At 39.5% G+C, this 57,671-nt stretch carries 55 protein-coding genes (2 of these 55 only partly in view); 6 read left to right on the top strand and 49 right to left on the bottom strand.

From position 1 onward, the window contains the following. From QSJ81_RS09615 to QSJ81_RS09590, 6 genes are all read right to left on the bottom strand, one after another. Positions 1–390, bottom strand: the start of a protein-coding gene (locus QSJ81_RS09615) for a saccharopine dehydrogenase NADP-binding domain-containing protein (RefSeq protein WP_285717195.1). Its footprint begins 705 nt before the window's first position; only the first 390 of its 1,095 coding nucleotides appear in the window; it begins with the start codon at positions 388–390; its stop codon lies beyond the left edge, outside the window. Positions 391–405: 15 nt separating this feature from the next. Further along, complete coding sequence (locus QSJ81_RS09610; protein WP_285717194.1) at positions 406–1,311, bottom strand: DUF8754 domain-containing protein; 906 nt, start codon at positions 1,309–1,311, stop codon at positions 406–408. 19 nt (positions 1,312–1,330) lie between these two features. Continuing rightward, positions 1,331–1,852 (bottom strand): transcriptional regulator, encoded by a 522-nt coding sequence (locus tag QSJ81_RS09605; RefSeq protein WP_285717193.1) that lies wholly within the window; start codon positions 1,850–1,852, stop codon positions 1,331–1,333. A 167-nt stretch (positions 1,853–2,019) separates the two neighbouring features. Continuing rightward, positions 2,020–2,973, bottom strand: a complete 954-nt coding sequence (dusB, locus tag QSJ81_RS09600; RefSeq protein ID WP_285717192.1) for a tRNA dihydrouridine synthase DusB — start codon at positions 2,971–2,973, stop codon at positions 2,020–2,022. Between the two features lie 173 nt (positions 2,974–3,146). Then, a complete protein-coding gene (locus QSJ81_RS09595; RefSeq protein WP_285717191.1) occupies positions 3,147–3,914 on the bottom strand; it encodes a type III pantothenate kinase in 768 nt (255 codons plus the stop codon). A 122-nt stretch (positions 3,915–4,036) separates the two neighbouring features. Continuing rightward, positions 4,037–5,014, bottom strand: a complete 978-nt coding sequence (locus QSJ81_RS09590; RefSeq protein WP_285717190.1) for a biotin--[acetyl-CoA-carboxylase] ligase — start codon at positions 5,012–5,014, stop codon at positions 4,037–4,039. Between the two features lie 151 nt (positions 5,015–5,165). Here QSJ81_RS09590 and QSJ81_RS09585 point away from each other — a divergent pair, with 151 nt between their 5' ends. From QSJ81_RS09585 to QSJ81_RS09575, 3 genes are all read left to right on the top strand, one after another. Beyond that, a complete protein-coding gene (locus tag QSJ81_RS09585) occupies positions 5,166–5,843 on the top strand; it encodes a response regulator (protein WP_285717189.1) in 678 nt (225 codons plus the stop codon). Next, positions 5,840–7,240: a HAMP domain-containing sensor histidine kinase gene (locus tag QSJ81_RS09580; RefSeq protein ID WP_285717188.1), complete on the top strand. Its 1,401-nt coding sequence runs from the start codon at positions 5,840–5,842 to the stop codon at positions 7,238–7,240. Before QSJ81_RS09585 ends, QSJ81_RS09580 begins: the two co-directional genes overlap by 4 nt. 86 nt (positions 7,241–7,326) lie before the next feature. Beyond that, positions 7,327–8,004, top strand: coding sequence for a hypothetical protein (locus QSJ81_RS09575; protein WP_285717187.1), 678 nt, complete (start codon positions 7,327–7,329; stop codon positions 8,002–8,004). A 237-nt stretch (positions 8,005–8,241) separates the two neighbouring features. Here QSJ81_RS09575 and QSJ81_RS09570 read toward each other — a convergent pair whose 3' ends face one another. The 12 genes from QSJ81_RS09570 to yabP form a co-directional block, all read right to left on the bottom strand. After that, positions 8,242–9,237 carry an asparaginase gene (locus tag QSJ81_RS09570; protein ID WP_285717186.1) on the bottom strand — a complete coding sequence of 332 codons (996 nt, stop codon included), beginning with the start codon at positions 9,235–9,237 and terminating at the stop codon, positions 8,242–8,244. 187 nt (positions 9,238–9,424) lie between these two features. After that, positions 9,425–11,320 (bottom strand): ATP-dependent zinc metalloprotease FtsH, encoded by a 1,896-nt coding sequence (gene ftsH / locus QSJ81_RS09565; RefSeq protein ID WP_285717185.1) that lies wholly within the window; start codon positions 11,318–11,320, stop codon positions 9,425–9,427. 116 nt (positions 11,321–11,436) lie between these two features. Further along, the gene (hpt, locus tag QSJ81_RS09560) at positions 11,437–11,976 is read right to left on the bottom strand and encodes a hypoxanthine phosphoribosyltransferase (RefSeq protein ID WP_038667557.1); all 540 of its coding nucleotides are present in this window, start codon (positions 11,974–11,976) and stop codon (positions 11,437–11,439) included. Between the two features lie 63 nt (positions 11,977–12,039). Beyond that, positions 12,040–13,431 carry a tRNA lysidine(34) synthetase TilS gene (tilS, locus tag QSJ81_RS09555; protein WP_285717184.1) on the bottom strand — a complete coding sequence of 464 codons (1,392 nt, stop codon included), beginning with the start codon at positions 13,429–13,431 and terminating at the stop codon, positions 12,040–12,042. A gap of 4 nt (positions 13,432–13,435) precedes the next feature. Then, positions 13,436–13,870, bottom strand: a complete 435-nt coding sequence (locus QSJ81_RS09550) for a threonine/serine exporter family protein (protein WP_285717183.1) — start codon at positions 13,868–13,870, stop codon at positions 13,436–13,438. Positions 13,871–13,885: 15 nt separating this feature from the next. Next, entirely contained in the window at positions 13,886–14,647 is a 762-nt protein-coding gene (locus QSJ81_RS09545) for a threonine/serine exporter family protein (RefSeq protein ID WP_285717182.1), read from the bottom strand. A 120-nt stretch (positions 14,648–14,767) separates the two neighbouring features. Beyond that, the gene (spoIIE, locus tag QSJ81_RS09540; protein ID WP_285717181.1) at positions 14,768–17,221 is read right to left on the bottom strand and encodes a stage II sporulation protein E; all 2,454 of its coding nucleotides are present in this window, start codon (positions 17,219–17,221) and stop codon (positions 14,768–14,770) included. A gap of 610 nt (positions 17,222–17,831) precedes the next feature. Then, on the bottom strand, positions 17,832–18,263 hold the full coding sequence (locus QSJ81_RS09535) for a S1 domain-containing RNA-binding protein (protein WP_038667541.1): 432 nt from the start codon (positions 18,261–18,263) through the stop codon (positions 17,832–17,834). An 82-nt stretch (positions 18,264–18,345) separates the two neighbouring features. After that, complete coding sequence (locus QSJ81_RS09530; RefSeq protein ID WP_285717180.1) at positions 18,346–18,639, bottom strand: FtsB family cell division protein; 294 nt, start codon at positions 18,637–18,639, stop codon at positions 18,346–18,348. Positions 18,640–18,728: 89 nt separating this feature from the next. Beyond that, positions 18,729–19,199, bottom strand: a complete 471-nt coding sequence (gene yabQ / locus QSJ81_RS09525; RefSeq protein ID WP_285717179.1) for a spore cortex biosynthesis protein YabQ — start codon at positions 19,197–19,199, stop codon at positions 18,729–18,731. 4 nt (positions 19,200–19,203) lie between these two features. Next, a complete protein-coding gene (locus QSJ81_RS09520; RefSeq protein WP_285717178.1) occupies positions 19,204–19,938 on the bottom strand; it encodes a lytic transglycosylase domain-containing protein in 735 nt (244 codons plus the stop codon). 214 nt (positions 19,939–20,152) lie between these two features. Further along, on the bottom strand, positions 20,153–20,434 hold the full coding sequence (gene yabP / locus QSJ81_RS09515) for a sporulation protein YabP (protein WP_285717177.1): 282 nt from the start codon (positions 20,432–20,434) through the stop codon (positions 20,153–20,155). Between the two features lie 118 nt (positions 20,435–20,552). Here yabP and QSJ81_RS09510 point away from each other — a divergent pair, with 118 nt between their 5' ends. After that, positions 20,553–20,795 (top strand): hypothetical protein, encoded by a 243-nt coding sequence (locus QSJ81_RS09510; RefSeq protein WP_285717176.1) that lies wholly within the window; start codon positions 20,553–20,555, stop codon positions 20,793–20,795. A 29-nt stretch (positions 20,796–20,824) separates the two neighbouring features. Here QSJ81_RS09510 and QSJ81_RS09505 read toward each other — a convergent pair whose 3' ends face one another. From QSJ81_RS09505 to pstC, 11 genes are all read right to left on the bottom strand, one after another. After that, on the bottom strand, positions 20,825–22,075 hold the full coding sequence (locus QSJ81_RS09505; protein ID WP_285717175.1) for a Ger(x)C family spore germination protein: 1,251 nt from the start codon (positions 22,073–22,075) through the stop codon (positions 20,825–20,827). Positions 22,076–22,133: 58 nt separating this feature from the next. Then, the gene (locus QSJ81_RS09500) at positions 22,134–23,309 is read right to left on the bottom strand and encodes a Ger(x)C family spore germination protein (RefSeq protein WP_285717174.1); all 1,176 of its coding nucleotides are present in this window, start codon (positions 23,307–23,309) and stop codon (positions 22,134–22,136) included. Continuing rightward, entirely contained in the window at positions 23,302–24,420 is a 1,119-nt protein-coding gene (locus QSJ81_RS09495; RefSeq protein ID WP_285717173.1) for a GerAB/ArcD/ProY family transporter, read from the bottom strand. The genes QSJ81_RS09500 and QSJ81_RS09495 overlap by 8 nt, the downstream gene beginning before the upstream one ends. Then, positions 24,413–26,089 carry a spore germination protein gene (locus QSJ81_RS09490; RefSeq protein WP_285717172.1) on the bottom strand — a complete coding sequence of 559 codons (1,677 nt, stop codon included), beginning with the start codon at positions 26,087–26,089 and terminating at the stop codon, positions 24,413–24,415. The genes QSJ81_RS09495 and QSJ81_RS09490 overlap by 8 nt, the downstream gene beginning before the upstream one ends. A gap of 317 nt (positions 26,090–26,406) precedes the next feature. Then, positions 26,407–27,381, bottom strand: a complete 975-nt coding sequence (locus QSJ81_RS09485) for a SpoIID/LytB domain-containing protein (protein WP_285717171.1) — start codon at positions 27,379–27,381, stop codon at positions 26,407–26,409. Between the two features lie 58 nt (positions 27,382–27,439). Further along, entirely contained in the window at positions 27,440–27,604 is a 165-nt protein-coding gene (locus QSJ81_RS09480) for a hypothetical protein (protein WP_285717170.1), read from the bottom strand. Positions 27,605–27,607: 3 nt separating this feature from the next. After that, entirely contained in the window at positions 27,608–28,855 is a 1,248-nt protein-coding gene (locus QSJ81_RS09475; protein ID WP_285717169.1) for a Ger(x)C family spore germination protein, read from the bottom strand. After that, positions 28,840–29,937 carry a GerAB/ArcD/ProY family transporter gene (locus tag QSJ81_RS09470; protein ID WP_285717168.1) on the bottom strand — a complete coding sequence of 366 codons (1,098 nt, stop codon included), beginning with the start codon at positions 29,935–29,937 and terminating at the stop codon, positions 28,840–28,842. Before QSJ81_RS09470 ends, QSJ81_RS09475 begins: the two co-directional genes overlap by 16 nt. After that, positions 29,930–31,807, bottom strand: a complete 1,878-nt coding sequence (locus QSJ81_RS09465; RefSeq protein ID WP_285717167.1) for a spore germination protein — start codon at positions 31,805–31,807, stop codon at positions 29,930–29,932. The genes QSJ81_RS09470 and QSJ81_RS09465 overlap by 8 nt, the downstream gene beginning before the upstream one ends. 311 nt (positions 31,808–32,118) lie before the next feature. Further along, positions 32,119–32,979 (bottom strand): phosphate ABC transporter permease PstA, encoded by an 861-nt coding sequence (pstA, locus tag QSJ81_RS09460; protein WP_285717166.1) that lies wholly within the window; start codon positions 32,977–32,979, stop codon positions 32,119–32,121. Next, positions 32,980–33,867 (bottom strand): phosphate ABC transporter permease subunit PstC, encoded by an 888-nt coding sequence (gene pstC, locus QSJ81_RS09455; protein ID WP_285717165.1) that lies wholly within the window; start codon positions 33,865–33,867, stop codon positions 32,980–32,982. 257 nt (positions 33,868–34,124) lie between these two features. Between pstC and QSJ81_RS09450 the strand changes: the two genes are divergently transcribed. After that, positions 34,125–35,510: a PhoH family protein gene (locus QSJ81_RS09450; RefSeq protein WP_285717164.1), complete on the top strand. Its 1,386-nt coding sequence runs from the start codon at positions 34,125–34,127 to the stop codon at positions 35,508–35,510. Between the two features lie 39 nt (positions 35,511–35,549). Here the strand turns inward: QSJ81_RS09450 and phoU are convergent, their stop codons facing one another. From phoU to QSJ81_RS09395, 11 genes are all read right to left on the bottom strand, one after another. Further along, positions 35,550–36,209, bottom strand: a complete 660-nt coding sequence (phoU, locus tag QSJ81_RS09445; RefSeq protein ID WP_038667489.1) for a phosphate signaling complex protein PhoU — start codon at positions 36,207–36,209, stop codon at positions 35,550–35,552. A 16-nt stretch (positions 36,210–36,225) separates the two neighbouring features. Beyond that, on the bottom strand, positions 36,226–36,981 hold the full coding sequence (gene pstB / locus QSJ81_RS09440; RefSeq protein ID WP_285717163.1) for a phosphate ABC transporter ATP-binding protein PstB: 756 nt from the start codon (positions 36,979–36,981) through the stop codon (positions 36,226–36,228). 95 nt (positions 36,982–37,076) lie between these two features. Then, positions 37,077–37,766, bottom strand: coding sequence for a response regulator (locus QSJ81_RS09435; RefSeq protein WP_285717162.1), 690 nt, complete (start codon positions 37,764–37,766; stop codon positions 37,077–37,079). Positions 37,767–37,832: 66 nt separating this feature from the next. Continuing rightward, a complete protein-coding gene (hbs, locus tag QSJ81_RS09430) occupies positions 37,833–38,108 on the bottom strand; it encodes a non-specific DNA-binding protein Hbs (RefSeq protein WP_038667480.1) in 276 nt (91 codons plus the stop codon). A gap of 103 nt (positions 38,109–38,211) precedes the next feature. Further along, positions 38,212–39,669, bottom strand: coding sequence for a bifunctional methyltransferase/pyrophosphohydrolase YabN (yabN, locus tag QSJ81_RS09425; protein WP_285717161.1), 1,458 nt, complete (start codon positions 39,667–39,669; stop codon positions 38,212–38,214). A 39-nt stretch (positions 39,670–39,708) separates the two neighbouring features. Then, a complete protein-coding gene (locus tag QSJ81_RS09420) occupies positions 39,709–41,310 on the bottom strand; it encodes a putative polysaccharide biosynthesis protein (RefSeq protein WP_285717160.1) in 1,602 nt (533 codons plus the stop codon). A gap of 167 nt (positions 41,311–41,477) precedes the next feature. Next, complete coding sequence (gene spoVT, locus QSJ81_RS09415; RefSeq protein WP_038667470.1) at positions 41,478–42,047, bottom strand: stage V sporulation protein T; 570 nt, start codon at positions 42,045–42,047, stop codon at positions 41,478–41,480. A gap of 172 nt (positions 42,048–42,219) precedes the next feature. After that, on the bottom strand, positions 42,220–45,489 hold the full coding sequence (gene mfd, locus QSJ81_RS09410; protein ID WP_285717159.1) for a transcription-repair coupling factor: 3,270 nt from the start codon (positions 45,487–45,489) through the stop codon (positions 42,220–42,222). A 280-nt stretch (positions 45,490–45,769) separates the two neighbouring features. Next, positions 45,770–46,012 carry an anti-sigma-F factor Fin gene (locus QSJ81_RS09405; RefSeq protein WP_285717158.1) on the bottom strand — a complete coding sequence of 81 codons (243 nt, stop codon included), beginning with the start codon at positions 46,010–46,012 and terminating at the stop codon, positions 45,770–45,772. A gap of 51 nt (positions 46,013–46,063) precedes the next feature. Further along, complete coding sequence (locus QSJ81_RS09400) at positions 46,064–46,447, bottom strand: hypothetical protein (RefSeq protein ID WP_285717157.1); 384 nt, start codon at positions 46,445–46,447, stop codon at positions 46,064–46,066. 79 nt (positions 46,448–46,526) lie between these two features. Then, the gene (locus QSJ81_RS09395) at positions 46,527–47,684 is read right to left on the bottom strand and encodes an MFS transporter (protein ID WP_285717156.1); all 1,158 of its coding nucleotides are present in this window, start codon (positions 47,682–47,684) and stop codon (positions 46,527–46,529) included. A 209-nt stretch (positions 47,685–47,893) separates the two neighbouring features. Here QSJ81_RS09395 and QSJ81_RS09390 point away from each other — a divergent pair, with 209 nt between their 5' ends. Next, entirely contained in the window at positions 47,894–48,688 is a 795-nt protein-coding gene (locus QSJ81_RS09390; RefSeq protein ID WP_285717155.1) for a RelA/SpoT domain-containing protein, read from the top strand. A 282-nt stretch (positions 48,689–48,970) separates the two neighbouring features. On the opposite strand, the gene QSJ81_RS09385 is transcribed toward QSJ81_RS09390, so the two are convergent. From QSJ81_RS09385 to pyrG, 9 genes are all read right to left on the bottom strand, one after another. Further along, entirely contained in the window at positions 48,971–49,882 is a 912-nt protein-coding gene (locus QSJ81_RS09385) for a peptidoglycan DD-metalloendopeptidase family protein (RefSeq protein ID WP_285717154.1), read from the bottom strand. 419 nt (positions 49,883–50,301) lie between these two features. After that, a complete protein-coding gene (gene glpX / locus QSJ81_RS09380; protein WP_285717153.1) occupies positions 50,302–51,267 on the bottom strand; it encodes a class II fructose-bisphosphatase in 966 nt (321 codons plus the stop codon). A 123-nt stretch (positions 51,268–51,390) separates the two neighbouring features. Continuing rightward, entirely contained in the window at positions 51,391–52,035 is a 645-nt protein-coding gene (gene fsa / locus QSJ81_RS09375; protein WP_285717152.1) for a fructose-6-phosphate aldolase, read from the bottom strand. Positions 52,036–52,104: 69 nt separating this feature from the next. Next, a complete protein-coding gene (locus QSJ81_RS09370) occupies positions 52,105–52,746 on the bottom strand; it encodes a hypothetical protein (protein WP_285717151.1) in 642 nt (213 codons plus the stop codon). Positions 52,747–52,878: 132 nt separating this feature from the next. After that, entirely contained in the window at positions 52,879–53,280 is a 402-nt protein-coding gene (locus QSJ81_RS09365; RefSeq protein ID WP_285717150.1) for a response regulator, read from the bottom strand. 108 nt (positions 53,281–53,388) lie between these two features. Beyond that, a complete protein-coding gene (locus tag QSJ81_RS09360; RefSeq protein ID WP_285717149.1) occupies positions 53,389–55,737 on the bottom strand; it encodes a hypothetical protein in 2,349 nt (782 codons plus the stop codon). Positions 55,738–55,759: 22 nt separating this feature from the next. After that, positions 55,760–56,341, bottom strand: a complete 582-nt coding sequence (locus QSJ81_RS09355) for a Yip1 family protein (protein ID WP_285717148.1) — start codon at positions 56,339–56,341, stop codon at positions 55,760–55,762. Continuing rightward, positions 56,342–57,292, bottom strand: coding sequence for a signal peptide peptidase SppA (sppA, locus tag QSJ81_RS09350; protein ID WP_285717147.1), 951 nt, complete (start codon positions 57,290–57,292; stop codon positions 56,342–56,344). A 92-nt stretch (positions 57,293–57,384) separates the two neighbouring features. Further along, a protein-coding gene (gene pyrG / locus QSJ81_RS09345) for a CTP synthase (protein WP_285717146.1) crosses the window boundary here: on the bottom strand, positions 57,385–57,671 show its final stretch. Its footprint extends 1,321 nt past the window's final position; only the last 287 of its 1,608 coding nucleotides appear in the window; the start codon falls outside the window, past its right edge; it ends in the stop codon at positions 57,385–57,387.

The raw sequence follows: 57,671 nt of genomic DNA, 5'->3' as shown, positions 1-57,671 counted from the left end.
AGCAACCGTATAACTATTTCCCGTGGTTACAGCAATATTTAAGTTCTTGGCAATGGTAATACCTGCATCCCCTACTATGGAAGTAAATGCCCCCAGCCCCACGATCTTTGCACCTAATTTTTCTGCAACCTTACCTGCTTTAATAATTTTCTCAATTACATACTTTTCAGGCATCTCCATCATCTGCCGTGATGTTAATGGACAACCAATAAACCACCCCTCACTTTGCGTAGACGGTGACTGTATACCTGTTATATGCGAAGCCTTAAATGGGGGAATATATTTTATTACCCCCTCAACCAAACCATCCGGCCAATTTTTAGTAAATGCGAACTTGCGACTAAAGTCTTTTGCGGCGAGCGGATGTACAATAAAAGCAAACTTTTCCATATCAATGCTCCCCTTTCAATCAGAAAACCGCTTAATACGCGGCATAATATCCAATTCCTTTAAAATTCGTCCATAATCATATGGCGTAATTTCCTCTGGCTTCTTGCCTAGTAAAGTTACTAATATGGCTTCCAACACATTGGTACCTAAAGAACGGCCACCAATTTCTGGTGTAGTTGTAACCAGTATTTTCACGCCCCGCTCTTTAAGCAATTCTTCGTCTTGCTTGGTAACCGTATTCGCAATAATCAACTTTCCAGTCAGTTTTTCTGGCATGTTTCTGCGAATAAAATGAAAATCGCCAGCAATAATTTTGGCTTGCTGAAAATATTGACTAAAACGCGGAACATTCTTCATTTGATTTTCCCCAGTGGGATAAAACATCTTAATCGGCAGCCTAGTTATAACTGGCGCAACAACCCGTGCCAGCATTGCCAAGGTACCTAAGCTTCGAATGGGAATGGGCAGACCTAAACCAAATAGTAAATCACCAAATACAGCTTGACTACCTGCTGCTATCAGTTCTTCTGCTAGACCAAACCGATCAACCGCACAAACTACCAATACTTGCTGATTTTTAAATAATATACCTTCTTTTTCCGCTAGATGCTGCACTACCCTCCGCTCAAGGGTGTTTTTCACACCACTACCATCAACGATTGGCGTATATCTAGCTGCAGCAGCGATTTCAGCTGACTCTTTAAAAGTATAACGTTTATTCCCAGCATATATATATAAGTCTGTCCCACCCATGCCAAAAGCATCCACTTTACCATCTAGTTCACGGATCAACTGTATGGCCTTAGCCTTATCACCGTCTGTTCCTATCCGTTCGATAGAAAAAGTATGTCCACCAAACTCTGCTATTGCTTGGTGATCACGCTTCGATGACCCTAAACTAACACTGACAACTCTCTTCATGCTACGTGTAAGCCCCCTATTACGCAAACAACTGCCGTACAATGCTCCTTATACTCTCTGGATCCACGTATTTATTCTCTGCAATAGGTGATTCTCCAATTTGTACGCCAATTATTTCTTTATCTAAAAGTGTTTCCATTAACTTAATTCGTAAATTTGAGCCTAATATAATAACAATGTCATAATTGTGTAATGTAGCAATGATTTCCATTATCGTATTAAAAAGGCCAACTCCCGTTTTATTTTGCACAAAATCCCAACGTTCTTGCTCTGACATGAGTAAAGAATAATCAATACCTTCTTGTGCGGCCATACGTCTTAGTTCCTCACAATTTTCAATGGGAAAACCAACAAGGGCAACCCGTCCTCCTTTGCGAACTTCTCCCACGGTTTCCAATTTAGAAATAACGGTTCGATCTATTCCAACACGGTTAGCTACTTCTTGTTGAGAAAAACCTCGACTACGCAGATCTAACATTTCATCAATTATTTGATTGATCTTTTGTCGGTTGATGATCTTTTCACCAATCCGTAACAGCATCCGTCATCCTCTCCTATATTGAATACTGATAGAATTTTACAAGTGTATGTATTACATCTTTAAATTTATATCACCTAACATAGTATATGTGCACAACCTTGTGCACATACATATTTTAGCATTTTTTTTCGAATTTAACAAATATAAAAACTTTATCTTATCTTAGACTATTGAAATTGTTCTAATACCGCTATAAAATCTTCTTTACTTTCTGCTTGATTAAGCTTTAATCTTAATTCTGCTGAATGCGGCAATCCTTTTGTATACCATGCGCCATGACTGCGCATTTCTCTAATTCCCACATGTTCACCTTTATACTCTATTAACATATCTAAATGCCTAAGCAATACAGCAACGCGTTCACTCATTAAAGGTAACGGTAGGATTTCCCCTGTTGACATATAATGGGTAACTTGCTTGAAAATCCAAGGATTGCCTTGTGCACCGCGACCTATCATAATAGCATCACAGCCAGTTTCAGTCATCATTTTTACCGCATCATAAGGTGCACGGATATCCCCATTACCGATTACAGGAATGCCAACACTTTCTTTAACTTGCTTTATAATACTCCAATCCGCTTCACCTGTATAAAATTGTTCTCTCGTACGGCCATGAACTGCAATAGCTGCTATACCCGCTTTTTCCGCTAACTGCCCCATCTCCACCGCATTAACTGATCCCTCACTCCAGCCTTTACGAATCTTTACCGTTACAGGTACACTTACAGCTGCCACAACACTAGCCATAATACGGTATGCTAAATCAGGCTGACACATTAAAGCCGAACCGCTTCCATTCTTAATGATTTTAGGTGTGGGGCACCCCATATTAATGTCAATGATATCAGCACCGGATTTTTCAACAATGGCCGCAGCTTTTGCCATACTTTCAGGATCTGAACCAAAAATTTGCATTGCGACCGGTCGTTCTCGTTCATCAATTTTTAGCATATGCAAGGTTTGACTATTTTCATATAGCAAGCCCTTATCACTGACCATTTCAGAATACACCAACCCACATCCCATTTCTTTGGCTAATAGCCGAAAAGGCAGATCAGTAACTCCAGCCATCGGGGCCAGAATCACAGGATTTTCTAATTTAATAGTACCAATTTGCATATAATCATCGCTCCTATAAACATAGAACCTTTTAAACCACAGAGGTGCAAAAAGCACTTCTCTGTGGTTCGTATTTCTCACTTGATTACTAGTATATTATAAATTGGAGTTAGTACTTGCTGCCTAGTTGAAAACCGAATATCTCTTACAAGCATCAAGCACCAATCTAACTTTTATTGTTTATTTAAATCATAAATAATTCGTAAGCCTTCCAATGTTAGAAAGTGCTCTACTGCATTAATAACAGTCGTTTCTTGCGCAATCAAATTTGCCAAGCCACCTGTTGCAATGACATAAACATCTTGGCCTATTTCTTCTTTCATGCGATTAACAATTCCATCTACTTGTCCCACAAAGCCAAAAATAATTCCCGACTGCATACTGGTAACTGTGTTACGGCATATGACATTCTTTGGTTTTACCAATTCAATCCTTGGTAACTTGGCAGCCCTTTGGAATAAGGCTTCTGTCGAAATACCAATACCAGGAGCGATAGCCCCTCCTAAATAATCGCCATTACCTGAAACAGCGCAAAAAGTTGTCGCTGTACCAAAATCTACAATAATTAGGGGACCACTATACTTATGATGCGCAGCAACCGCATTTACAATACGATCTGCTCCTACTTCTCGAGGATTTTCATATTTTATAAAAATACCCGTCTTAATTCCAGGTCCTACCACTAATGGTTCTACATTAAAATACCGTTGGCACATCTTTACCAAAGGCACAACAAGGGGTGGTACAACAGAAGAAATAATTACTGCAGAGATGTCTTTAATACTAAGACCACCATAAGTAAAAAGGTTGTTTATTAAGATTCCATACTCATCACCTGTTTTTTGCCTATCAGTAGATACCCGCCAATGCTGTAATAATTCTTCACCGTCATATGCTCCAAGCACTATATTTGTATTTCCTATATCAAACACTAACAGCATAAAATTCAGCCTCCTGTTGTAATTTCTTGTAAAACCAAGGGAAAACCCACCATGACAGTATATAAACTGTTAGGCATCCTGTCAACCTATGTAGACGATAAGATTTCATTGGTAGGTAAAATCTACACTTTTGGCCGAATTGAAATGTCTCCAGCAATAATTCTTTCTATTTTTTCTTCCGTTTGAACCAGCAGTGTACCGTCTTGGTCAATATCAATTGCCACCCCGCTAAACTGTCTGCTCCCACCTAAGGCGTCAATCGTTTGCCCTAGCGTAACGGAAAGTTGACGCCACTCATCTAACATTTGAGAAAAACCATGTTGTATTACTTTATTGTACTCTGTTTCTAACTCCGCCAAAATTGCCTGCAATAAGGTTAGTCTCGCTATAGGCTGCCCAGAGGCCTGAGAAAGAGAGGTTGCAATTTCTCTAAGTTCCTCTGGAAACTCATCTTTGTCAATATTTACATTGATTCCCATACCAATTACGATATAATTGATCGCGTCCATTTCCGCATTCATTTCAGTCAAAATCCCTACTATCTTTTTCCCTTTATATAAAATATCATTCGGCCATTTAATACCACACTGCACTTTAGTTATAGTGCGAATCGCCTTGGTTACGGCAACAGCAGCTAGTAAGGTACACTTAGGAGCATCAGAAGGAAGAAAGGGTGGCTTTAATATTATGGATAGCCAAATACCTTTGCCAGAAGGAGAAAACCAGCTGCGAGCGATCCTCCCTCTTCCCCTGTTCTGCGCCTCAGATAATACAATTGCACCTTCGTGGCATCCTAAGTTTGCTTGTTTTTTCGCTTCATTATTAGTAGAATCAATATCATCAAAATAATATATTTCATGTTGCCCCAACATAGTGGTCTTCAATTGATCTCGAATCTCATCTGGTAATAGGCGATCTGGTACACTTCTTAGACGATAACCTTGACGAGGATGGGCTTCAATCTCATAACCTGCCTGTTTAAGGGTTTGCATATGTTTCCAAATTGCCGTCCTAGAGACTGACAGCTGTCTGCTAATTTCTTCACCGGATAAGTACTCATTTGCGTTATTACGTAACATATTTAAAATGCTCTTGCGCACTGTATACGCCTCCTACTGTATTTGTTAACTAAATAATAATCTTCTAGTTAACTTCTTGTCAACCTGTCACAAGATCACTTAATTAGGTAGCAGCTATACTACAGCAAATTTAATGATATAATAGAGAAAATAATCATAGAGGTGAACTATAATGCCGATAAAAATTTTAGTAGCAGATGATGAGCCTGCTATTTCTGAAGTAGTCAAACTCTACTTAGAACAGGAGGGCTTTACTGTATTTACAGCGGAAGATGGTGAAATCGCTCTTACTATTGAAACAACGGAGCAACCTGATTTGCTAATTCTTGATGTTATGCTACCTAAATTATCAGGCTGGGAACTTTGCCAAACTATCAAACGCCCAGTTCCTGTTATCTTTTTAACAGCTAAAAGTGCAGAGGTCGATAAGATGACAGGTTTTTCCTTAGGTGCGGATGATTATATTACCAAACCTTTTAGCCCAAGGGAACTCGTAGCTAGAATTAAGGCTGTCCTGCGCCGTAGTGGCTTACTACAACCAAACGGCACCACACTAAACTTTGCAGAACTCTCCATCAATACGGCAGCCCAAGGAGTGGAGTGTAATGGACAACTCGCTTCTTTATCCCCCAAAGAATTTGAACTACTACTTTTTTTAGCACGTCACCCCCATGTAGCTTTTTCCCGTGAACAACTGCTGACAAATGTTTGGGGTTATGATTTTGATGGAGATGACCGAACGGTAGATGCTACCATTAAAAGATTACGTCAAAAATTACATGACGCTAACTATACCTACATTCATACGGTTTGGGGTACAGGTTATAAATTTGAGGTATTAAAGAAATGATTCGTTCTATATTTAGCAAGATTCTTCTATCACATATTGGACTTGTTTTATTAAGCACAATCACCCTAACCCTATTTATGTCCTATCTGGTCAGGTCCACTGCTATTGATACCAAACGCCAAGACCTGCTCACTAAAGGTGCTACTGTCATGGAATTGTTAACACCGGACATTATCGCTGGCAAAATACCTCCTGATGATGTTCTAGACAAAATTGGCGATTTAGCAGGAGGTTCCATTTGGATTGTAAATCAAAAAGGGGCATTGCTTGCCGGAAAGCCGCCAAGCAATTTTAGCAAACGTTTTCAAGAAGTAAAACAGGAAAATACAGATTTATTTAGCAATGGCCCCCATTCATGGATACGCCCTACCTCTAAACATAAAGATCCATCCATCATGGTTGCTCTCACTATACCGGATTCCTCAACTCCAATTGTTGTATTTTTAGATGCCCCCATCATAGGAGTCAATAAAACCGTCGCCTCTTTAGAAAACTTATTACTCTACTCTTTGTTATTCACTCTCTTTACAGCCATTATCGTAGGATTCCTGGTTGCCCGCAGCCTTACAAAACCCATAGCAGACATTAGCCAAGCTGCAAAAAGTTTTGCAAAAGGTAATTTCGATAGCCGCACTACTGCCACAGGAAATAATGAGATTGGCCACTTAGGACAAACTTTTAATACCATGGCAGATTCTTTAGCGCAAATTGAACAAAATAGGCGTAATTTTCTCGCTAGCGTTTCACATGAGCTAAAAACTCCAGTTACCTCAATTCAAGCTTTATCGGAAACCATCTTAGATGGTTTAGCCCCTAAACCAGAGCAGCAGCATCGTTATATAAGTACTATATTAAATGAAAGTAAACGTTTAGGTCGATTAATTGGTGACTTGCTTGATTTATCCCAATTAGAAGCAGATGCATTGTCGATTGTCTCCGAGAAATTGGATATAAGTAAATGGTTACAAATAGAAATTGAAAAAATCGAACCCCTATTGACAAAAAAACAAATTGCTCTTTCTCTTGACCTACCAGAACAGGTCCCCTGTGCCTGGGGTGATGCAGATCGATTAAGCCAAGTATTTACTAACTTACTTACTAATGCTATAAGACATTCACCTGAACAGGCAGTAATCACTATTAGCTTATCCATAATAAGACAATCCTTATCCATTGCCATTATAGATTCAGGCTCTGGCATTTCACCTGAAGATCTACCTTATATCTGGGATCGCTTTTACCGTGGGGATAAATCTAGAGCGCGAATTTCTGGTGGCACAGGGTTAGGTTTAGCCATTACCAAAAAGCTAATACAGGCGATGCAAGGCACCATTACCGTTGAAAGTCAATTAGGGAAGGGATCTACATTTACTTTTACACTTCCCATCGTCAAATAATTCTCCTGTCACTTTTTTGTCATATTCTTCAAGTATACTGACCTTAGCAGCTACAATAGCTGACACTAGAAACAGGGGGAATCTCCATGAAAATGATATCTAGAAAAACACTTGCCGCTATGATTGCGGGAACCTTTATTATCGCCGGTGCAGCTAGTCCCTTCATTGCCCAGGCGGTAGAGGCACAAGAATCACCTTCAGCATATCACCAAAAACAAGGACAAATGAAAATGAGCCCAGAAGAAGCTGCCAAAAGAATTTCTGAGACCTTTGGCGTTGAACAATCTACTATTTTAGCCTACCAAAATAACGGCATGAGCCTAAAAGATATTAGAAAAGCAGCATTTTTAGCCAAAGCCAGTGGCAAATCCATGGAAGACGTCGTTAGCAAAAAAACAGCTGATAACACTTGGAAAGATGTTTGCAAAACTTTGGGTATTACAAAGGAACAAATGAAAGCAACTCGTCAAGACATTGCTGCCAATCACTTAAACAAAAAAACTGGCATAGATAAAGAAACCGCCCTTGATTTACTTCACCAAGGATACCACCCTCGCGATATTGGTATGGCTAAAGAGTTATCTAAAAATACCAATCAACCCATTAATGATGTATTATCATTAAAAAAAATCAACAATACTTGGTCTGATGTTGCCAGCAACCTAGGAGTTGATAAAGATACCTTTAAAAAAGACTTAAAAGAGATGGGTTATGCTCCTCACCATAGAGGACCTCATCAAGAAATAGGCCAATCTAGAATTTAGATAGATCACAGGGCGAAAAGGACACGAGAAAATTGCGTAATGACAATTTTCTCGTGTCCTTTGGTCCTCTGGATTCAGTAAGACTAACATATATAGGGTAAAAAAGAAACAACTTGGTTTACACCAAGTTGTTTCTTTTTTTACGGAATCAGAAAATATAACACTTCCTCCGATTCCAAGTAAGAAGACTAAGGCTTCTGCCTACGTCTGAGGAGTTAGCCTAAGCCAAGTCTTTTCTTATATTGTTGCTTCTACCGTTCCGATTACATCGCCACGGTGATTTTTTAGCACAGGAGGAAACTGTTCCACTAAAGTTTGGTACTCCGCTGAAGAAAGTAAATCGAGCTTCTTCAATATAGCTATTCCAGCTGGATTAACCGCACGATAACTTCCATCGTCAATTTTAAAGGTCACACCCAGTCCATCTGGCACGGATGCTAGGCAATACACTGCTTCCGAACCTATTTTAGCTAAAATACGTCCTTTAGTAACGTTCATAAGAACAGTATCAAAACGCTTCGTACCTGCCACAACGTGAGGATGGGCTAGCATAGCGTCACGAATCAGACGTACCGACTTCTCGCGTTGACCCCATTGCCCCTCCTCGGGTTTAGCCAAGCGGGCATAGGCCAATGACATATTATAAAGCGGCAAATAAAATACAGGGACACCGCAGCCATCGATTCCTGTTTCCACTGTTTCTTTTTGCATTCTTACACTATCAGCAACAGCCTGGTGCATCATTTGTTGAACCGGGTGCATTAGTTCTGTATATCCTGCTATCGCAACCTGTAACATTTGAGCAAGAGCCAGCATACCACTGTGCTTACCTGAACAAGCATTATGTACTACCTGAAAAGGCTGCTTTTGCACCATTAATTCTTTAGCCATTTTACTACTCATTGGCTTGGCAGGACCGCAGGCCAATGCCTCAATCGTTAAACCTACTTTTGCCAGCAGGGCATGTGCCAAAGCAACATGCTCTGCTTCCCCACTATGAGAAGAAACCATGAAAGCGATTTCTTCTTCTGTTATTTTAAATTTTTCCACGCCGCCTTGTTCTACAAAAGGTAATAATTGAAAAGGCTTAGCAGCCGAACGCCAAAACATTGGCCTCTTGCCATCCCCAAATTCCCATACCATTTTCCCTGTTACATCTACAACAGCAACATCAGCCCGATGTACACTCTCCACCTTACCACCACGTGTATAATGCAATAATACTTCACTCATCACTAAATACCCCCACTTGATATCTTATTACAACGAAGAAGCCATTTTTCACCAAGAATAATCCTAGTTTTTAAACACAAAGACACAAAAGATAATCCCGTAGCTACTTTGTGTGCCACGCTAGGTATTGTACCTTTGCGGTTCTAAAACCAATATATGAAAGGGCAGGTTTGCACCTGCCCTTCAACTAGGAACGAGAACTATATACGATTTTAGGTCCCGTTTGACTATTGTCATCAGTGCCCTCACCTTTAGTAAGAACAATTTCGTCTTGCTCAGTTTTTTCAGAAATCTTACCATTCGCTAAAAGTTCTTCTAAATCACTGGCTTCTAGTGTTTCTTTTTCAATCAGAGCAGCAGCAATCAAGTGAAGCTTATCAATATTTTCTTGCAGCATTGCTTCTGTTTTATTGTAGGCGCCTTCAATTAACCTACGTACCTCTTTATCAATGGCAGAAGCTACTTCTTCACCATAATTACGATCACGGGAAATATCTCTTCCCAAGAATACCTGTTGCTGTTGTTTATGTCCAAAAGTAATTGGCCCTAAGCTCTCACTCATACCGTATTCAGTAATCATCTTACGGGACAAATCAGTAGCACGTTCCAAATCATTTTGAGCACCAGTACTAATTTCCTTAAGTACTACAGCTTCAGCTACACGTCCGCCTAATAAAACACTAAGCTGTTCTAGTAATTCCGTGCGTGTTGCATAATAGCGGTCTTCTGTTGGTAACATCAATGTGTAACCACCAGCTCGTCCTCTAGGGATAATCGAAACTTTATGTACTGGATCTGTATTATCTAAAAGCATCCCAATCAAAGCATGACCAGCTTCATGATAGGCAGTGAGCTTCTTTTCTCGTTCACTAATAACCTTACTTTTGCGTTCTGGTCCTGCGACAACACGCTCAACGGACTCTTCCATTTCAGGCATGTCAATCCGTTTTTTATTACGGCGTGCTGCTAAGAGAGCTGCTTCATTCACTAAGTTACTAAGATCAGCACCAGTGAAACCTGGTGTACGACGCGCCAACACATCAAGACTGACTTCTTTCGCTACAGGTTTACCTTTTGTATGAACTTTTAAGATCTCCAAACGGCCTTTGACATCCGGTTTATCAACAACAATTTGTCTATCAAAACGACCTGGACGCAATAATGCAGGATCCAAAATATCTGGACGATTCGTTGCCGCAATAATGATAATACCTTCATTAACGCCGAAACCATCCATCTCAACCAATAATTGGTTTAAGGTTTGTTCCCGTTCATCATGACCACCACCGAGGCCTGCGCCCCGTTGACGTCCTACAGCATCAATTTCATCAATAAACACGATGCATGGCGCACTCTTTTTAGCTTGTTCAAACAAATCCCGAACTCTTGAAGCTCCGACACCAACAAACATTTCGACGAAGTCAGAACCACTAATACTAAAGAACGGCACTCCCGCTTCTCCAGCTACTGCTCGAGCTAATAGGGTTTTACCAGTTCCTGGAGGTCCAAACAATAAAACCCCTTTTGGAATACGAGCACCTAAATCGTTAAATTTCTTAGGATGTTTTAGGAACTCAACAACTTCCTCCAATTCTTGTTTGGCCTCATCGGCTCCTGCCATATCGCCAAAGGTTACTTTGATTTTATCTTCACCATGAAGCTTCGCACGGCTTTTGCCAAAAGACATTACCCGATTACCGCCACCTTGCGTCTGTTGCATAATGAAGAACCATACCCCAATTAAGAGCAACATTGGCAAAATAGAAGAGAAAATTGTTGTCCACCAAGGCGGTTGCGGTGGTTGTTCAGCTTTAATATCCACATTTTTTTCTCGCAACGTATTAATAAGCGTAGGGTCATTTGGTGTAATCGTCGTAAATTCTGTACCATCCGTAAGTTTTCCACGAATGTTATTTTCTACAACGGTTACTCCCTGGACCTTTTGCTCCTCAATTTGATGTAAAAATTGAGTATAACTTATTTCCTGTTTATTCGTCGTACGTGAGGAATAATAGTCAATTATTGAAATAGCAATGATAATAATCAACAAATAAAAACTTACATTTCGAAAAAATTTATTCAAAGTAGCCCTCCTCTCACTGAAGCACCATCGATACTTTCCTGCCATGGGCATTGTTATGTCCTTTGGCCTTCATAGAAAAATATTATACCACCAAACCTAATAATTAACAATAAAACTTAGTCTTGATAAACTTCAGGTTTTAAAATACCAATGAAGGGTAAATTCCGATATTTCTCAGCATAATCTAAACCGTACCCAATCACAAAATAATCCGGTATGGTGAAACCGTTATAAGCAATATCTACATCTACCTTACGGCGATCTGGCTTATTAAGAAGTGTACATATTTGAATACTAGCAGGTTTACGCGACTTAAGGTTATCCATCAAGTAATTTAATGTCAACCCTGAATCAATAATATCCTCTACTACTAGAACATGTTTTCCTTCTACGTTCTCATCAAGATCTTTTAAGATACGTACCACACCGCTAGAACTGGTACCTGCTCCATAACTGGACACAGCCATAAAATCAATTGCTACAGGTATTTTAATTGCTCTAGCTAGATCAGCCATAAATAGTACTGCCCCACGCAATACCCCAATCATTAGAATTTCTTTGCCTGCATAATCCGCAGTAATTTGTGCTCCTATCTCTGCAATACGCCCTGCTAATTCCTCTTCACTAAGTAAGACCCTTTCGACATCATTAATCACTCTTGTTCCTCCTGTTTTATTATATATATTACGCAATAAAAAATTCAATCTAACAAAAAAAAATTATTCTTTTATTGCATTTCCTACAATTGTTAGTACCAATTTTTTTTTTGTTGTGTCCCTGCTCTTACCATTTTGACTTTGTCGATAACCACCCACCCAAATAATACTTTTTTGATCGCAGATAATTGGGATGTCATCCCTCATTTCCCGCGGGACCTTTAAATCAATTAGAAAATCTTTCACTTTTTTACTTCCTGCAAACCCAAGAGGTTGAAAGCGATCGCCATCATGACGAGTGCGCACAAATAAAGGATAAGATAATTCATCTGCATCAAACACAGCCCTATTTGTTTTCGCTTTAACAAAAGTGTCTGTTAGCTCTGCTGTAATCTCGATCCCCAATGCTGTAATTAGATTACTACCAGGTACAATTAGTTCCTGTCCAGGATACTCTACCTTTTTTTTTAAAGATACAGGGTTTGCTCCTATATATAATCCGTCATAATCTTTGTGAACGGTAAGGCCACCAGGTAACTGTAATTTGCTGCCTACTCGTCCAGTAAAAAGCATCTCTATCAAAGTTTCCACATGGCAAAAGGTTATTCCTCTTACAGATCCTTGTTTTTTTTCTATGGACATACGAAAAATTTCACGTTTTACGGCAATATGTAAAGAATTCATTGGCTCAGTAGCAATAAATATGCGATCTGTGCCTTCTGTAACAACCTGAGCCCACACGTCTTTCGCTGTCTTTTGAATAAAATTATGCTCATCGCCTACGATCATCGCCGTTCGGCACAAAGCTTCCCTGACAGAACTATTATACTTCTTTTCTAGCTCTGGTAAAAGATGCATTCGAATACGATTACGTAAATAATTCAAATTTTCGTTAGAACTATCAAATCGCGGCTCTAAACCCTCTGTTTTACAATAATCAATTATTTCGGCACGGCTCACTCCTAAAAAAGGGCGAATAATATCTCCATTAACTGGTTGAATCCCACGAATCCCCGCACTTCCGGCTCCACGTAACAGATTCATTAATACAGTTTCCCCTTGGTCGTCTTGGTGATGCCCTGTCGCAATTTTTGCTCCCCCTACGTCCTGAGCAACTTGCCGCAAGTACTGATAACGTAGAATTCGAGCAGCTTCTTCTCCTGATGTCCCCGTCTCTGCTATGAACCTAGGAACATCAATTGCCGTATGATAGCACGTAATACTACGCTCACGACAAAAGTTTACTACAAAGGCTGCCTCGAGGGCCGATTCCTGCCCCCGAATCATATGATCTACATGAGCAACTACTATACTTATACTATATTCTAAACGTAATCTGGCAAGGATATGTAATAAAGCCAACGAATCTGGCCCACCCGAGCAAGCTACAATTATAGTATCACCTGTAAGTAGCATCTTATGTTTATCAATCCACGCTCTAACTTTTTCCAACATCCTGCTAATTACTCTCCCTATTACTACTTTTTACTATTCGAAAAATAGTAGAGCTTACAAAAATACCAAAAGCAATAGCTCCCGCTGACAATATAGTCTGCATTCCCATGGAAACCCCGGCAGAATATTGTCCTTTTACCATATACAACATAGTAAAGTAAGCATCACCTCCAGGCACCAAGGGAATAAATCCAGGTATGATAAAAATGGTTGCGGGTTTTTTTATTATACGAGCTAATATCTCAGCCAGCACTCCCACAGTAACACTTGCAAAAAAATCTGCTACTATCACTGTTGCCCCAGACTGCATAGTAATAAACATAATAAGCCAAGCTGCTACTCCAACTAAACTTGCTGACGCTACTAATTTGCGTGGTATGCGATATAATATACCAATTGAAGCCGAAATTAAAAAAACTGCTATAATTTTCAATGCCATTTTAACGCCACCTCATTATACCGTAAGAGCCAACATAATGACTACCCCCATAGCAACTGCTACCGATGTTAAGGCCGCTTCTAGCCCCCTAGATAAACCACTTAGTAAATCTCCGGCAATTACATCTCGTATGGCATTGGTGATTGCTACACCTGGAACAAGGGGCATAATACCGCCAATTATGACAGCATCTGGTCTTAAATGGGGCAATAAAGAATGTAGAAGGGTCCCACAAAAAGCTACTGCCATCCCACCAAGAAATTCAAAAGAAAAAGAAAGCCCATGCAATCTAGATATAATATGGGCAATATATCGAACGATTGCTGCTGCCATAAAAGCAACTACTACTTCTGGCAAAAGAGCATCTTGCAATATTGCCGTACCTGCGCCTATAGTCCCTGATGCCAGCATGGAGGGTAAAAGGGAAAATCCTGTACGTTCTTTACTAATATGCTCCAAAATTTTCTTGGCATCCCTATATTCCATGCGCTGATCTACCAAACGCCGAGATAACTCATTCACCTTTGAAATACGGTCCAAGTTGATCGTACGATTACTTACCCGACGCATGACAGTCAATGTCTGACCATTAGCGTCCGTTACCGTTAGAAAAACCCCTGTTGGAATGACGAAACTCTCTACAGCAAGGGCGCCGCAAGCTTTGGCCATATGATCCATAGTTTCTTCAATTCGATACGTCTCCGCTCCATTCTTAAGCATAATCTCGCCAGCTACTATAACTAATGAAACGATTTGCTCCAAGGAGATTGTCAACACCTACACCGCCTATGCTATTTTTAGCCTTTATTCTCGCGCCTTATTATATTCTCCTGCAATGAAAACAAAAATAACCCAGATGAGGTACACCTGAGTTATTTCTTATAATACTTATAATACTTATTTTACTGAATCTAGAGAGTTAGAAACTTTAGCAACCATAACTGTCATATCATCATGCACACGATTGCCAGACAATAATAAAGCCTGAGCTAGAATTTGTTCTGCAAGAGCCTGCGGTTTTGTATTAACCCCTCGCCTTAAAAAGTTAGCCAACCAATTTTCTTTATCCAAGCTGCTTTGAGGAACATCAACAATGCCGTCACTTACCATTACAATAAAATCACCATCTACTACAGTTGCTTTTATTGGCTTTAACTCTATTTGCTGTAAAATACCAATTGGCAACGAGGAAGATTTAATCGTCATAACTTCTCTAACTCTCTTAACAAAACTTGGTGCCGAACCAACTTTTAAAAATTCAATTTCTCCCGAGTAAGTATCAATCACTGCCATATCAATCGTTACAAAAGATTCATCCCTTGTACGCAGGAGCAGCATCGAATTGATAGTCATAACTGCTACATCAATATCAAAGCCAATGGATAACAATTTTTGCAAAAACTTAATGGCAAGAGAACTCTCAACGGCTGCTTTCTTGCCACTCCCCATACCATCACTTAATATTAATGCAACCTTTCCTTTACATAAAGGTACAACGGTACAAGCGTCGCCACACACACTTTGTCCCTCTTTGGCAAAGCTAGCAATACCCGTTTCAATTTGAAATTTTTTTGCCACTTTCATTGTTAACGTACATTTCTTATCTTTTCTCTCATCACCACATTCAGCTAATAGTTCTAGTTTTTCTCTTAGGACACTAGAAGCTAAAGGCAAAACTGTGTTGACACATTCTCGTTTCCCGTTACAGCAGGTTTTCTTAGCCTCTATAATACCTTCCCCTGCCTTACCTCTTATTCGCACTCCCGTAAGGGGACACGCAAGCATAGCGGCCTTTTCTTGTAAAAGTAAAGACATATTTTGATCAGTTTGCTCTACTTTGCCAATTTCATAGGCTAAATTGCTAATAATGACGCTAGTTGCTTTCATTTGTTCAGTAACTGTTTGACGCTGTTCTATCATCCTTTTTTGCCAAAAAGCAGCGGAACGATTTCGCTCTGAAACTAAAACTATTGTATCGAGTAATTCCTTACAACGAATACAATTTTCTTGAAATACCTTTGGCATCTTCTCTACAGACAATGAATGATTTTCTACCTGCCCCAAAATATCCAATATCCCATGGTAAGTACGATAAAAATCCGTTTCCCAGCACAGTGACCGTTTATTACAATCCACACACACCTGCTCTCCTACGGCGGATAAGGTCCTAGCCAGCTCGTCATCTTGGATCTTTCCTTTCGTATCTTCAACAATACTACTGAAGGTACTAGCAAAATCATTAAATACTTCTGCGATATTATGAATTTTAGCTACGGTTTCTTTTAGATGCAAAGAATCTGCGCCAATAGAAGGTGTTGATGTAAAAGCAATATCATGCCACGCTGCTAATCTTTTATTGGGAGCAAAAAAGAATAAACCACCTGCGATAGCACATTCACTCATTACCTTTGTCAATTGATCATCCTGACCAAAGTATAAAACCGTAATAACACTCCCTAAGACAAATCCTAAAATAACTGCAAATTTTCCTAATCCTCGAAAGGTTCCTGCTAAGACTCCTGCCACTGCATACAATGATATGGACAGAGCCGCATTTCCGTTACTTAATCCAATGATTGCACCAACTGCCACTCCAACACACGCGCCAAACCCAGGCCCGCCAGCAAGTGACATGGCCATAATTAACAAACAACCTGCCATGTTACGAATACTATAGTCAAATATCACAGTAGTACCCAAGCCAGCTACTGCTACTGCCAGTAGTAAAATCATACAGCTAAGCCGTTCACTTGTTACATATTGCCGCAGCACGATATGAGACTGTTCGCCAATCAGCAGGGGCACCGCATACATAAAAATATGAGATAGGATCATACATGTCCCAGCATTAAGTAACACCACTAAAAAAGTATATAGTGTTGGTTGATGAAACATACCAATGAACAATCCACTACAAAGCACAACGCAAAACAGTAATATAGGGACAGCTAATACTTTTTTATGCAATCGGGTAATTTTATCTGCCCACAAAAAATATAAAAACATAAAGACCGAGTAAGTGCCAATCTCTGTATAGTAGCCTCCTGATGCCAGTCCTGCAATCGAACAAATTCCAACCATAAAGGCTCGTCTTTTTTGAATTTGGGCTACTGCTGCAAAAAAGGCCAATCCCATGGGTGCTATATCTCCCATGATGGAAACCCGCCCCAGTAAAAAAGCCAAAACATTCATAAACCAATTTTCACTATATACCAATGAAAAGAGTCTATTGTACATCTTACGAAAAATTGCCTTCAAAGGAAACCATCTTGGACTTGCTTTTTTCTTTGCCACTGGCTGGAATACCTCTAGCATTTCACTCGGTAAAGTAACAACTGTCATTTTTGGCATATTCAGACACCTCTGTTCATATAATACTAGTAAGCACTAACCCGCCCCACTTGAAAACACAAGACTTATCCATTCTAGTTCTCCCCTCTTATGAGACTGGGAGTATTAAGGCTGTTTATCTATTTAATAAAAGAGCGTACTATTATTTTACATATATTGGTATTCATTCTTTGTCTTAACAAGTCAGGTAAGAAACAAAAATTCCGACAAAAAGTAGAATAAAATTTAAAAAATCACCTGACAAATTCTTTGCCAGGTGATTTTCCCTTTAAGAAAGCTTATTTTTTTGTCGAGTCACACAGAAAATTTACTAAAACTATTCTTACAAAAGTCCTTATAAAGAAGACTTGATTCAGATGGAGTTTTAACTTCATCTGAATCTTAGTCGCACTTATCCAGGGACTTAGCCGCTCTTAACTCCCACTTATATAAGTGAGCCTTGGGTCCGGAGACCCTTAGAGCGAACTTACTTCGAGTTTACAGACTGTTACCCGGACCAGAGGGCAGGATATTACAGGCTGTTAACGAGATGAAGATGGGAGTCTTAGAGCGGTTTAGTCATCGGATAAATCAAAAAGAGCATTTCATTAAGAAATGCTCTGATGAACCATCATTGAGAACGAGCAGCGCCACGTCCGCCACGTTTGGATTCTGTATTACGTTTTAAATCTCCAAGACGCTCATCGCTGTCTTTTAAGAATTTAGTCAACTTGTCTTCAAAGGACGGCGCATTTACTTTACCAAAACGCCGATTATCATTGGCTGGTGCTCTCCTTGGAATAGGATTAGGAGCTGGACTTGGACTTGGTGGTTGAAGCTGCTTAATAGACAACCCAATTTTCCCACGTTCATCAACTGACAAAACCTTAACTTTTACTGGATCTTGCTCTTTAAGGAAATCCTTCACATCGCGAACATATACATCAGCAACTTCTGAGATATGAATTAAACCTACTTTTCCTCCAGGCAGCTCTACAAATGCTCCGAAATTTGTAATACCTGTCACAACGCCCTCAACCACACTGCCAACTTCAATGGACATACTAATCAAACTTCCCCCTTAAAAAACTATGTTTTTCATCCATATTATAACCTTGACACCGAAAAGGTGTCAAGGAAAGCCGCTACAAATTATTTTTTTCTGTTGTAATGAAAGGAATCTCTCCCGGTTTTACTAAACCAAGTTCTTCCCGCGCTATTTTCTCCACGTATTTGGAATCCTGCAACGCATTACGTTCCCCTTTTAGCGCCGCATTCGTTTGTTGTAATTGTTCGAGTTGCATACGTGTACTTTCGGTCTCATGGCGAATAGAAGCTAGCTGACTCTGTTGGCTAACCGTCAAAAATAAAAAATATCCTCCAAGTACTAGGATAAATAACTTAAACCATTTAACTCGATACTTATGCCGCCCTTGCATTGACCACACCACCATCTAAAAAATATTGCATCTGAAGTATGTTTATTCGTCAACTTGATGGTGCATTCCTCTTTTTTATAATCTCTTTTCTATTTTTTCTCATCAATCGGTGGTTTTGGATACTTTTTACGATACCAGGTCCTCATCTTTCGATTCGTGAATTTAAAAGGCCAGCCTATTATTTTCATGCACAATAAAACGGGCTTAATGATTAGTACCATAAAAATTCTTTTAACAAGTATGGTAGTCTTTTTAATCAACTTAATTACAACTGAAAATAAACGAATCGTATATAGGCTTAATAATCGATAATAGAAAACTACACCACTTATAATTCCCAGAAATACATAGAACCTAAGTTCTCCCCAATTACTTATTACTAAAGCAAGAAATACAATCACTGTCGCTAGTAACCAGTATAATAAGTCAGTAAACCAGGTCGTCAGTACTTTGGGTCTAAAAGTACCACGCAGAACCCGATAACCATCAAATAACACTCCTAATAAAATACCAGTGGCAATCGTAATTAGAAAAGTGATAACCTGACTATTAAATTGCACTGCTTCACCCCCAGCGCCACGAATGATGATATCTATATAAACCTCTCGCTACCCACAATAATCCTAGGATTGTAGCAATAAAACACCAACCTATGAGTTTATGTACATTCTCCCACTGTGTTAATGAGAAAATAGAACTAGGTAGCGGATAACCACTTAACTCATACCAGTTGTCAATCACCCGTTTAGTATAGTTAATCGTTTCCTCATAGGGAGGTATACCACCATACTTATCCACAGCTCCCGGACCCGCATTATAGGCAGCTAAAGCCAATACCATATTTCCTTTGTATTTATTTAGTAATTGACTGAGGTATACAGTGCCAATACTAATATTAAGTTCTTCGTTATAATAGCACTCCGAACTACACTCCCCTGGATGGCGACCAACGCATACCTTACTTTCTTGATTGATCTGCCGCCACGTTCCAGGCGTAATTTGCATTAAACCATAAGCCCCTGCTGTTGATTGAGCGCGAGGTTGAAAGGAACTCTCCGCTTGAATCAAGCTAGCAATTACCTGTGCATTAATCCCAACTTGGCGGGCATGACGATTGATATTTTGTGCGTAAGGTATTTTACTATCAACATCTGCTATGGTGTAGGCTTTCTCATTAAATTTCTCCCATACTAGACTATGATTACCTAGATTTAGGTAGCCTACTAAGGTATAAATCGCGAATTCCAGCACCAAAACAATCAAACCAACACGCCACACCATCAATAATCGTCGCCGCAAGACAGTACTCCTTTCATAAGAACTGGACGAATCATTGATAATAAAGATTTTTTTCGTAATAAGAAAAGACTTGGCTTCTGCCAAGTCCTCAGACGCAGGCAGAAGCCTTAGTCGTTCTTACTTGGAATTAAGAAAGTGTTATACTTTCTGATTCCGTAAAGAAAACTTGGCTTGCGCCAAGCCAAGATCCTTAAAAGTTACTAAGGATGTTTTTTTATTTTAAGAACCGTTCTAACAATCCTTTCTTCGCATGAGAAGAATCGTCATAAGAAAGACTTTTAATTACGCCATCCACCACAATATTACCCTTATCTAGATTTAGCTGTTTAATATTAAGCCCTTCCCCTTTTATCAGCAATAACCCCTGTTCTGTTTCCATAATGACTTCTTTTTCGTCGTAACTTCCCAAGCTGCTAACACCATCAATTGTTATTTCCTCACGGTCAACTAAAAGTATTTGGTGACGCCATGTAGGTGTTTTATCATCGATCCCCATAGAAAGAATCCTCCTTTATGCTAACTACTCCATGTATATGACCCCTATTCGAGAAATAGTACATTAGAATAATTTGGGTATACTAAAAATAATTCCTCAGTAAAAGGAGCATTTTTTTATGATCATAGAGCAATCCACACTTTATCACCTTTGGCAAAGAGTGTCTTATGAAATTGTCCACAAAACTACAATCTGGGTTTTACTAGTTTTCTTTACCACTGCTGGAGGATCATGGCATCTTGGTAATATTTTAGCAAAACACAATGCAAGGGGACGTGAAGCCAACCTTGCCTATAAAACAGCCATAGGTTATACTGCTGCTGGTATCTTTTTCTGGTTGTTCAGTATGGTTATGGGGTAAGAGAAACGTAAGCAGGCAACGGCCTGCTTTTATTTGTGTCCCCCTATATTCTCTATTATCACATTAACAGAAGGTATTAAGGAAATATTGGGGAATTGTTCTTCATTCCAATGCTCTTTTACTCGTTCCCAGGCTAATGGCTGATGTGCTTTTAGTTTACCCGCAAAATCTCCTGGATCGGTTTGTAGATGCTGGTAACTATGAAAAGCATATAATATATTATGTTTTACTTCCTCTGCTACTAATATCTCAACTTTATGAAGTTCTTCCTCGTCCATTGCATCAAAATGATCCCCACATTGGTTTTCACCAAGATTACCTTTCATCCTAATGTCCAGGGTAAAGTAAATCTCCTCTCCGTTGATATGGGGAGTGAGCTTTGTCTCATGGAGAAAAAGCTCAAAAGCAAGTATCTTTCCTGGATGGTCAGGGCATTCAATCGTAATAATAGCCGACTTTTCTGAGGCACTAAAAAAGGCCGTTCCCTTAGTAGCATACTCATCTATATACCCAACAAATTTACCTTCCTTAAATAAAGCTGTTCCACCTAGCTTTATCATATCCCCTTCCAACTCAACCCGACTTATCTGCACTGTTTTTTTATTATCAATTGCTTGTGAAGTTTCTCCTAAACCTGAATTCCAACCTGGCATATGAGGATTTTTCTTGTATAAATGTAGGCTACGGGCCAAAAATAGCCCTCCTGGCTCACCGCTAGGAGGCTTAAACTCTAAAAGTTTTTTCGCCTTACCGGAAGTAATTAGAGGTTTTATTAACCAGCGCATTTCCGTATCCCTGCGGAATAGATCAATTATAGGCTGTAATCCCTCCTGCTTGACAGCTTCTTCGCTAATGACAATGGCCTGAATGTGTTCAAACCAAAAGCCTTTACTTACTTGTCCTAACATATCCCTCAGCATTTCAAACATAGACTCACCCGTACTGGAAATAACATAAGTTGATACTGACGCTTTTCTTCCTCCCTCGCCACCGCTACTTGCAGGTGTTAGCTGTAGTATTTGGAAACTAAGACGGTAGAGCTTATCACCATGAGGCTGTATAAAGCTTTCAAGAGACTTTTTATCTTTTTCCTGCTTTGCGTCTTCCCCCTCATCCGCTTTATCAATGCCCACCGCCAACACAAAATGTCTTTCCTGCAGTTCCTTTTGATCCCAACAACCGCCAATAAACATACTGATCGTAATAGTAAAAATGCATCCTAAACAAACCTTACACCATTTACTAATTGTAGAATGTCCTAAATAAGATAACAAATCCACCACCTCCACAGCATAGGCTTGCTACAGATAATCCCAATGAGCCATTTACTTATACACCCTACTTATGGCTACCAATATTTCTTATTGTTACATTAACAGAAACATATAAGGGAATGGTAGGATATAGCTCATCCCATTGGTCTTTTACTTGCTCCCAAGTTTCCGGCTCATGGGCCTTTAATTTGCTGGCAAACCTGCCGACAGCATCTACCTTCATTTCTTTTTTTAAAACCTTTTCTGTATAGTAAATATTTCGCTTAATTTCTTCCGCAAAAGCTACTTCCAGTATTCGGAGATATTCTGGGTCCATTGCATCATTTACATTAATATCACCTTGAATTTCTCCAATATTTCCATACATAGTAATATCATCGGTGAAATAAATGGATCCATTTTCCACGTGAGGTGTTAGCGTTGTATCATGACGAAAAAGCTCAAAAACAATTTGATGCCCAGGGGTTTTAGGCGAATCAATTGTAACAACAGCTGACTTTTCCGTGCCTAACATCATTTTAGAACCTGCTACAGCATACTCATCTACATAACCAATAAACCTATCCTTTTTAAATACAGCAGAACCGCCTAGCTTTACCACTTTATCAACCATTTCGATTCGCGGCAAAATAACATCGCTTTTATTATCTAAATGCTGAACCGTATAACCAAGATCAGTCCGTGATGCGGTAACATGAAGGTTTTTAAGATGCAGGCGACTAAGATTGGCTAAAAAGACACCACCAGGTTCCTTTGATGGAGGGCTGAATTCAATTATGGGGCGAGCCTTCCCAGACGTAACATAGACTTTAATCCGAGAGCGCATTTCCGAATCCCGTTTAAAAAAATCCAGAATTTCTCCTAAGTCTACTTCTTTTAACACTGCATCACTAATAATAAGCACTTGTAAATGTTCAAACCAGAGAGACTTGCTACTTTGGCCTAACATGTCTCGAATCATCTCAAACATAGACTCACCTGTATTGGATTTGATAAAAGTCCTAGATTCGTCCTTTTGCTCTGCACCTGCAGCTAACTTTAATATCTGTAAACTCACTCGATAGCGTTTGCTACCATGGGGTTGTACAAAGGTTTCTACTTCTTTCACGTCATCTGCCTTATCAATTGCCACTGCTAATACAAAATTGCGGTCCTGTAATTCTCGCATATCCCAACAACCAGAGATCATAATACATACAAAAAGTATTAGTACACAAGCAATCCACTTCTTTTTAGCCACAGTCCTTACCTACCTTACTTTTTTTCCACCAAGTAAGCAGAAGAGCCGTGGGCACGACGCCGAAAGAAAATGATAAACCTAGCCACATTGTAAATTTCCCCAGTATTTCATTTACTTGCGGAGTATCAATTAACATAGCGCCTATGTAGATTATTGGTACCAACATTAATAGAATTGGGCGATGATCAGCATGCCGCCACTGCCGCATACATACTTCCGCCATAAAAAACATCATCGCTGCCAAGGTATCAAATACGACAGGTATCCAGGTTACTAGTAAATAATTTTCCAAACGTTCCAAAAATGTACCTGGCAATTCCACACTACGAATGACAATTAGAGATGGGAACGGCAAATTCTTGGCATCTTCCACCGTTAATACTCCAATGGTAAGCACAATGATAAGCATAAATACGATACTAAGCCCTACAAAAGCCACGCCAACCGTTTTAGCTAATTTAGCAAGGCTCACTTTTCGATAGACTAAAGGAAGTAATAAGAGTACACACTCATACCCACTATACATCCCCCATGTGGTAAAGCTCCCCAAAGTCACTCCCTTTATATCTAATGGCCATAAGGGCAACATATTCTCTGGCTGAAAATTTAAGATACTAGTTAACCAAACCAAAATTAATATGCTATAAGCAATTACAAATAAAAACTGCTGTATACGCAGAATTGTTCCCCAATCTTGCAATGCACAATAGGTACATACTACCAATAAAGCCAAAACTACTACCTCGGGTGGCGTTCTATCAAACATATAGAAGGTTATAATTCTACCTACACCATAGAATATTGTGATAACCTGCATATAAAATAGCAAATTGAACCAGAAAATTACAATGCCGCCGCCAATACGCCCAAAAATTCTTGGCGCATATTCTACTATGGTCTCATCCGGATACTGCTTTCCCAGCCTTAGCATAAAATAAGTAGCGGTGTAAAAAAACATTCCCCCCAATAGGACACTGATCCATGCACCATTTTTAACTTCGGCAATTAGACCACGAGGCGTCAGCATAATTTGAGCACCTATACAAGTTACAAATACTACAATTGCCAACTGCCCTGCAGACATATGTTTTTTTACTTCTAGATTAGCCATCCTCCTCACCAATCCTCGTTAGATCCTTAGCACCAAATTCTTTAGGCCTTTCTTTTAGTAATTTAGCAGGCAGCCTGACTATACCATCTTTCCAATCGGATAAAAGATCAATATCAAACAATCCTCCAATATAGGATTCACCAAAACTACGCAGAGAACATGCATGTATTGTTACCGCTAATATTCCTATTATGACTCCATATAATCCTAATATAGATGCTAACATCAGCATGGGAATTCGCAGCCAACGCAAGGCCAAATTGAAGGGATAAGAAGGCATAGAGTAAGAAGAAATGGCGGTAATCGCAACAACGACTACTAGCAATGGGTTAATTAACCCTGCTTGCACTACTGTGGTCCCAACAACAAATGCACCAAGCATAGTGGCGGCACCAGACAATCTTAGGGGTAGACGAACGATAGCCTCTTGAAACACTTCTAGTAAGACTTCCATCATAAAAGCTTCTAAAAAAGAAGGAAAAGGAGTACGAGCCCTCAGTTCTGCAATAGAAATCGCCATAGTAGTCGGTAACATTCCTGGATGGTATGAAACTACAGAAACATAAATAGCTGGTAGATAAATAGCAATAAAGGCTGCCGCATTTCTAGTCAAGCGAATGAGACTGGAGATTACTGGTTGTATTGTATAATCATCCGGAGATTGCATCATCACATTATACGTACAGGGAACTAATAGTGTAGCAGGTGTACCATCTACGATAATTCCTACCCTGCCCTCATATAATGCCGCAAGAACTTTGTCTGGCCTTTCTGTTGTTTGAAGCTGGGGAAAAGGTGACCAAGGATGATCTACGATAAATTCCTCAATCTTAGCTGAAGCTAATATTTTATCCGTTTTGATCAATCCTAGGCGGCGCTCTACCTCTTGCACTAAGCCTGGTTTCACTAAATTTGCTACATACAGTACGGCAACAGAAGTCTTCGTCCGTTCCCCTATTTTTAATATCTGCACTTTAAGATTGGTATCCCGAGAGCGGCGGCGTACCAAAACAATATTGTCTGGAAGACCTTCATTAAAGGCTTCATTGGGTCCTCTTAAAATATGTTCATTATTCGCTTCGCCAATATCACGTTTCACGTATTTAACAGCAGAAATGCTCAAACCTTCAGAAAGACCATCCATTAAAAGAAGAGCATTTCCCGTCATCACTGCATCAATTGCTGCACTAGCTTTGGTTAAAACACTTACAGAAGAAGCACCCAAGATATGCTCTGAAATACTTTTCATCGTAGCAAAAATTTCAGCTAGGTTACCTGTATTCGGATTATCAGGTCCCGTCTGGCTCATCAGCGGCTTAATTACATTTCTTTCTAGATTAGAAGTGTCAGCCATACCTTCAAGATAAACGATTAGTGCTTTCTTTCCGCCCGCATCAAAATTACGAAATTCAATATCACCGCAATCTTTAAAAATAGCTCCTAATAATTCCCTGTTTTCTTTCAATTTTTTCGTAAAAACAAAGGGTTCGGAGGATGGTGCCGCAACTCGACGAAGATCAGCAACAATCTGCTCTATCTCATCGCTTACGGAGATGCTTTGACTGGTCATCTGTTGTAATTTATTCAATTCTTTTTTAGCTAGTTGTACCGAAGCTTCAGGCCTATCCGCTGATAGTTTCCGAATCTTAGAGCATTTCAACCTTTTCATACCATTCCTCCTTCCTGTAATTACTATTTTTTGCGTTTCACTCTCTCTTTATACCAAGATCAATAATAATATTACATAGAAAAACAGCCAGATTATTATTCTGGCTGTTTTTTATCCGATGACTAAACCGCTCTAAGACTCCCATCTTCGATCTCGTTAACAGGTCTGTAATACCCTTCCTCTGGTCAGGATAACAGTCTGTAAACTCGAAATAAGTTCGCTCTAAGGGTCCCCGGACCCAAGGCGGCTAAGTCCCTGGATAAGTGGGACTTAAATTCAGATGGAGTTAAAACTCCATCTGAATCAAGTCTTCTTTATTAGTTCCAACGTTTTTCAATTGTTACATCCTTGAAGTATTGTCCAATGATCTCCTCAGGTTTCTTGCCTTTCGCTGCTAAATTATTTGCCCCCCATTGGGATAATCCTACTCCATGACCATACCCCTTACCGGTAAAGACTATCGTTTCACCGCTAACTTCTACCTTGTCTAACAGCATGGATTTAAGTTTTGTACTGCCCAGTCCTACCCTTACCTCTGGTGCGGAAACTTCTAAAGTTTTGTTAATTAGTAATGTGGTTGCACGGCCTGAAGGTCCTTTTTTTCCAATCTCTACACTTTCGATAGTAGCAGCCGTTTTCCCCATTTTTGTCATAACTTCCATCATTTCTTTTTTCGTGAAAGAAGCCGTCCAATTTTGTACATCACTAGGAGCTAGTTCATCAGGAGAGTTAACAGATTGAATGTAGGGAGGTTCCTCATCCTTAAAGTTAAGCCCTTCTTTCGCCGTTGCTGTGATACCACCGGCAGAAGCGTGAAACCAAGCATGGATTGGTTTGCCTTGATAGGTAGCTATCATTCCTCGTGTCATTTCAACTGCCTTTTTAACACGATCATTTACTGATTTCCCATCATAGGCTTGAAATTCCTTAATATCTGTAGATGCTTGTGTTCCCCTTGCCGGTACACCTCCCTTTTCTTCTATGGCTTGTACCGTAAATGTCCTTGCCAATATAGCTTGTGCTGCTAAAGCCTCTACTGGCCAGTCATTTTTCATTTCCCCTGCGACTACACCTGCTATATACTCTTCCATCTTCATGGTTTTCTTTTCCCCTGTTTCATGCATAAAGACAGTAATATCAGGTTCGTTCCCTTGTATCGCTTGCTTCTGATTAGCAGGCGGCGGAGTTTGTTGATCCGGCTTGGACTGAGGCGTTTTTAAGAGAGAGCAACCACTCATCAAAAGCACACCGATTACTAATGTTGCAATTAGATACCATTTTTTAAATCCCATCTTTTTTGCCTCCTTATTACTTTACTTGTAGTATGAGCGGAAAATTCAAATACATTCATTACCCCTCCCTTATTATGTTATAAATAGGTAAGACTATATTTAAAAGCGCAAGAACAATTACTCCAAAGGCCCCTAATCGATTTCCATTTTTTTTTAACCATAGGCAAAATGAAATTCCGTGGACACCAGCTAATAAAGCCAATAATAAAAACACATATTCCATGTCTTATTCTCCTTTTTCGATTATTTCCATCGGAACGGTTCTAAGCATCAAACCAGTGCGACGAATTTTCGTGTTGATTTCAACATGCACTTCTGCCTGATTGTATTTTTCATTCCAGTTATAATCCAAGAAATCTTGCATATTGGAAAATAGGGGGTGCATGTAATAGCCGAATCCTGCGACATCCGAGTTAAGCTCTTGGGTATGTTTAATAAAATTGACCATTTCTTCTTGTAAAACATTATTTATCTGAGATTCTACTAACTTTAAATAACTATCTTCCTCGTAGTTAATCCCCGATGTAATATTGGTAAATTCACCTTCCAGTAAGATCTTAACAGTAATTAGGGGATGACCATCCTCTAGGGTCGCTTTAATTTTAGGAGAGGAACCTAATCGCAAATAAACGTTTACATAAGATTTAGGGTCAAGAGGATCTTCTACGGATAAAAATCCACGGTGGTATGCACCTAATAACATTGATAACATACGGGTTTCCGTTGTGCTTAGCATTCCCACCATTTTATCTCCAGAAAATATGGCAGTACCTGCAAACTCTGCAGAAGTTCCCCCTTCACGGGGGATCTCTCCCGCAATGTAGCCATTGATCTTGCCGCCGGGAACTTTGGGCACGGCAATCTGCCCTTTACCAGATTGTGGATTGATGGCAACTAACGTGGCATAAGGTTGAGAACTTCTGCTTTTAAGCCGGTGGTAAAATTGATGAAAGCTAGTACGCAGAAAATAACCTGATTCCTCTCCTGAAATAAGCACGGTTTCAAAATACTTAGCGGGTGACATATTTGTAGTAGGCTTGCTTTCCTCTAAAAACTGTTTAGCTGTACCACGTGCTATTAAAACAAACATTGATCCACGATATTCCCGATACCGAAACAGAGACCCCCAAATATCCGTTAATCCCTGCCTGGATAATTCTTCTCCTAGCACTAATACTTTCGTATGCGAGAGTGAAGGCTTAGCTGCGATTATAGAATTAAGCAGATTAAGTGATTCGGCTATGGTTACTGCTGTATTGCTGATTAGAAAGGCATCTCCTCCAGGTTCTTTACTACCTTCTACACTGGGTTTAGCGATCTTGTATGTTACTGTAACCATTCCTTTTTCCTCTGCTTTATCAAGGCCCATAGCAATAATATAAGCAACCTCATTGCTTTCTCGCGCCCCATTACAGCCAGAAAGCACCATAGACACCCCCACTAAAATAATCCCTACAATTAAACGGAGGTACATCCTTCCTTCCTCCTTTTCCACAATGCCATGCTAAACAACAGTGTAGGAAAAACGTATATACCAATATCAAGTGCCGCTAGTAAATATTGATCTACTTTAAGGGTATAACCAATATCAGGAGGAAGCATGGCCAAATTTCCAATAATTAACGCTCCTAAAGGCACAATAGGCCTTAATGTCGGTAATTTGAGTAACATGGCAATTAAATATAATGCGACGTATAAACCACCGGCAACTGCTAATAACCCCAAGATTACCCAACCTATGATAAATAAAGCTTCAATCCGTTGAATATACTGATTGAGATAAACTAAACGTGCCAATTCGAAAAGGGGCATCGTCTTTTCCGATCCTAAAACTCCAAAAACCATTATGTAGACCAAACTAAAACTAATTCGTAATACCCCTGCGCCACATAACGCATAAAGCGCCGCTTTTTTTATGGTTTGTACATTTTGAAATGCAGGCGCCAAAAAAATTAGGGACAATACGCCAAAATTATAACCTGCGCCATTGACTCCCGAAGTAATCACGCGAAAAAAGCCATACCCCTGCCAAGGAGTTAAATTGTAGCCAATATAAAAAGGAATAAGCATAAGTAATATTAAAACAAGTCCACCGAGTAAGAATGGGAAAACAATATAACCCGTACGCGTCAATGCTTCTATACCTAAATAACATATAACGCCAACAGTAATAACATACCAAACGATCACCAATTGGAATTCTACCTGAGGCAAAGCAGTCTCTAAGGTATATTCTGCATATAGACGCAAGGTCAAGGCACTATTACTCAGAAACATAACACTGTAGATTAAGAGTATAAACCATGCTCCCAGCTCCCCTACTAGCTTCTGTAATACAATAAGAATATCTCCAGTTGCATATTTGCTCACATAAACCATCATAAAAAAAACCAATAAAGGTATTACTGTGTATACAACTTCTGCTAGCCACAAAATCTGCCCATTTTCCTGAATTAGATTTGAAATGGTAGACAAAAATAGCCGAGGAATTACAAGCCAAAAAACTAGTCCTACACCATCCATTAGACCTAACTTCCCCGTATGATAGCTATTCATCCTTATCCCCTTTTCTTCGCTTTTTAGTCCACATTCTACTAATAGTTTCTTGCCTTACAGGGTCCTTTGTATTGAGTTCATCAGGTCTTCTTGGCTGCTGGTAAACAGGGCTTCTGAGAACTACATCTCCACCATATACCGTCTTTGGTGCTACAGGTGTCAAATAAGGCATACCAAAAGATTTCATTGAAGAGATAATCGCAACTAAAACCAGGAGACCACAAGCAATTCCAATAAGACCCATCCCCATTGCTAATGCGATAAATAGAAATCGAAATAAGCGAAAAGCAGAGGCTAAGCGATAATCTGGGATACTATAGGAGGCTAGGCCCGTCACTGCAATGACAATTACCATCATGGGACTTACAATCTTTGCCGTAACTGCCGTTTGCCCTAAAATCAATGCACCTACGATACCAATCGTTGATCCTAAGATACCAGGAATACGAAGTCCCCCTTCACGAATCAGCTCAAAGGAGATTTCCATTAGCAAGATTTCTATAATAGTAGGAAAAGGTACTTGTGCCCTGGCAGCTGTAATGGATAACAGTAAGTCCGTTGGTATTGCCTCCTGATGAAAAGTGCTAATTGCCAGATATAAGGCTGGTAGTAATAAGGACAACATGGCGCTAAACCAGCGAATGATTCGAAGCATATTGGTATAATAAAGATTTAAACTAAAGTCATCAGAAGCATGCATTAAAGTAAATATGGAAACAGGTACAATATGGCCAAAAGGACTACCATCAACTAAAATTCCGACCCGTCCTTCTACTAAGTGCACCGCCATTCGATCCGGTCGTTCTGTTGACAGAGTCTGAGGGAAGGGACTGCGAGGATCATCTACAATCAAATGTTCTAAGATACCTGAATCTGCAATGAAATCTACACGAATTCCTTTAATCCGCCTTTTTACTTCTGAAACAAGCTGTTCATTGGCAATTGATTTTATATACATTACCGCACAATTGGAATTTCCCCGAGCCCCTACGGGAATCATTTCTGTTACAAGGTCACTAGCATGCAGCATAGTTCGAATTAATGCCGTATTAACACGCAATACTTCAGTAAAGGCGTTTTGTGAACCACGTACCGACTGTTCTGTTTCCGGTTTACCAATACTACGGTGTTCATAGCCTTTTGCTTCTACAGCCACCGCTTCATTACTACCTTCAAAAAATAAGATGGCATCGCCCGTGTTAATTCCCTGTTGTACCTCTACAAAGCTGTTGATTCGTGTAGCTTGTCCACTGGGCAAGCATTTTTCCATAATAGAACCGATTAAATCGTCCCCTTCTAGCTTTTCCTTCCGCTCTTGCATAAATAATAAGGGTCCTAGAATTGACAGATTCACAACTTTTTTATCAATTAAGCCATCCATAAATACCATCATGACTTGTATTCTAGGCTGGGTCGCAATGCTAATTTTTCGAATTACAATATCTTTGTTTATGGGCAAATTGTAGATGATTTCTAAGATTTTTTCGTTTCCATCTAGACTGGTGCTTACAACAGAATTATTATACATACCATCCGTACTGCGATTCTCAAGAAGTATTTCTTTTATTTCTGTCCACTGAGTCTCTATTTTTTCAAAATCTTTTTTGACGGTTTCTATTACTCCAGTCTCTGGGCTATTCTGCAAGGTTTTTATTGTTTTATTGAGAAATTCTTTTAAACCTCTAGCATAATCCAATAAAAATTCCATCTCACGACTACGTTCTTGTAAGGCTGATGACGAGAAATTATTCCTTTCCTCCGTATCATACTCTGTTTCATCAAGAACAAAAGGATTAGGCTCTTTGGGTGGTTGAAACAGTAGCAAGTTTGCCATATCAGAAACTATCTTACTAACCGTATTTTTCTCCATGCTACTACCTCCCCTATTTATCTTCTTATAGCTTTACCAAAATGAATTTTTTTACTACTAAAAAAGATAGGAAGCGGGGATCCTTTCCCCTTGTGTGATGTACTTGCATCATTGCATCTTTACATTTTTATATTCTAAATAAGAAAAGACTTGGCTTAGGCCAAGTCCTCGGACGCAGGTAGAAGCCTTAGTCGTTCTTACTTGGAATCAAGAAAGTGGTTATATTTTCTGACTCCGTAAAAAAAGAGATTGTTCCCATTGCGGAAACAATCTCTTTTTCCATATAATAAATGTCCGTTGTCAATTACCAATCAATGATTACCAACACCTAACTTTTTCTGAAGAACTTTACTAGGTATGGTGAACAATAAATTCAGCATTAAAATGGTAATAATCAGTAAGGCTCCAGCGCCGTTGGCTATATCAACTCTGTCAGGTACAAGCCCTACCGCCATAACATACCAAAGATGTACAGCTAAAGTTTCTCCTGCTGCTGTCACATCAAAATTGACCATTTGCCGACCAACCGTTGTACCAGCTGTAAAGATTAAAATCGCCGTTTCTCCTAAAGCTCTACCTGCGGTCAGCGTGATACCCGTTATAATACCCGGCAAAGCATTTGGTAATACAACTCGCCAAATTGTTTGCCACTTGGTAGCTCCAAGAGCTAGACTCGCTTCTCGGTAATGCACAGGAACGGTCCGTACTGCTTCTTCCGTGACCCTCACCAATACAGGTAAATTCAGCAAGGTAAGAGTCAAGGCTCCACCGATAATACTAAAACCCATACCTAAAAAATTCACAAATACAATCATACCAAATAACCCCAGAACAATGGAAGGAACGGTAGCTAAACTCTCCGTACTTAAACGAATAATATCCGTTAGACGATTGTTCCCTGCATATTCTGCCAAATAAACACCTGCACCAATAGCCAGGGGTATAGAAACTAACAAAGATAAAATTAGAATATAAAAGGAATTAAAAAGCTGGCCACCAACGCCGCCACCCGCCTCAATATCACTAGATCGACCAAAAATAAAGTCCCAGGACAATACTGGTACTCCCTTATATAAAATAAATAATAAAAAGGCAGCTAAAATGCCTAAAATTACAATACCTGCAAACCACATTGCCATCGTCGCAACTTTATCTACTATCTTTGCGGACATTTAAACCACCCTCTTTCTAGCAATACGCCGAATGATAAGAATCATCAGCAAAGACAACACTAAAAGAACGAATGCCATTAAAAACAAAGAATTTCCCCAAGCAGAACCAAAGGGTGTATTACCCATTTCTACGACAATTTCACTAGGCAATGTAGAAGTAGGCATAAATAGAGAGGTCGCCAATTGTGGCGTATTGCCAATCACCATTTGCACTGCCATGGTTTCTCCTACCGCTCTTGCCATTGCCAAGATAATCGATGTTAAGATACCAGGTAAAGCCGCGGGCAATAATACATTCCAAATGGTCTGCCATCTGGTTGCCCCTAGTGCTAAGGAAGCCTCTTCCAAGCTTTTAGGAACAAAACGCAATGCATCTTCTGAAATGCTAACGATCGTTGGTAAAATCATAATCGCCAAAATAATAGCAGCCGCCAATAAGCCAAAACCCATATTGACATGAAAATAAGTTCGAATAAAGGGAACAATAATTGTCAGGCCAACAAAACCATATACCACAGAGGGTATTGCTACATATAAATCAGTAGCAGGCCTCATAATCTTACTTAACCAAGGGGGGGCTATCTTCGCCATAAATACAGCACCAGCCAACCCCAAGGGTGCCCCTAATAAAATTGCTAAGGCTGTAACGGTTAGAGAACCTGTAATAAAACTTAACGCGCCAAACTGACTTCCCATAGGATCCCATTTTGCTGAAAGGAAAAAATCAAGAGGGCTTACCTCGCTAAAGGTCAACAATCCTTGACCACCTACAAAGATAATGATTGTTACGATAATTAACGTCATAAAACCAGCACTAGCAATAAATACATATTTCATATAATAATCATATAGTAATTTCATTTTATGTTCTTTGTCCACGAGCTGCATTTTTAATCCCTCCTATTTCTATAGATTTGACTAGGCCAAACCTTACATTCATTGTCTTTGAAAAAGGCTATATACCTATATAAATTGTAACCCATCCCATGTTTCTCTTTGTTATGATATTGTTAACAAATTGTTAAGTCTATACGCAGTATTTCGCTTAAATTTCCATTAAAAATCTTACTACATAGTAACTCAACAGTCTTACTTTTGCATATAATAAAACATAAGAAGTAATTCTTAATCAGAGGAGGATTACATTGAAGAAATGTTACGTTATTGATACTAATGTTCTCCTACATTCACCAAACGCAATATTCACTTTCAATGAGCACACTGTAATCATTCCCGAAGTGGTCCTTGAGGAACTAGATCGTTTTAAGTCTGAAAGCAACGAACGAGGTGCTAACAGTCGTGAAGTCAGCAGAATTATTGATACTCTACGGACTACAGGAAATTTATTAGAAGGAGTTGCTCTAAATGAGCACGGCGGAAGGCTCCAAATTGAAACGAATCATCTTGATACCAAAATCCCTGCCAATTGGCCCCGTTCTAAGCCTGATAACCGTATCTTACAAGTGTGTAAAGGGTTAGCAGAAGCCGATCACTTTACTGTATTAGTCAGCCGGGATACCAATATGCGGGTAAAAGCTGCCATCCTCAATATTCAAGCCGAGGACTTCCGCAACGAAAAGGTAGCTAGTATCGAGGAACAGTATACAGGACGTGGTACTATCTATACATCCTCTGAAGTTATGAATGCCTTTCACCAGAGTGATTCAAACTCGATTGACCCTGCATCTTTATTTGCTTATAACGAAGCAACTCACTCATTAATAGCGGCTCCTTTAGAAACAAACCAATTTTTCTTAATTCGGTCTACCGATAATGATCGCCATACTGCTTTAGGTCGTTTTAATGGTGAAAAACTCGTTCATTTGCGCTATCATAAACACAATCCTTTTGGGGTTGTCCCCCGCAACATCGGACAAATCTTTATGCAAGAATGTCTGATGATGAGTGCCTCCGAAGCTCCCTTAGTCATTATTAAAGGCCCCGCTGGAACCGCCAAAACCTTTTATGCATTAGCCGTAGGTTTATACCAGCATTTCGACTGCCGTCCAAGGGATTATAATCATATCCTAATTTGTAGGCCCAATGTACCTATGGACGAAGACATTGGTTATCTTCCTGGGTCAGAAGCTGACAAAGTAAGTCCCTTTATGCGAGGTATTCGGGACAATTTGTTTACCCTGATGAACGGAAGTTCCATCGATGATGCAAAAGAGTTGGCCCAAGCAGAAGATACAGTTCAACTTTTATTTGATAGACATGTTATCCAAACAGAAGCCTTAGCCTTTCAACGAGGACGATCTTTACAAAAATATTGGGTAATCTTAGACGAAATGCAAAATTCCACACCTCGCCAAGCCAAAGGAGTTATTACTAGGCCAGGGCTGGGGACTAAGATTATCTTACTTGGTGATCCTGCTCAAATTGACCACCCATACTTAGATAGCCAATCTAACGGACTGGTATTTGCCAGTGAAAAAATGCGAGGCTCTAAATTATGTTTTCAAGTAACCTTGCAGCATGATGAATGTGAACGATCTCCTCTAGCTGCTGAAGCGGCTCTAAGGTTATAAAATAAAACTTCAAAAAAATAAACTGCCGTACTTGGCAGTTTATTTTTTACGCATCCGCTGTCCTGTTTCTAAATAAATAACCCATTCTCCAATATTTGTAGCATGATCCGCAACACGTTCTAAATAACGTGCTACAAACAGTAGTTGGGTGGCTTGTTTTATATTACGGGGATCTTCCATCATATACGTTAACAATTCACGGAATGTTTGATGGTAGATATCGTCTACCTCATCATCTGCAGCACATACTCGTTCTGCCAGGGCAATATCAAGGTTGATATAAGCTACCAAAGAATCCTTTAGCATCTTTTGTGCCATGGCTGACATTCGCGGGATATCTACCAAAGGCTTAATAAGTGGCTGTCCAGCAATACTTAGGGCAATTTTAGCTATATCAAAGGCGTGATCTCCGACCCGTTCCAAATCTGTTGTAATCTTGAGCCCTGTACCTATAATTCTTAGATCTCTTGCCAAGGGCTGCTGTCTTGCTATCAAGACCATACACTTATCTTCAATATCACTTTCCATATTATCAATATAGTCATCCCCAGCCATAACTCGCTTAGCCATCTCTACATCTTGTGTTGTCAAAGAGGCTACAGCTTGCCCAATAGCCAGTTCAACACGATTTCCCATTTCTAAGATCTCATTTCGTAGCTCTTCGAGATCATGATTATAACTTTGTCTGGTACTAGTCATCCTTTAACCTCCTTTATTAACCAAATCGGCCCGTAATATAATCTTCTGTCCGCTTATCTTGAGGTCTAGTAAATATAACATCTGTTTTGTCATATTCCACCAACTCGCCATTTAAAAAGAATGCAGTATAATCAGACACCCTAGCAGCCTGCTGCATATTGTGAGTAACCATCACGATTGTATACTTTTGCTTTAAGTCAGACACCAATTCCTCAATTTTCATGGTGGATATAGGGTCAAGAGCAGAACAAGGCTCATCCATTAATAGCACCTCAGGCTCAATTGCTAGTAACCTAGCAATACATAGACGTTGTTGTTGTCCGCCTGATATACCCATAGCTGAACTATGAAGGCGATCCTTGACTTCTTCCCACAGTGCCGCTCCTTGTAAGCTTTTCTCTACAATCTCATCAATTTGGGCTTTATTTTTCATACCATGAATTCGGGGGCCATAAGCAATATTATCATAAATCGACATTGGAAATGGATTGGGTCTCTGAAAAACCATCCCCACTCTTTTTCGCAATAATACTACATCTGTATCCGGATGATAAATATTAACTCCATCTAATAGGACTTCGCCTTCTATTTTAACATTTGTAACTAAATCATTCATACGGTTTAGCGTTTTAATAAAAGTCGATTTACCACAACCAGAAGGCCCAATTAAGGCTAATACACTGTTTTTCTCCACGCCAAGAGATATTTTCTTTAAGGCCAGTGCATCTCCATAGTATAATTTAAGCTTATTTACATGAATTTTATAATCCATAATACGTCCTCCTGTATTCTTTGGGCTTTCCTATTGCTATAAGAAATATACCACAAAGTACGGTGATATATTATTAATTTATTATTACGTTTTTGTTAAATTTCACTGAAACGATAACCTACGCCTCGAACCGTTTCTATTGCCTCCGCTACTTCCGGCTGAGTTGCCAGTTTTGCTCTTAAATGTCTCACATGTACATCTACAGTTCGCGTGTCACCAAAGTATTCATAGCCCCATACTTTCTCCAGTAATTGTTCACGGGTATAAGCCTTGCCTACATTAGTAATAAATAGCTTTAGTAGTTCATACTCTTTGGGAGTCAACTCTAATTTTTCATTATCTAGATAAGCTGAATAACTGGCAAAGTTCAAGCGTAATTTACCAACCGCCAATTCACCATCATGTACACTTTCCTTGTGGCTGCGGCGTAATACTGCTTTAACTCGGGCAACTAGTTCTCGTGGACTAAAGGGCTTTGTCATATAATCATCAGCGCCTAGTTCTAAACCGACAATCTTATCCACTTCTTCATTTTTGGCCGTCAACATAATAATAGGAATACTTGCTGTGTGCTGTTGTCCCTTAAGTTTGCGGCATACTTCCATACCATCGATACCTGGAATCATTAAATCCAAGATAATTAAGTCCGGTTTATCGCTCCGAACCAATTGGAGTGCTGTATGACCATTATCAGCCTTTAAAACTTGATAACCTGCTTTATGTAAGTTAAACTCGATTAACTCTGCAATCGTCGGCTCATCATCAACAATTAATACATTGCTCATCTTTACACTTCACCACCCTTAAAATAAAAACCAGGTTATAATAACCTGGTTTTTATTTATAAAATTTTATTGATTTACGATGTCTTTCAAGCCTTTACCAGCCTTGAAAACTGGGTTCTTAGATGCTGGAATAGTAATTTCAGCACCAGTTTGTGGGTTGCGACCTTTTCTTTCTTCACGTGTTTTCACTTCAAAAGTTCCAAAGCCAATGATTTGGACCTTATCTTGTTGTGCTAAAGCTTCCTCAACACTAACAAATAAAGCATTGATCGCTTTTTCAGCATCCTTTTTAGTCAAACCCGCTTTTTCTGCAACACTTGCAATTAACTCAGTTTTATTCACAAAAATAGCCTCCTTATGAAAATCGTTACGAATAGCTTATTCGCTATCATTCTTTTTATTCCTGTCTATTTTCTAAAAAAATACGAAAAAAACACGAATTTCTTTAAATTTTGTGCTTTTTTGCCTCTTTCCAGAGTAAATCAAGCTCCTCAAGTGACATTTTTTCCCAATTATGACCTTTTTCCTTCACTTTGTTCTCAATGTACATAAACCGCCGACGAAATTTGTTATTTGTAGTATTTAATGCCACTTCTCCATCAATTTTCAAAAACCTAGCTAAATTCACCACAGAAAATAATACATCTCCTAGTTCAGCTTCTATGTCAGCAGCTTGTCCCTCTGCACAGGCCTCCTTTAGCTCCGTCAGCTCTTCATATATCTTGTCCCATATTGGCTCAATACAATCCCAATCAAAACCTACTTTAGACGCTTTTGCCTGCAACTTATATGCCCTCATGAGACTAGGGAGTTCCTTTGGTATACCATCAAGCACAGAAGGTCTATCATGACCATGCTCCTGCTTTTTAATTGCGTCCCAATTAAGAACTACCTCGCCCGCATCCCGTACTTTAATATCACCAAATACGTGGGGATGACGGCGCACCATTTTCTCTGTAACTGTATCAATTACATCCTGCATTGAAAAGATCTTGGATTCTTCCGCTATGCGTGCATGAAACACAATTTGCAGTAATAAATCGCCAAGCTCTTCACATAAGTCATCACCATTTTCTAAATCGATGGCTTCTAACACTTCGTACACTTCCTCCACCATATACCGTCTGAGGCTGGGGTGTGTTTGTTCAATATCCCAGACACACCCCTCTTTCGAACGAAGTTTTGCCATAACACTAAGAATCGGCTCTAAAGAAAAAGACTGACTTACTGCCGGACGCTGGGGCACATACACACTTGTAAGGTGATCAATACCAGGCACCCTATCCAATTCAAATAAAGGTACTGTTAATAGCTGTTCATCAGGTAAGCCTAAATTCTTCACAACAACCACTTCAAAATCATCAGGATAGTTTTCCATTAAGACCAATTTCGCTTCGGAAGCAACATAAGCATTATAAACCTGTGTTACCACCAAAGCTGTTGTTAATTCGGGCGGTATAGCTGCCAAATCGGCAGCATCAAGTACCGTGACACCTTCAATGGGATCTATGGCCAAACGTGTATATAAGACTTCTAAGAAGCTCATACCTGGCAATATGGTGATAGGTACATTTTTCTCTGCCGCTAAACTTCGAATTAGCACAACGGTTTTTTCCGCCACAAGAGGACTGCCTGGCACCGCATATACTACTTTTTTCCCCATTACTGCCTGCTTTATACATTCATGGGCAATGGCCATATAAATCTCTTCAAAAGACTCTTTTTCTTCATAAATAGAATCATAACTAGTAAATGGTATACCACGCTTCACAATTTCTGCAACTGTTGGATGTTTTGCGGTACGCAAAAGTAACGTTTCCGCAGTTTTTAGCTTTTCAAGGGTCTCGATTGTAATAAGACCAAATGAACCGGGTCCTAAACCCACAATTGTAATTTCTCCCATGTTATCGCCTCATATTCATATTGTAAAATAAAAAATAGATTATTTCCGTAGTACACCTATTTTACTTAAAAAAGCAGCTAATTGTAAACCAAATTTAGGTAAATTTTCAATATCCCGCTGCTGTATTCCTCCTAGTAGTAAGAGAATAACACCATACATGCTACCACCTACAGTGATAGAAACCAGCGTCGCTGTTGTATTAGCAAAGGTTTTAAGCATAACGCAATCATAAGTCAGTAGTACAATCGCCCCCATCACAACCGCAGCAATCGCTGCTTTTACCGTATCTTTAGCGTCAATGCTAAAGCCTACATAATGATACACAAAATATACATTCAAAAGAGCCCCCAAGGTAAAATCTACATTTGTCGCCCACGCAGCACCTTCAATCCCTAAAGACGGCATCGCTGTTAACGTCCAGCTTAACATGATCTTTACAATAGCAGCAACTACCATATTAATAAGAGGAATGGCTGTATGCCCGAGTCCTTGTAAAACTCCTGTAGTCACTTGGTGAATCCCTAGTAGTACAACACCACCTGATAATATGGCAATAGAGACACCTGCATTTGGTGTACCATAAAGCATTAAAGATATGGGTGTCGCCAAAAGATACATGCCAATAAAACTCGGTATTGTAATTAAATTAGCAATCCTCATTGCCATGGCCGTACTTTGATAGATTCTGTGGTGATCCTTAAGTGTAAATGCCTCGGAAATGGCAGGTACTAAGCTAGACGACAAAGATCCGGTTAAAATTGTAGGCACATTAATTAGTGCAATTGCCATACCTGTTAAATAACCAAATAACTCGGTAGCCTGTTCAATGGAATAGCCGGCAACCTCAAGCCTTGCGGGTACGATTAACAAATCAATACTCGACACTACAGGAAGCATAATATTGGCTAATGATACAGGTAAGGCAAGTTTTATAATGCGAGATATAACCTTACTACTTGCTTCTTGTTTGATAATCGGCTCAGCAACCATCTTCGTCTGTAATTCTATCCGGTGGTTCCAGTAATAATACATTAGTACTATTAGTCCAGCTACAGCTCCAGGAGCTGCTCCAAAACTAGCGCCTGCCGCCGCATACTCAAGGCCAAGTGGCAATAAATAAAAGGCGAGAGCAATCATGATTATTACCCGAAGCAGCTGCTCAAATATTTGAGATACGGCAGTGGGTGTCATCATCTGCAAACCTTGAAAATAACCCCGATAGCTAGATAAGACAGTAACAAAGAATATTGCTGGAGCTAATGCGGCTATCGCATAATACGCCCGAGAATCTCTTATAAATTGATGCTCAATTAGCCACCCCGCACCAAAATATAATAAAAAAGTAAAAGTAACCCCTGTCAGAATTAGTAAACCTAACGAAATACGAAATACGCGATTTGCCCCACGGAAATCAGATAATGCTACCTTCTCTGCCACAATGATCGAAATCGCTACAGGGATACCAGCAGATGAAACACTTAATGCCAAAAGATAAATGGGATAAGCCATTTGATATAATCCAATACCCTCTCCCCCTAATAGGCGAGACAGTAAAATACGGTTTACCGATCCAATTAATTTAACAATAACACCGGCAACAGTTAAAATGAATGCCCCTTTTAAAAAAGTATCTTTACTCACCTATTTTCTTCCCTCCAGCATTGCCATTCGTATCATACTATACTTATTCTGAAGGTGCATATTATATTATAATAAAGTGCAAAAAATAGCTCATACTTTTTTTCTAAAGAAAAAATACAAAAAGTAGCGAACTGGTGTCCGCTACTTATGACTAATGCAAAAGTGATTTATGTTGCCATTTGTTTTGCAAGGAATCCTGCAGCAGTTTCTGCTAACTTGACTTCCATTTCACTCATCTGCACTCCCTGCTGTTTGGAACAAAGAACGACTGCACCAATGGACGTACCTTCAACAATAATCGGGGCAATGACTTCTGACGTAAATTTACATACTTCATCATCATCACCTGCATCAATAATACAACCTTTACAACCTTTGCCGTCAGTAAGATTGTTTAATACTATTGCCTTACGATCTTCCATTACTTTTTCCAATACAGAACCCAATGGCTTATTCAAGAACTCTTTCTTCGACGAGCCTGCGACAGCGACTATAGTATCTCTGTCTGCTATTAAGACAATATGACCTACTGCCTCATACAATGAATCAGCATATTCCTTTGCGAAATCACCTAGTTCACTTACTGGAGAGTATTTCTTAAGAATAACTTCCCCTTCTCGATCAACATATATTTCCAGTGGATCACCTTCACGTATTCTAAGTGTTCGCCTAATTTCTTTTGGTATTACTACTCTACCTAAATCATCAATTCTTCTTACAATTCCAGTCGCTTTCACCAGTTTCCCCCCTTTTCTACAGTTTTTGTCAACTGATTTCAGAGATAGTATATATCCAACTTGACATTTTTATTCACACACCTTGTGTTAAAAAAACTTCAATTAAACGGCCAGAGCCTTCGGACATAGAAGATCACTAGGGGATGGTCATTCGGAATTTTATATCTTTTTTTCAAGGAACTAATGTTTTAAGTACTTTCACCAACCAGCCAAGTAATGTCTCACTCTTAATTTGAGCCGTCTTTAGACGAATCCCTTCAGGATACATCATTACCCGATTGGGAAACGCATCTTTTAGAGCCATAATTTGAGTCGGTTCTACATGAGGCCGGTCAATAAATGTGACTTCAATATAATTACTTTGCTGAATAATCGACCGAATACCAATTGTTCTCGCTAAATTTTTAATTCTAACAACTTCCAATAAATTAACCACACAGGTGGGTGGCTCACCAAATCGATCTACCAATTCATCAACAAGATCCGAAATATGTTGTTCATTCCTGCTGGCAGCAATACGTTGGTATATTTCAATTTTATGCATAGCATCGCTAATATAGTCGCCACTTATATAAGCATCTATATTAAATTCTAGCACTGGTTCAATCGGTGCCTCGAATTTTTGTCCAGTTTTTAGCTGTTGAACAGCTTCATCCAATAAACGACAATACATTTCAAAACCTACACTAACAATATGTCCATGCTGCTGGGCTCCCAAGAGATTTCCAGCACCTCTAATTTCTAAATCACGCATGGCAATTTTAAAACCCGCACCTAATTCTGCAAACTCCTTAATTGCTTGCAAACGTTTTTCAGCTACTTCTGTCAAAACTTTATCTTGTCGATAGGTAAAATAGGCAAAAGCCATACGATGAGAACGTCCGACTCTTCCCCGCATCTGATAAAGTTGTGATAAGCCAAATCGATCTGCATCATAAACAATAATGGTATTGGCATTTGGTACATCAAGGCCATTTTCAATGATACTAGTGCACAGCAATACATCATCATTACCCTCATAAAAATCAAGCATAGCTTGTTCTAATATTTCTTCTGGCATTTGCCCATGGGCTACCCTAATTTTGGCATCAGGCAGCATTTCTGACAACCTACGATGCATTTTATCAATGGTTTGCACTCTGTTATAGACAAAATATACCTGACCACCTCTTTTTAGTTCCCGTTTAATTGCATCACGCATAACTTCTTCGTTATATTCCACTACATAACTTTGTACGGGGAAACGTTCTTCGGGAGGAGTTTCAATAATACTCATATCCCTCGCCCCTACTAATGACATATGTAGAGTTCGTGGGATTGGTGTAGCGCTTAAGGTAAGTACGTCAATGCCTGCACTCCACTGTTTTAACTTTTCTTTTTGCTTCACCCCAAAACGCTGTTCTTCATCTACAATGAGCAGACCAATATCTTTAAATTTCACATCCGATTGCAAAATACGGTGTGTCCCAATTAATACGTCTACTTGGCCGTTCCTTAAGGCCTCAATCGTTGCACGTTGCTCTTTTGCACTACGAAAACGACTAATCACATCTACAACTGGCCCAAAACCGGCAAACCGAGCACTTATCGTCTGATAATGCTGCTGAGCCAACACTGTGGTGGGTACCAAAATCGCCACTTGCTTACCACCCATAACCGCTTTAAAAGCTGCGCGAACAGCAACCTCCGTTTTACCAAAACCCACATCCCCACATAATAGTCGATCCATGGGCTTCGCCTGCTGCATATCTGCTTTTATTTCAGTAATAGCACTTAATTGATCTGGCGTTTCTTCAAAAGGGAAAGCATCTTCAAATTCTTTTTGCCAAGGAGTATCCGCCTCAAAAGCGTAGCCAGATACAATCTCCCGTTTGGCATAGATCTCTAGCAATTCTTTTGCCATGTCCGCCACGGCCTTTTCTGCTTTTCCCTTGGCTTTTAGCCATTCGCTACCCCCCATTTTGTTTAAACGAGGTGCATCCCCTTCTGAACCAATGTACTTTTGTAATAGATTTACTTGATCTGTCGGAACGTAAAGTTTGTCTTCTCCAGCATAGCGGATGTGTAAGTAATCTTTATGAACGTTACCAACAACAAGGGTCTCTACTCCTACATACTTTCCAATACCATGATTGACATGTACAACATAGTCGCCAATCTTAATATCACGGAAGTAGGCAATTTGCTGCCCTTTACCCACTCTTGGGCGAGGCTTTTTCTTTTGCCTGCCCATAATATCTTTTTCTGTAATAACAGCCATATGAGCCTGTGGCAGCTCAAAACCTGCCGTTAATAAACCCACGGTCACTAATACAGAGCCTTCCACTAGGGCAGGAATTGTTTCAGAAAAAACAGCATGAATACCGTCCTCTGCCAAACTATGCTGAAGTGATAGGGCTTTCTCACTATTTGACATGAAAATAATAGTATATGATTTATGCTCCTGCCAACTTTTTAATTCGGCGAGTAACATATCCATCTGACGTTGAAATGGCACAATACTTTTAGCCGTAATACTAACAATTTCATCAGGTTGGGTATAAGGAATCTTTTGTAACATTAAAGATAAGTACATTACATTATAATATTTCGCAGCGCCTACTATATCTGACCAAGTAAAAGTACTTTTCTTCAGTTCAGGATTTTCCTTAACCAACTTACTCATCTGCTCCCGAACGCGAGCAGCTTCATCAAATACTACAGTGGCACTAGAAGGCAAATAGGATAAGAACACAGTAGGCGTTCCTGTTTGCTCTACTTCTGAAAGAGGCAAAATGTCAGCTTGCACTACAGGATGCATAGATCTTTGTGTCCCAGCATCAAATTCACGCAGAGAATCTACTTCATCGCCGAATAACTCCAAACGAATTGGCACTTTACTGCTGATAGGGAATATATCTATAATTCCGCCTCTGGCACTAAATTGACCAAGCCCGTCTACTTGTTCCACTCGCTCATAACCAAATCGAACCAGAGATTCTAATAATTCCTCACGGATAATTTCTGTACCACTGGTTATTGTAATACGATTATTCTCAAAATGTTCTCGTGGTAACACTTTTTGGATTGTTGCCTCAGCCGTTGCTAAAACAATCAGATTTTCCCCCCGTATCATGCGTCCTAAAACATCCATACGACGGGCTGCTAACTCTACCCCTTTAGCAGCGGCAGTAAAGGTAATAATATCCAAAGCAGGCAATTCAAGAACAAGGGTACCAGGAAGTAATGTGGCAAAATCAGCACGCAATTGTTCCACCGACTCCTGATTGCCAGTAATAATCACAGTAGGCCTTGGACTTAATTGATAGGCCGCAGCCAACAATGCGCTTTTTTGCGCACCTGTTACGCCATAAATTTGGCTTTGGCTAGCAGTCATTTGATAAGCGGCAAATACCCGCTTTATCCCTGGGTCATTTTTCATAATTTCAAATAAATTATTCATAGCACCTCATCCTACAATCAGAAAACTTTCATACTACTATATCATGATATTTTAAAAAACTAGTCACTGAACATGTGGTATTTAACACACCACAACCATACCATGCAGCTCTCTTAATCCTTCACAAGAGCGACAGGTAAAAAGGGGCTTTAGCTGTTGCTAAAGCCCTGGTACCTTACTGTATTATACTGCAAACAATAGAAATGTAATCCACCTTTTTTTTGCAAGCAAGTACGACTACTCTTTGCCTGCATCATAAGCTGTGAAGATCGAAGATTTCTTAATGTAAAAGCTCTTTTTGCTGCTTTTGAGGCAGCCCTTCCTCAAAAAATCCCATGGACTCTATACACTTATCACATAAAGAATGAACATACATAGTATTCTTCATTAAATCAACTTTTATTATATCTTGGCGTTCTTCAGCAGTCAAGCAATCAAAACCGAACTTAACTTCATCTACTTCATCTACCTCTATTGTATCAATAGCATCACCACAATGTTCACAACTATAATATATTTTCATGATCCATTTTCGCCTCCAAAATAATACGTAAAAACTTATAGTTATAACTAGTTAGGAAGATAACCGAATCATTGTTACATTCCAAACTAAATGTATGCAGCTGGCTACAAGAATTGCTAAGACCACGCTGCCACTCATATGTAAAATTAGAAGTGTAGATGCTCCAAAAACGGTGTGACCTACTATACTAAATAAAGCTGCATATCCCCCCCGCCCCAACTGGTCACAATACCAATCATAAGCAGCTTCCAAAATACCAAAAACAACATGGGTAACTAAAATATCAGCCGCTAAATAGTAAGAACAAAGTGTCTTTGTCATTTCTTCTACCAAAGGGCTATAACTAATGACAGCCTTAATGCCAATATACTGTATTAACACTTTATTTAATAAGAAACTCAAACCAGCCATTAAACAGCCAATCACATAAGCCATGATTACCTCTTTATATACAACTACAATGAGTCTATTATTGCCGATGTGAGTGGTATTTATACAATTAGTAACGGCTAGGTTACCCCTCCCCCTTTTCTATAGTACTTCCTATCAATAGGATAACCAATGCCGCCGATACAGCCGTGACAACAATACATGCCCAAGAGCCAACTTGTTGTTTTAGAAAACTGGTTACCAACATTCCCACAACGGAACCAGCAAGACCAGATGTCAAAAAGAAAGTCACAGCACGAGGTGAATGCGTAGCTTGTAAGGTTCCATAGGAGAGGATTGATGGATACAAACCAGCGACTGCTAACCCTAACAAGATTGTTAGGCAAAGTATCACTACGTAGCTCTTGCTAATAATAATGAAACTGGCAGCAGCAAGACCAATAAAAGCGCAGGAAATGATATAGCGGTAAAGAGATATGTAGTTTATTACAATCCCTGTTATAACTCTACCTATCGCCTGGCATATATAAAAAATAGTCAGCACCAAACTTGCCTCCACAACATCTACTGACAAGTTCTCCCGAAGATGTAAAACAATCCAATAGGTATAACTAAGTTCCAACATACAATAAACTCCCAAAGCGATGCTAGTCCGATACATACTTGAGCTCCAACTTTCACTAGAGTTAGATTGCGCAAGTTCTTCCAATGAATTTGCAGGAACTTTAGGCAGGTTAGATTTTAAAAAGTAAGCAAATAGAGCCAATGCTCCTAGTAACGTAAAGGGCGTCAAAAAAATCATTTCCCACTGAATGCCCCTCGCTAACATAGAACCAGCCATAGCGGGAGTTACTAACGCACCTGCACTATAAAAGAAATTTAGTAAGTTAAGTTTTGAGGAGCGTTTGTTTCCTTGGTAATTTTCAATTACGATCTCGTTACCAACAGCCGTCAAGAGCCAATTGCTCAACCCTGTAAGAAATACACCAATCCCAAACATCGTTAAATGATTAGAAACCGTAATTGAGAGAGCAGCCAATCCGCCACATAAAATTCCTACAAAAATGAGTCTGCGTTTTCCAATTACCTCTAGCAAAAAACCGCTTGCTAAGGCTGCTATGCCGCCACCTATAATGCCAAGAGCAAAAACATAACCAATCGTTGAAGTATCTACAGAATACTTCCTAGCAATCTCTATGATCATAACACTGCCAAGAGGAGCTGTGAGTCCCTGAAAGGCAAAAATAAGATACGGCAGTAAAAGGTTTAAATCTAGATTCATAGAATCCCCCAAATAGTATATTTTGTTAACTTGATGGCTTCTCATTCTATTAGCATTTCTCAAAAAGGCGATAAAATATTCTATTTCAAGCCTAGGGTCAATTCACGTATATATTATTAAACATCTTGAGAAGATTAATTGTTAATTATAGAATTCTTCGTTATAATTACATTATCTATATTGCTTATTCATGCAGAGGGGAATATTATATGAGCCTTATAAAAGAATCTTTTCTAACAATTCATCATATTTCTGAAGATGATATTATCAAGAGTGAAATAAATTGGGAAACGATAACAGATATTTTTCTTGATTTTAATAACTATAAATATGTGTACCAAACCCAGGCTGAATTTATCGCTAGTACACTAAGAACACACCCTAAAATACATTTTGTAAAATCTAGAGTCAAAGAGTCAGAACGACTTATCGAGAAAATCATTCGCAAAACACCATCTAGAAAAGAATCATATGGCAAAGATTTTCAGTTTACAGTTGAAAATTACAAAGAAGAAATAACTGATTTAATTGGAATTAGGGCGATTCATATTTTCAAAGAAGATTGGGATGATATCCACAATTTCATTACAACAACTTGGAAGGTTATGGAAATTACCGCAAATGTTCGAGAAGGCGATGACACTCAGCGTTTTGAAGATTTAAAGATTAAAATCAATTCAAGAAAATCCGGCTATCGTTCTGTTCACTACTTGATAGAATTTTTCCCTACTAACCAAAAAGTAATTGCAGAAATTCAAGTACGAACAATCTTTGAAGAAGGCTATGGAGAAATCGACCATCAATTGCGATATTCTCACAAAGAAATCCCACAAATACTAGCTTCTAATCTTTTATTATTTAATCGTATCGCGGGCAGCTCTGATGAAATGGCGTCCTTTATCAATCAACTGAATAAAAACCTTAGTGACATAAAAAAAGAATATGAAAAAACTATATTAATAAAGGATCTAAAAATAAAAGAACTAAAAGAACAGTTGAAATAATTAAGGCATAAGAAAAACGCTACGCGTCCTTTTTGAACCACGAAGGCATGAAGAATGTGAAGGACATGAAATATATAAATCCCTTGCTTTCTTTGCATCTGCGACCTCGTGTTTCATACGTTTTCCCACAAAGTGCTACATACTATTAATATCAAAAATGTATACTATCTGATTCCGCAAAAAAGCTAAGGGCAATGTGATTCCACATTGCCCTTAGCTTTTTTAGCATTATTTATAGATAGAATCGTCAACATAATACAATTCTAAAATGTCTTTTTTATTTTATGGTAATACATTATATGGGTTAATCGGTGTACCGTTTTTTCTCACCTCAAAGTGAAGATGCGGCCCTGTAGAGTCCCCTGTGTTCCCCATGTACGCAATACTTTGACCTGCTTTTACGTACTCTCCACTCTCTACAAGAGATTCATTAAGATGCCCATAGTAAGTCGTATATCCTTGATCGTGCTCTATAGTAACCAATCGACCATACCCACTCGACCAACCGCTATAGGTTACACGTCCCGAGCGGGCAGCACGAACAGTTGTTCCAATATCATTAGCAAGATCAATACCGTCATGATGCCTCCCCCATCGGTAGCCAAAACCAGAACTTACGTCTCCTACTGTCGGCCAAATAAAACGATTATTTACACCGCCACGTGAGGCTGGTGACTCGGCTCTTGCCAGTAACCGTTCTGGCTCTTTAATTTTTTTACCGCCAGGAATGAACAGATTTTCGCCAATTGCTAACTCTTCATCCTTCTTATTGTTAGCCGCCATAATAGCAGCTACATCTACTTGAAACGTATTTGCAATCCTCCATAGGGTATCTCCCATGTCTGCGCGATAGAGTACACCTTTTTGCGGTAAAATTATCAATTGATCTCCTGGATGAATATCGGTACTCAAATTTTCATTTGCTCCCTGCAAAGTATCAACATCAATATTATACAGCTCGGCAATCACACCCAAGGTCTCACCTTCTTTAACAGTGTGGATTTTATTTTTAGGAACGTTTTCTGGCTGAGCTGCTATATTGGCTTTTTCCTCCGATTGAACTGCCTCTACCTTTGGTTCTATTGGTTGATTCTTAGGGGTCTTACCCGCAAAAAAAAGAAGAGATCCCACACAAACAAAAGCTGCCAACATATATAAAAATCTCGATCGTTTTTGTATCCAAATCAAATTCACATCATTACCTCCACTTTTTTGTGAAAAAAACATGAATATAACATAGAAACTTTCTATGTTATATTCACATAATATATCATAAGCACCAACTATAGTATTTATGCATACTATTTTCAATAACATAGCAATTTAGCTTACCATTTTGGCAACTTTCAGCTAAATTTTTACAAATCAATAGTACATTAATACTTAAAATTAAAACGTGCTATCATTTACGATTTTAAAAACAAAGAGAGACTTGGCCAATGCCAAGTCCTTTTTTATAAAGAAGACTTGATTCAAATAGAGTTTTAACTCCATCTGAATCTTAGCCCTTCTTATCCAGGGACTTAGCCGCCTTAGCTCCCAATAGAAGATGGGAGTTTTAGAGCGGTTTAGTCATCGGATAAATAATAGTACACCTAGCAAGAAACCTATTTCTACGCGCGTTTAATGGAAAAAGGTTTACGATCAAATTTATGAATGGCATCTACAAAACGTACAGTACCAGTTTTGTAACGCATAACAATAGAATGGGTCCGTGCACCGCCACCAAAATAGCGCACACCGTTCAATAAATCACCTTGGGTAATAGCGGTTGCAGCGAAAAACACATCCTCGCCTTTTACCAAATCATCAATCGTCAATACTTTATTAATATCCATAATACCCATCGTTTTAGCCCGAGCAATCTCTTGTTCATTTTCAGGGCGCAAAATACCTTGCATATCGCCACCTAAGCATTTAACCGCAGCAGCTGCGATAACGCCTTCTGGTGCACCACCCATACCAATCATCATATGAACGCCTGTGCCTTCAATACAAACGTTAACAGCGGGAGATACATCACCATCTGTAATTAGCTTGATTCGCGCGCCAGCACTACGTGCTTCTGCAATAATGTCAGCGTGACGAGGACGATCTAGAATAACGACTGTCAAATCTTCTATTTTACGTTCTAAAGCAGTCGCTACTGCCTTTAAGTTTTCCGTAACCGATGCCTTAATGCTTACTTTACCGGCACACTTAGGCCCGACGGCAATTTTATCCATATACATATCCGGGGCATGCAAAAGACCACCACGGGATGCAATCGCAAGAACTGCAATAGCACCAGGCAAACCTTTGGCAATTAAGTTCGTTCCTTCTAGAGGATCAACTGCGATGTCTACATCAAGGCCACCACCGCCAACAGCTTCCCCTATATATAACATGGGGGCCTCATCCATTTCCCCTTCGCCAATAACAACTTTACCATTAATATTAACACAATCAAAAGCTGCGCGCATTGCGTCAACAGCCGCCTGATCGGCTAAGTTTTTTTCCCCTTTACCCATCCAACGTCCTGAGGCAATCGCCGCGGCTTCTGTTACACGGACAAATTCAAGTGCGAGTTCACGATCCATTTAGCAACATCTCCTTTTAAACAACAATTATATTTTCTATTAAAAAGCAATAAAGAAGACCCGGCTTATGCCAAGTCTCACTTATCCTTACTTGGAACCCATTTTAAACTCACTATCTTTGAACTATAAATTTGCGTTTTTCCAGTCTTCTAGAAATCTTTTTATCCCTGCATCTGTCAAAGGATGCTGAAGTAAACTAATAAGCACTTTATAAGGTACAGTAGCAATGTGTGACCCAGCCAATGCAGATTGGGTAACATGAATCGGATGGCGCACGCTTGCAGCAATAATCTCTGTTTCAATATCATGAATAGCAAAAATATCAGCTATGGTTTTTACTAATTCAATTCCATCCTGACCGATATCATCTAGCCGGCCAACAAAAGGACTAACATAAGAAGCTCCAGCGCGAGCGGCCATAAGGGCTTGATTCGCAGAAAAGATTAATGTAACATTCGTTTTAATCCCTTCACTTTTTAGGGCCTTTACTGTCTTAAGTCCCTCCATATTTAACGGAACCTTAACAACTACATTCTCTGCAATAGCTGCTAATTCCCGTGCTTCTGGCAACATATCTTCAAAAACAGTACTAATGACTTCTGCACTAACAGGGCCATCAACTAGCCCACAAATTTCTTTTATAACTTCTTTTATATTTCTTTTTTCTTTTGCAATTAAAGAAGGATTTGTCGTAACTCCAGCTACAACTCCTAAGGCCGCAGCGTCCTTAATTTCATTAAAGTTTGCTGTATCAAGGAAGAACTTCAATTTTACTACACCTCATTTCTTTATTCTGCTTCTTGTGTAAATTTTTTATAACCTGATTGACACTATATTCTAATGTTTACGCCGCGAACGACGCGGCGAAATAATTTCAATAGAATCTAATGCTTCGACACAGGCCAAATCTTTCTCACTTTGGGCTGGAATGAGAAGATGGCCACCACACTGGGCACATTCTAGTTCAATACCTTCAGGCAGCACTTCGGCGCCAATCGCGCTGCTACCGCAACGGCAATAAACTTTTCCTTTTTCAGCAATATCATGTATCTTATTTAAGGTTTCAAACATAACTTGCGGATTTTCAATGTAGTCATCATACTCATCAATATCCATACCAAGAGACATCTTTTCAAACTCTATTTTATTTTTATTAATCGTCTCTGCAATAAATTGCCGCGATCCCATAAACCCAAGCTCAAAATTTTCCTGCACACAATATATTTTATCCATAGAAGCACGCCAAAAGCGATTGCTGTCAAGACAAACAACATGGTTAGTTTGGCATAAAACACAAGGGATGTCCAATAAACACTGACGTTCGCCAACACTAGTAATGGAGGCTTGTAATTGACCACAACTACATAGAAGCTTTCTGCCAGTCGTGTTTTTCAGATCAAATCTTGAAATATCATGCATGTGCAATTTGCCACAACGCGGACAATATAAAGCTAGTGTTGAAACAGTGTTAATAATCATATACATCCCCTCCTCTCGCTATTGATTTCGCCAAACAATAAAAAATTCCTGCCTCTATTTTAAAAACCCTCTTACCGTCTTTTCTAAATAAAACACCCAAAGACTTTACTTTGGGTGTAGAAACTATTTCAATTAGCCGATCTTTAATTCGCATTCCTTACCACTACCAAATATTAACGTACTAATCATAGAACATAAATCAATAATATCAAAAGGTTTTGTAATATATGCGTAAGCACCTAATTCTTTGGCAGTGTTCACCAGTTCCAATTCGCCATATGCTGTCATCATAATCACTTTATTAGCTTGGTTTAATCGTTTGAGCTCACGGAGTGTTTCAATTCCGTCCATACCTGGCATTTTCATGTCCATTAAAATCAAAGCCGGGTTAACCTCTTTGACTTTTTGTAAGCCTTCATAACCATTTGCAGCAGTATGTACTACATATCCTTCTTCAGTTAAAACTTCCATCAACAATCTTCTAATTCCTGGCTGGTCATCAACAACTAATACTGTATGTGTGATATTAGACATCCTTCGCCTCTCCTCATTCCTTTTTACTCGTTTTATGCTCTATGTTATATGTCTATTCGCACAATAGGAAAAATATCCTCCTATTTACTGGGAAAAATAGGATTTAATCTATTTTTTTTTGAATATTTTTTCTTTTATGACATGAAACTTTGATATTAGCTTATATACTAGCTCATTATGATAGATTTTCAAAGTATATACGGCCGATTTATCATCTACTACAAAGAAAATATCATTATATGGTGTTGGCAACCCCCAAGTACTATAGATTGGCTGTCCATTTTTTAACACACTGATACGATAAGCACTATCACGTAGATATAAAGGATACTTCACTCCTACATTATGGATATGATTTCCATCCGTAGGGATATCATGCCCCAAAACGTGGATTGCATACTCGGCAACCCCATATTTATCTGACTGCCTTGGACCATAAATAGCTAGTAATTCTGGTGTATAGTAATCTAGATAAGCCTCCACCAATTCACTGGCAGTCCCAAAAGCGAGTAACCCTGAGGAAGCATATTGATTTTTTACATAGGATAAATGTTCATCTAATGCTTGGAATTGCCCACCTTCTAGGCTTTTCCAATCCCCTTGCCCCATCATAAACATGGCGTGAGTAAATCCTACTATACTATGAATACCAGGCTTTACGTTCCCACTGCTATTAGTAAAGTACTTCATACCTTGGTCAGTTTTTTGATTCATTACTGCAGCACTTTGGCTATCGTAGGCAATCGATTGCCTTGGTGTGGGGCGAAACTCTACAATTCCTAGTGCCCGAATATCCTTGCCTGGAGTGTTAATATCATCAGGGGCAGCAAAGTAAATTTCTTGTCCATAATCACCACTTGTCAAGCCACCTGCATTACCATCAGCATCACTTGAGCCCCACAGCCCTGCCTTTTTAAATGCATTGGTACTCATCGCTTCATCTGCACTACCATTACCAAAATCGAAGGAACCAGCTCTCGCTGTGAGGAGTTGCCCTTGGGAGGAACTCGCTGCAATTTGATCTAAAATACGTTGATATTCGTATAACATGCCTGTCCGGCTGTTATAATCACTAAAGTCACCTTCTGTAGTGATAGAATGAGCCCAGCCGTGTTTCAAATGATTAGCCCACAAGCCATCAACTGACTCGTTATAAGATAATACATTACCAGGTAAATAGGGGTCATAATCCGTATGAAAATGAATCCCATATTCATGCCCTTTTTGAGTTTCTCGTAGTACGGAAGCTTTAATATCTGCTACTACCTTAGGCCACTCCCCTGTCTTGGATTGACCTGCCGCCCATTCTGCCGCCTTAACAGCAGGCCAAGCAATGTAATGGGTCCACTTTGCGCCATACCTTTCGGCGATTTTATCGATAGCTTCCGCTTTATTTACCATTTGGCCGCGAAATTCCTCTGGCTCCAGCCAACTATCAGAATTTCCCCAAGCTTTTGCATAGCCAGCCCCATCAATAGGCTCTAGGTCTTCCGTCATTACATAAAATACTTTACCCGGTCTTGTATCTCTTACAGCAACGCCAACCTTCGTCTGTACATTTTTACCATTTATACTAAACTGTATAGGCCAAGCTTGATTTAAGTTTACTGCATCCGGCCTTTGTGCCCTAACCTGAAAACTAAGATGCCTCTTTTCTCCTGGTGCTAATTGCTCCACAACTTGCACCTCAGGACTGATGGCAATCACACCATAACCAAAAGGTTCCTGCAGCATTGCTTCCACAGAAGGAATGAGATTTTGCGTTATGTTCTCAATATCCATCTCGATCGGAAATACATCTCCCAAATTAGCTGTGTATTCCACCATCTTTGGTATGACTCGTACTGCTTTCGTACTATCTATATCTGCACTAAACTGGGTTATCAGAGCGTGTTGCCCTTCACTCACCTCTACACTTAGTCGATACTTTGCCACACCTGCCAAATCTCCTGTGTTTAGGCTTTTTAAGATATCGGAAAAAGAATAGGTTTCCTCTAACCAGCCACCTTGATAATTAGTATTGTAACGAATATCCTGCCACTTACTTTGTTTCGTTTCTGTAGGAATCTTCCCTGTAAAAACAGACCCCTTTTCTCCAAGAATATTTCCTTTTTGATCAAGGGCCGCCAGTCTAATCCTTCCCCCACCTTGCGTAGATAAAAACTCCAAGCGCATATGAGCAACAGCTGCATCATTTGCCTCAACCTCTACGAAATATTCCATAGAACCATTACTCCCTGCCGCTAGTTCCAGTATATTCGTCCCCTGTCCTTCATCCTTCAAAATCCGATACGAATTTCCTGCCCCCTGCTGCAAAAGTTGATTGGGAAGTCCCCATTTTATTGTTTCATCCTCTGTAACAATACTGAGCCCTGCTTTAAAAGGCAAAGGCTTCTCAGTACAACCTCCTAGCATAACTGTTAGAAGTAGTATTATGACTATAAATTTACCTCTCATTTCATCCTACCCTTTTATCGATCTACAACCACATTGGCATCTGAATCAACGCACTGCTAATAAAGGTAAAGGTAACCGCACCTACTAATACCATAATCAGCATTGGCGTAACAAGTACGAGCACAGCTTTCGTTGTAGAAAATTGATACACCTCTTTAATTGCTACAATATGTAAAACAAACGACCAACTCAAAATTAGGAGCGCTACTAAGGCCATCATTATACTCTTAAAATTAGCTGGTAATAAAGCCGCGAATACCCACAATGGCACAATAAGTACGGAGGGAAAATAGGCAAAGCCTAAAGCCGAAAATAATCCAACAGCTGTGCCTCTACCCCCAAAGAATTCTGCAATTAAATGCCACACGGCAGTTCCTAAAATCCATAACATAAGACTGGCAATTATCTTAAACCCGATTACTAAGTGAACCAGAGCGGTCCCACTAGAAGCCTTTAAACCAAAATACAAGGCCCATAAAGGTATTAATAAACTAAGAAAAAACACAATCAGAGATTGACTAATATTCTTCTTATCAGCAATAACCCTCATCCCCATCTTGGGCTGAAATAATACATCATACATAACATCAAATATATTCCCCATTTACTTCACCTGCCATTTTTCTGGCGAAGCTTCCAAGGGAATGCCAAAACTTAACTGGTTTTGTGCTTTTTGAAACAAAAACTGTTCTAGCAAAGTACTTATCTTTTCACTAGGGCCAAAGAGCATTTGCCAAGGGGTTTGTTTGCCAAGCTCCTTTATTTCTGGTTTTCCCACAATACCTGCCAACTGCGCGGCCCCATCAATAGCATCATACATATTGCCTAATTCGTCAACCAAACCTAATTGTTTCCCTTGATTCCCTGTATAAATACGTCCATCAGCCAACTTCCGCACCTGGTCCTTATCCATCTTACGCCCTTCAGCTACAACATCCACAAACTGATTGTAAATATCATTCACCATAGTTTGAATGATTTCTCGCTCTTCCTGTGTCATTTGACGTTCAGGAGACATAATATCTTTATGAGGACCACTTTTAATTTTCTCTTGATAAATACCAACTTTTTTATATAACTCTTCCCAATTTGCATAAGGCATATATACTCCGATACTACCGGTCATCGTTGTAGGATTTGCATAAATTTTATCTGTACAAGCTGCCAGCCAATATCCTCCCGAGGCTGCAACATCCCCCATAGAAGTCACCACTACTTTACCTTGAGCCCGCAGCTTCTTAAGTTCTTCTCCTACTTCTTGAGAAGCTGCTGCGCTGCCACCTGGACTATTAATCCTGAGAACCACAGCTTGTACGTCTTTGTCATCTCTTGCTTCATGGATTTGCTTAATGACTTGATCGGTACCACCTTGTTCAAAAAGTACAGTGCTTTGCCCTCGTCCACCTAAAATAACACCTTCAACGTGAATGATGGCGATTTTACCAGAGCGATTTGCCTTTCCCCGTTCCTTTGCGCTGTTTGCCATAGATGCTAAACCCACAAGGGAAAATAATACGAATATGCCAATTACAACCATAACTGATTTTTTATACATGAGTATCCTCCTTATTGTCTAACCCTAATACTGTAAGTCTATAGGTATAGGAAAAAGCAACTGTCGACAAATCGTCCAACAGTTGCTTCTTTCTACTTCTTGTTGCTCAGAGCAGCCTTTACAAATTCTCTGAATAAAGGATGAGGATTGGTTGGACGTGATTTCAGTTCTGGATGAAATTGAGTACCAACAAACCATGGATGATCCTTCACTTCCACGATTTCTACCAAACGACCATTAGGTAAAGTTCCACCGATCACAAGACCAGCCTGGGTAAGCTGCTCTCTGTAGGCATTATTGAACTCCCAACGATGACGATGACGTTCATAAATAATCTCATCTTGGTAAGCTTGCTCAGTCAAGGTACCTTCTGATACCT

The sequence above is a fragment of the Pelosinus sp. IPA-1 genome (assembly GCF_030269905.1).
Taxonomy (GTDB): Bacteria; Bacillota; Negativicutes; order DSM-13327; family DSM-13327; genus Pelosinus.
Note: the sequence above shows the minus strand (reverse complement) of the source record. Positions and strands in the feature narration are given on the sequence as shown.

Coding starts and splice junctions, on each gene's coding strand:
- QSJ81_RS09470 (WP_285717168.1), bottom strand. CDS start 29,937: ATGAATAGCTATCATACGGGGAAGTTAGGTCTAATGGATGGTGTAGGA.
- QSJ81_RS09510 (WP_285717176.1), top strand. CDS start 20,553: ATGATCATAGAGCAATCCACACTTTATCACCTTTGGCAAAGAGTGTCT.
- pstC (WP_285717165.1), bottom strand. CDS start 33,867: ATGCAGCTCGTGGACAAAGAACATAAAATGAAATTACTATATGATTAT.
- dusB (WP_285717192.1), bottom strand. CDS start 2,973: ATGCAAATTGGTACTATTAAATTAGAAAATCCTGTGATTCTGGCCCCG.
- QSJ81_RS09360 (WP_285717149.1), bottom strand. CDS start 55,737: ATGAGAGGTAAATTTATAGTCATAATACTACTTCTAACAGTTATGCTA.
- QSJ81_RS09400 (WP_285717157.1), bottom strand. CDS start 46,447: ATGGCTTATGTGATTGGCTGTTTAATGGCTGGTTTGAGTTTCTTATTA.
- QSJ81_RS09550 (WP_285717183.1), bottom strand. CDS start 13,870: ATGGCATTGAAAATTATAGCAGTTTTTTTAATTTCGGCTTCAATTGGT.
- QSJ81_RS09355 (WP_285717148.1), bottom strand. CDS start 56,341: ATGGGGAATATATTTGATGTTATGTATGATGTATTATTTCAGCCCAAG.
- QSJ81_RS09435 (WP_285717162.1), bottom strand. CDS start 37,766: ATGAGCAATGTATTAATTGTTGATGATGAGCCGACGATTGCAGAGTTA.
- QSJ81_RS09370 (WP_285717151.1), bottom strand. CDS start 52,746: ATGATTATTAACACTGTTTCAACACTAGCTTTATATTGTCCGCGTTGT.
- pstA (WP_285717166.1), bottom strand. CDS start 32,979: ATGTCCGCAAAGATAGTAGATAAAGTTGCGACGATGGCAATGTGGTTT.
- sppA (WP_285717147.1), bottom strand. CDS start 57,292: ATGTATAAAAAATCAGTTATGGTTGTAATTGGCATATTCGTATTATTT.
- QSJ81_RS09535 (WP_038667541.1), bottom strand. CDS start 18,263: ATGTCCATTGAAGTTGGCAGTGTGGTTGAGGGCGTTGTGACAGGTATT.
- QSJ81_RS09490 (WP_285717172.1), bottom strand. CDS start 26,089: ATGAAAAGGTTGAAATGCTCTAAGATTCGGAAACTATCAGCGGATAGG.
- QSJ81_RS09580 (WP_285717188.1), top strand. CDS start 5,840: ATGATTCGTTCTATATTTAGCAAGATTCTTCTATCACATATTGGACTT.
- pstB (WP_285717163.1), bottom strand. CDS start 36,981: ATGGATTATAAAATTCATGTAAATAAGCTTAAATTATACTATGGAGAT.
- QSJ81_RS09405 (WP_285717158.1), bottom strand. CDS start 46,012: ATGAAAATATATTATAGTTGTGAACATTGTGGTGATGCTATTGATACA.
- QSJ81_RS09480 (WP_285717170.1), bottom strand. CDS start 27,604: ATGGAATATGTGTTTTTATTATTGGCTTTATTAGCTGGTGTCCACGGA.
- glpX (WP_285717153.1), bottom strand. CDS start 51,267: ATGGATCGTGAACTCGCACTTGAATTTGTCCGTGTAACAGAAGCCGCG.
- QSJ81_RS09365 (WP_285717150.1), bottom strand. CDS start 53,280: ATGTCTAATATCACACATACAGTATTAGTTGTTGATGACCAGCCAGGA.
- QSJ81_RS09495 (WP_285717173.1), bottom strand. CDS start 24,420: ATGGCTAATCTAGAAGTAAAAAAACATATGTCTGCAGGGCAGTTGGCA.
- QSJ81_RS09465 (WP_285717167.1), bottom strand. CDS start 31,807: ATGGAGAAAAATACGGTTAGTAAGATAGTTTCTGATATGGCAAACTTG.
- QSJ81_RS09390 (WP_285717155.1), top strand. CDS start 47,894: ATGAGCCTTATAAAAGAATCTTTTCTAACAATTCATCATATTTCTGAA.
- tilS (WP_285717184.1), bottom strand. CDS start 13,431: ATGTTGGAAAAAGTTAGAGCGTGGATTGATAAACATAAGATGCTACTT.
- QSJ81_RS09570 (WP_285717186.1), bottom strand. CDS start 9,237: ATGAGTGAAGTATTATTGCATTATACACGTGGTGGTAAGGTGGAGAGT.
- spoIIE (WP_285717181.1), bottom strand. CDS start 17,221: ATGCCAAAAATGACAGTTGTTACTTTACCGAGTGAAATGCTAGAGGTA.
- QSJ81_RS09395 (WP_285717156.1), bottom strand. CDS start 47,684: ATGAATCTAGATTTAAACCTTTTACTGCCGTATCTTATTTTTGCCTTT.
- QSJ81_RS09595 (WP_285717191.1), bottom strand. CDS start 3,914: ATGCTGTTAGTGTTTGATATAGGAAATACAAATATAGTGCTTGGAGCA.
- QSJ81_RS09605 (WP_285717193.1), bottom strand. CDS start 1,852: ATGCTGTTACGGATTGGTGAAAAGATCATCAACCGACAAAAGATCAAT.
- QSJ81_RS09475 (WP_285717169.1), bottom strand. CDS start 28,855: ATGTACCTCCGTTTAATTGTAGGGATTATTTTAGTGGGGGTGTCTATG.
- mfd (WP_285717159.1), bottom strand. CDS start 45,489: ATGAATAATTTATTTGAAATTATGAAAAATGACCCAGGGATAAAGCGG.
- QSJ81_RS09610 (WP_285717194.1), bottom strand. CDS start 1,311: ATGAAGAGAGTTGTCAGTGTTAGTTTAGGGTCATCGAAGCGTGATCAC.
- yabN (WP_285717161.1), bottom strand. CDS start 39,669: ATGGGAGAAATTACAATTGTGGGTTTAGGACCCGGTTCATTTGGTCTT.
- QSJ81_RS09485 (WP_285717171.1), bottom strand. CDS start 27,381: ATGGGATTTAAAAAATGGTATCTAATTGCAACATTAGTAATCGGTGTG.
- phoU (WP_038667489.1), bottom strand. CDS start 36,209: ATGACTAGTACCAGACAAAGTTATAATCATGATCTCGAAGAGCTACGA.
- yabP (WP_285717177.1), bottom strand. CDS start 20,434: ATGGGGATCGATGATAAAACACCTACATGGCGTCACCAAATACTTTTA.
- QSJ81_RS09585 (WP_285717189.1), top strand. CDS start 5,166: ATGCCGATAAAAATTTTAGTAGCAGATGATGAGCCTGCTATTTCTGAA.
- QSJ81_RS09575 (WP_285717187.1), top strand. CDS start 7,327: ATGAAAATGATATCTAGAAAAACACTTGCCGCTATGATTGCGGGAACC.
- QSJ81_RS09530 (WP_285717180.1), bottom strand. CDS start 18,639: ATGCAAGGGCGGCATAAGTATCGAGTTAAATGGTTTAAGTTATTTATC.